This is a genomic window from Nonomuraea sp. B1E8, from assembly GCF_039871515.1.
GTDB lineage: Bacteria > Actinomycetota > Actinomycetes > Streptosporangiales > Streptosporangiaceae > Nonomuraea.
On record NZ_JBDPLS010000008.1, the window covers coordinates 393,080 to 449,637 of the forward strand.

Consider the following 56,558-nt stretch of genomic DNA (forward strand, 5'->3'; position numbering starts at 1 on the left):
CGCGCGGCGGCGGCCGTCAAGGAGGCGGGCGGCACCGTGGTCGGCGGCTTCGCGATGCTGCTGCACCAGGCGGTGCGGCAGGTGGAGCTGATGACCGGCCGATCGGATGTGCCGGTCGAGGCCATGCGCGCAGCCGGGGAGGCTGAGCTGCTGCGGCGGTCGTAGCCACCGGCCCGCGCCGCGTCACGACGGCCCGGCCCTTGACCCGGGGACGGAGCCGCGTCCGCACGATCTCGAATCCTTGGACGGCCCTGTGACCGCACGATCTCGAGCCCACAGCGCCGGGCCCGCACGATCTGGAGCAGGCGGTGGTCGACTTCGAGTCGCCTGGCCGTTCCCTGGACACATCTTTACCGGCACGTGATGGCCGGTCGGGATGATTCGGGGAGGCTCGGTGGTTGTGGTAATGTAGCTCTCTGATCGGTCCGGCATGCCTTGCTGGACGCGCAAGCGGAGGTCTCCCTCCCACCTGAGTCGCCGGAAGGCGGCCGGGTCCAGGATCACGCCGGACTACTCCGGGGAGCTCGAGGCCACGAAGCCATAGAGCTCAGTGGCCCCGCATGCGCGACGTGCGGGGCTTTTCGCGTTCGCAGCGCGAAGGGCTCCCGGCACGACGAGCACGTAGGGATCGCAAACCTAGGAGGCCCCATCAGCACTGAGCCCCGCATCAACGAGCGTATCCGAGTTCCCGAGGTTCGCCTCGTGGGCCCGAACGGCGAGCAGGTCGGCATCGTCTCCATTCACGATGCGCTCAAGCTCGCCCAGGAAGCCGACCTCGACCTCGTCGAGGTCGCGGCAACGGCTCGACCGCCCGTGTGCAAGCTCATGGACTACGGCAAGTTCAAGTACGAGTCCGCGATGAAGGCGCGCGAGGCGCGCAAGAATCAGGCGCACACGATCATCAAGGAGATCAAGCTCCGGCCGAAGATCGACCCGCACGACTACGAGACCAAGAAGGGTCACGTGGTGCGGTTCCTCAAGGCGGGAGACAAGGTCAAAGTCACGATCATGTTCCGTGGTCGCGAGCAGTCCCGGCCGGAGCTCGGCTTCCGGCTGCTGCAGCGGCTGGCGGACGACGTCCAGGAGCTCGGCTTCGTGGAGTCCCACGCCAAGCAGGACGGCCGTAACATGATCATGGTGATCGGTCCGCACAAGAAGAAAGCCGAGGCCAAGGCCGAAAAGGCCGCAGCCAAGGCGCAGCGTGGCGGCGAGGAGCCTTCCGCACAGGAAGCGTGACCCGCAGTTGGGGTTAGCCTTACAAGCGCGGCCCCAGCCAAGCCACCGGCAGACGAAGACGCCGCTACCGGGTCGGCCAGCACCGGCCCGGCCAGTGGCACGACCGAAACGAGGAGAGACGGCGACATGCCGAAGATGAAGACGCACAGCGGTGCGAAGAAGCGGTTCCGGCTCACCGGCACCGGCAAGATCAAGCGTCGCCGTGCCAATCGCGCGCACTACAACGAGTGGAAGTCGTCCACGTTGACGCGCCGTCTCAAGAACGAGGTCGTCCTTTCCGACGCCGACCACAAGAAGATCAAGAAGCTGCTCGCCAAGTAGCGCGAACCCCCGGGGAGAAGAATCATGGCACGCGTGAAGCGGGCGCTCAACGCCAAGAAGAAGCGCAAGGTCGTCCTCGAGAGGGCGAGCGGTTACCGTGGCCAGCGGTCGCGTCTCTACCGCAAGGCCAAGGAGCAGATGCTCCACTCGATGACGTACGCCTACCGGGACCGCAAGGACCGTAAGGGTGCGTTCCGCCGTCTGTGGATCCAGCGGATCAATGCCGCCGCCCGCCAGAACGGCCTGACCTACAACCGCCTCATCCAGGGTCTGCGCCTGGCCAACATCGAGGTCGACCGCAAGATCCTCGCCGACCTCGCGGTCAACGACAGCCAGACCTTCGCCACGCTCGTGGAGGCCGCCAAGAAGGCGCTCCCGGCCGACGTGAACGCTCCGGCCGCGGGCTGAGGCAGTTGCTTTGAACGAGGGCCCACCGATGACGGTGGGCCCTTTGCTGTGGACGCACACGAAGAGCGTCCGGCGCGCGGGCCGCGGGACGCGGCCCATCGGACGTGGGCAAGGGCGTGGGGGAGAGCATGGCGGGGTCCGAGCTGACCAACGTGCGGTCGCCGAGGGTCAAGGCGGCCCGGCGGCTCACCAAGCGGGCCTTCAGGGAGCAGGACCGTAGATTCCTGGCCGAAGGGCCGCAGGCGGTGCGCGAGGCGCTCAAGCTCGACGGCGTGACCCTCGAGCTGTTCAGCACGGCCGAGGCCGAGCTGCGCCACCCCGAGCTGATCATCGAGGCCAATCTCAAGGGTGTCCCCGTGCACCGGGCCAGCGGTGAGGTCATGTCGGAGCTCTCCCAGACCGTGACCCCGCAGGGGCTGGTGGCGGTCTGCGGGCTCGTGCACGTCCCCCTGGAGCAGGCCCTGGAGGGCACGCCGCGCCTGGTGGCGATGCTCGCGCACGTGCGCGATCCGGGCAACGCCGGCACGGTCATGCGCGCCGCCGACGCCGCCGGGGCCGACACGGTGATCTTCACCGACGCCTCCGTCGACCCGTACAACGGCAAGTGCGTGCGCGCCAGCGCGGGCAGTCTTTTCCATCTTCCCGTCGTCATCGGTGCTCCGGTGGGCGGCGCCGTGCGTCACCTCAAGGAGCGGGGGCTGCGCGTGCTGGCGGCCGACGGCACGGGCAAGCGCACGCTCGACGACGTCGATCTGTCCGGCCCCACCGCGTGGATCTTCGGCAACGAGGCCTGGGGTCTGCCGGAGGAGATCCTCGCCGAGGCGGACGACGTGGTCAGAGTGCCCATCTACGGACAGGCTGAAAGTCTCAACCTGGCCACAGCGGCGGCGGTGTGCCTTTACTCTTCCGCCAGGGCTCAGCGAGTGTCCTAGGCGGCGGGAAACCCGCTATTGTCGGCGATGTAGGCGGAGGAGGCGAGGTCGTGCACGGCGCAGACACCGACGGGCGCGTTGTGGCCGCCGCGTGCACGATAGCCATCGACGATCTCCCTGACGGCCTCATCGTGGCCGACCGATATGGCTGCGTGGTGGCCGTCAACCGAGCGGCCGCCCGGCTCACCGGCATCGCCATGGAGCGCGCGGTCGGCCGGCCCATGACCGACGTGTTCCCCTTCCGCGACCATGACGGGCGTGACTGGTGGAAGGCCCTCGACCCCGAGGGCGGGCTGCGCACGCGGAGCAGGGTGCCGGAGCGGCCGCTGCACCTGCCGGGCGGACAGGAGCTCTACGTCGCGGCCCGGTTCATCCGCGAGCCGGAGCGCGGCGGCGAGGTCGAGCGTGTCACGATCACCCTCAGAGACGGCGGCGCGCGGGCCCGGCTGGAGCGCAGCCGCGCCGACCTGGTCTCCACGGTGGCCCACGAGCTGCGCTCGCCGCTGACGAGCGTCAAGGGTTTCACCGCGACCCTGCTGGCCAAGTGGACGCGCTTCACCGACGAGCAGAAGCGCGTGATGCTCGAGACCGTCAACAACGACGCCGACCGTGTCACGCGGCTCATCACCGAGCTGCTCGACGTCTCCCGCATCGAGTCGGGGCGGCTGGAGGTGCGCCGCCAGGTCGTCGACCTTCCCGCCAGGGCGCGCAGGCTCATCGCCGGGCGGGTGGCGGCCGGCGAGGCCGAACACCGGTTCCGCCTGGTGGTCGGCGACCACCTGCCGGAGATGTGGCTCGACCAGGACAAGATCGACCAGATCCTGGGTAACCTGGTGGAAAACGCGCTGCGCCATGGGCGCGGCACTGTGACAATAGAGATCGAGTCCGTTGGATGGGGAGCTGCCGTGTCGGTGCGCGACGAGGGCGAGGGCATCGAGCCCGAGCTGGCTCCGCGCGTCTTCAGGCAGTTCTGGCGCGGCGGAAACAGCCGCAGGCGCGGCGGCACCGGGCTCGGCCTGTTCATCGTGAAAGGCCTGGTCGAAGCGCACGGTGGCACGATCGCCGTGCAGCGGGCTCCCGAGGGCGGGGCGGAGTTCCGATTTACCGTGCCCACCGGCACGCCTGACTTCGCGACCCCATAGCGAGCGATTCGGGCCCGGTGGGCGGGTCCCACTAGACTCATTTCCGCTCAAGCCCTGGATACGGAGCTCACTCTTGTCTGACTACGACCCCGTCGAGGTGACACCGTTGCATGCCGACGAGGTGTCCCGCATGGAGGCCGACGCCGTCGCGGCGATCAAGGCGGCCGACGACCTCGACGCACTCAAGCAGGCCAGGCTGGCGCACGCGGGTGACCGCTCGCCCATCGCCCTGGCCAACCGGGAGATCGGCGCCCTGCCGCCGGCCGCCCGCGCGGAGGCCGGCAAACGCGTCGGCGCCGCCCGTAAGGCGATCAACGAGGCGCTGGCCGCACGCCAGGCCGAGCTCGAGGCCGAGCGCGACGCGCGCGTGCTCGTCGAGGAGAGCGTCGACGTCACCCTGCCGTGGGACCGCCGGCCACGCGGCGCCCGCCACCCGCTGACCACGCTGCAGGAGCGCATCGCCGACGCGTTCGTCGCCATGGGCTACGAAGTGGCCGAAGGGCCCGAGCTCGAAGGCGAGTGGTTCAACTTCGACGCCCTCAACATCGCCAAGGACCATCCGGCGCGCTCCGACCACGACACGTTCTTCGTGGGCTCCACGGAGTCCGGCATGGTGCTGCGCACGCAGACCTCGCCGGTGCAGATCCGCGCGCTGCTCCAGCGCGAGCTGCCGGTCTACGTGATCTCACCGGGCAAGACGTTCCGCACCGACGAGCTCGACGCCACCCACACCCCCGTCTTCCACCAGACGGAGGGGCTGGCCGTCGACGAGGGCCTGACGATGGCCCACCTCAAGGGCACGCTCGACCGGTTCGCGGAGGTGATGTTCGGCAAGGGCATCTCGACCCGGTTCCGCCCCAACTACTTCCCGTTCACCGAGCCGTCCGCCGAGATGGACCTCAAGTGCTTCGTCTGCTGCGGCGCCTCGGCGACCCCTGGCAACCCGCCCTGCCGCACCTGCAAGTCGGAGGGCTGGATCGAGTGGGGCGGCTGCGGCATGGTCAACCCGCGCGTGCTCATCGCGTGCGGGGTCGATCCGTCGCGATACTCCGGGTTCGCGTTCGGCATGGGCATCGAGCGCACGCTGATGTTCCGCCACAACGCCGAGGACATGCGTGACATGGTCGAGGGAGACGTGCGCTTCACGCTCCCGTTCGGAATGGAGATCTGATGAAGGTCCCGCTTTCCTGGCTGCGGGAGTATGTCGATCTCCCGGCGGTCACCGCCCACGAGGTGGCCGACAAGCTCACGGCCGCCGGGCTGAAGCTCGAGTCGATCACCTCGCACGGCCACGACGTCAAGAACGTCGTGGTCGGCGAGGTGCTCGCCATCGAGGAGCTGACCGGTTTCAAGAAGCCGATCAGGCACTGCAAGGTCGAGACCGGCGAGGCGACGCCGCGCGAGATCGTCTGCGGCGCCACCAACTTCGCCGCCGGTGACCGGGTGCCCGTCGTGCTGCCCGGAGGGGTGCTGCCGGGCGGGTTCGAGGTCGGGGCGCGCAAGACGTACGGGCGCATGTCCGAGGGCATGATCTGCTCCGAGCGCGAGCTCGGGCTCGGAGACGACCACAACGGCATCATGGTGCTGCCCGCCGACACCCCGATCGGCGGCGACGTGGTCGAGTTGCTCGGCCTGCGCGACGAGGTGATCGAGCTGGAGATCACCCCTGACATCGGCTACGCGCTGTCGATCAGGGGCGTGGCGCGCGAGGTGGCGACCGCGTTCGGCGTGGCCTTCCGCGACCCCGCGGACGTCGAGCCGCCCGCCGCGACCGGGCCGTCGTGGCCGGCCTCCATCGCCGACCCGACGGCGTGCGACCGGTTCGTGCTGCGCGAGGTGCGCGGCTTCGATCCGGCCGCGCAGACCCCGCTCCCGATGCGCGTACGCCTGTCGCGCGCCGGCATGCGTCCCGTGTCGCTGGCCGTCGACATCACCAACTACCTGATGCTGGAGCTCGGTCAGCCGCTGCACGCGTTCGACCGGCGCAAGCTCAGCGGCGAGATCGTGGTGCGCCGGGCCCGGCCCGGTGAACGGCTGGAGACGCTCGACCACGTGGTGCGCGAGCTCGACCCCGACGACATCCTGATCACCGACGAGTCGGGGCCGATCTCGATGGCGGGCACGATGGGCGGCCTGGAGACCGAGATCTCCGACGTCTCGGCCGACATCGTCATCGAGGCCGCTCACTTCTCCGCGACCGGCATCTCCCGCGAGTCCCGCAGGCACGGGCTCGTGTCGGAGGCGTCCAAGCGGTTCGAGCGCGGCGTCGACCGGGAGCTGCCGCTCGTCGCCTCGTGGCGGGCCGTGCAGCTGCTGGCCGAGCTGGGCGGGGCCACCGTCCAGCCCGGCGTCACGCACGCCGAGGTCGAGGTGTCGCCGGCGCGCATCGCGATCCCGTCGGGCCACCCCGGGGCCGTGGCCGGCACCACCTACTCCAAGGAGACCGTGGTCGCGCGGCTGCAGCAGGTCGGCTGCGTCGTCGTCGACGGTGACGACGCAGCCGTGCGCCAGGGCGGTGTCGACCCGACCGGGGTCGTGACCGGTGGCGAGCTGGCGGCCAAGCTGGCCGTGACCGGCGACGACATGATCACGGTGACGCCGCCGTCGTGGCGGCCCGACCTCACCGACCCCAACGACCTGGCCGAAGAGGTCATCCGGCTGGAGGGCTACGAGAGCCTGCCGTCGGTGCTGCCCGCCGCCCCGGCGGGCGCCGGGCTCACCGAGGGTCAGCGGCTGCGCCGTCGGGTGGGCAGGGCGCTGGCCGAGGGCGGCTACGTCGAGGTGCTCAGCTACCCGTTCGTCAGCGCCGCCGACCTCGACCACCTGCAGTTGCCCGCCGACGACGCGCGCCGCAACGCCATGCGGCTGGCCAACCCGCTGTCGGAGGATGAGCCGCTGATGCGCACGACGCTGCTGCCAGGGCTGCTCAAGACTCTGGTGCGCAACGTCGGGCGCGGGTTCGCCGACGTGGCTCTGTTCGAGAGCGGGCCGGTCTACCGGCCGCGCGAGGGAGCTCCCGAGGCGGCGCCGGTGCTCGGGGTGGAGCGCCGGCCGACGGCCGAGGAGCTCGCCTCGATCGAGGCGGCGCTGCCCGACCAGCCCTTGCGCGTCGCGGTCGTGCTGACCGGCGAGTTCGAGCGGTCAGGCTGGTGGGGTGCCGGCCGGCAGGCCTCCTGGGCCGACGCGGTGCAGGCCGCCCGGCTGGTGGCGGCCGAGGCGCGGGCGGAGCTGTCCATCAGCGCCGACCAGCACGAGCCGTGGCACCCCGGCAGGTGCGCGGCCCTCTATCTCGGCGACACGCTGGTGGGCCACGCGGGCGAGCTGCACCCGCGCGTCATCGAGGCCTACGGCCTGCCTGCCCGCACGTCGGCGATGGAGCTGGAGCTGTCGCGGCTTGAGGCGGCCATGCCGGGCCCCGTCGAGACGCCTCCCGTCTCCGCCTATCCGGTGGCCACCCAGGACGTCGCGCTGATCGTGCCCGACTTCACGCCGGTGGCCGACGTCGAGGCGGCCCTGCGCGACGGCGCCGGTGAGCTGCTGGAGTCGATCCGGCTGTTCGACGTCTACGAAGGCGAGCAGGTGGGCGAGGGCAACAAGTCGCTCGCCTACTCGATGCGGTTCCGTGCGGCCGATCGGACCCTGACGGTCGAGGAGACCACGGCGGCGCGGGACGCGGCGGTGGCGATGGCGGCCGACCGCGTGGGTGCCCAGCTCCGCGGATGATCGTTACCAGAGGGCCGGTGCGGCGGCGTGCCGTGCCGGCCCTTACCGGGTTCTGCTCGTGTACAGCGTGGTGAGGTCGATGTCGATGTCGAAGGGAACGGAGACCTTCAGCCGGTCGTGATGGACGCCGGCGAGTGCGTAGGTCATGGTGCCGAGATCGAGCTCGTGGACGAATACAGCTGGTTTGCCATGAATTTCTTCGATGCGCCAGTAGTGAGGAATCCCCGCCTGCGCGTAGAGGACGGGCTTCCGCTCCCTGTCACGTAGCTCGGAGTCCGGTGAGACCACCTCGGCGGCGAGCACACAACGTCTTCGGCCTTGAAACAGGTGACCTCGCGACCGATGACCGCCTTGGGGCCCACAACGATCAGGTCGGGTTCTGGACGTTGCCGCGCACTCAGCTTGACGCTCATCTCCTGGAGCACTTCGTGTCCTGGAGGCACAAGCTCTTCCATGGCGTTGTGCAACCGGAACAGAACTGAGTGATGGAAGTGTCGCTGAGGGCTCACGAAGACCAAGCTTCCATCAATCAACTCTGTGTGCGCAGGCAAATCCGGAAGGTGATCGAGATCTTCTGCTGCGAAGCCTTGCGGTGGCGGAAAGACCCAGTCGGGCACTGAAGAAGACGTCATCTGCTTGATCACCGGTTCGGCTGTGACAGTCATGGCCTAACGCTACCAATGTATTGTGCTCACGCCTTGTGAACGGCCATACACGCTCGCGGGCGAGAGTGGGGGATGCGACCATCAGGCTATGAGTGTGCTGCTGGTGTTCGGCGAGCGGGATGACGCCGAAGAGGTCGCCGAGACGCTGGGGGAGTGGTTTCCCTCGGTGGGGGTGCCGCGGGTGGTGCGGGAGACGCTGGCCGGGGAGGACGACGCCGAGGACGCCCAGTGGCTGGTCGTCGTCGAAGGCATGGACGACAGCGCGCTGGCCAAGGTGGACGAGCTGGTCGCGCGGTATGAGGGGTGGCGGGAGGCGGGCTGAGCCCGCTCAGAGTCTGTCGATCTCAGTGAGGTCGATGGTCAGCTCGAACGGAACGGACAGCTTCAGGGAGTCGTGATGAATGCCGGTGAGTCCGTAGGCCTGCGTGGCCGGGTCGAGTTCGTAGACGTAGATCGTTGCGCTGCCCGAATCCTTCTCGACGCGCCAGAAATGCTGGATGCCGGCTCCGGCGTACAGTTGCGGTTTGCGATGGCGGTCGCGTGATCTGGATTCCGGAGAGACGACCTCGATGATGAGCACGACGTCTCTTGCCAGGTAGTACGTCTCATCGTCGTCGCGCGCCGCCTCGGCCTTGATCACTGTGAGGTCTGGCTCCGGACGCTGATCGGCGCCGAGAACGACGCTCATCTCCCGCCGCACGCGCAGGGTGTCCGGCATGGCTTGGCGCAGGCCCATGGCGAGAAGATCGATGATCCGTGCGTGAAAGGAGGCTTGGGGACTCACGAAAACCAAGCTTCCGTCAATCAACTCTGTGTGCGCAGGCAAATCCGGAATGTTATCGAGGTCCTTGGCTGTGAAGCCTCCTGGCGGAGGAAAGACCCAGTCGGGCAGCGAGGTAGTCGTCATCTCTAGGCTCACCGCTTCGGCAGTCATGGCTTAACGCTACCAATCTAATGTGCTCACGCCACGTGAATGGGCGCACACACCGCGTACGGCTGTGGGCAACCGAAGGCCGGGTGTTGCTCGACGGTAGGGTCCGGCCGCCGCGCGGCTGGTCAGGGGGTGGGTTCCGCGGGGGCCGCCTCCCTGCGGGCCTTCTCCGCCAGGGCGTGCTCGTCCGTACGGGCGTCGTACCCGCGGAACTTCGGCAGTGCGGCGGCGAGCCCCAGGACGGCGGCGACGCACAACACGCCGCCCGCCCCGAGGGAGAAGCGGGTGCCGCCGAGGTTGGCCATCAGGCCGGCCCTGGCGTTGCCCAGCATCGGGCCGCTGGCGTAGGAGAGCAGCTCGATGCCCGCCAGGCGGCCGCGCAGCTCCTGGGGGATGGTCTGGTTCCACATGGTCATCCGGAAGATGCCGCTGATCATGTCGGCGGCGCCCGCCAGGGCGATGCAGACGACGATGAGCCAGACGTTCGTGGCCAGGCCGGCCAGGGCCACCGCGGCGCCCCACAGCGCGGCGGCGATGATCACGCCGAGGCCGTGGCGTCGCACGTTGGCCGCCCACCCGCCGGTGAGCGAGGCGATCAGCGCGCCCACCGCGCCCGCGGAGTAGAGCAGCCCCAGCGCCTGGGGTGCGCCCAGCTCGTCGGCGAGGAACGGGAACAGCGCCGTCGCCATCGCGAACACCATCGCGGCGATGTCCACCAGGTACGTGCCCATCAGGTCGCTGCGCCCCACCGCGTAGCGCAATCCGTCGGCCAGCGACGTCAGCGACGCGGGCGCGGCGTCCTCGGCCGGCGGCGACGACCGGATCCGCCACAGCAGCGGCAGCGACAGCACGAAGGTCAGCGTGTCGAGCCCGTACGCGACCGCCGAGCCGTAGGTGGTCACGAGCAGGCCGCCGAGCGCCGGGGCGACGATGGCGCCGAAGTTCCAGCGCAGGCTGGTCAGCACCGCGGCCGCGCCCTGCTGCTCGTGCCTGACCACCTGCTGGAACACGGCTTCCATGCTGGGCCGTTGCAGGCAGGCGAGGCCGGTGGAGACGGCGCCGACCGCGTACAGGACCCACACCTGGGGCGTGGGCAGCAGCGCGTTGGCCATGAGCGCGCCGGAGGTGACCAGCAGGCCGACCTCGCTCCACAGGATGATCGTGCGGCGGTCGTGCGCGTCGGCCATCGCCCCGCCCCACAGGCCGCACACCACCATCGGCACGAACTCCGCCAGGCTCACCAGGCCGACGGCGAGGTAGGAGCCGGTCAGTTCCTTCATCTGGAACGGGATCGCCACCATGGTGATGAACGTCCCGAACATCGTGATGACGCCGGAGACGAAGAGCAGGCGGTAGTCGCGGGAGTCGCGCAGCGGACTCACGTCGAGGGTGAGGTGACGAAGAAGACGTTTCACTCCAGCGAGCACGAGAGTGAATTGTCCGGCGAACGTTCTGGCCAGGCAAACCGTTTTCCGAGGCGCTCACGCCCACCTTATCCGGGGGCACGCGGGAGGCCCCCGGCGGAGCCGAGGGCCTCGGAGGCGCCGGGTCAGGCGGCGGGTGCCTGGTCGAGGAAGCCGAGCACCTTGCGGATCCGGCCGTCCTCCGCCAGCTCCACCACGTCGTAGCCGGCCGCCACCGGCTCGCCGTCCGCCGGGCCCAGGTGCCAGGTGAACCTGGCGAGGTGGCGGTGGGCGTCGTACAGCTCGCCGGGCGTGAACACCATGCCGGGGAACATGCCCTGCGCGCCTTCGATCACGGCGGCGATCCCGGCGTGCCCCGCCACGTCGGCGAGCGGGTCGGTGTACGTGGCGTCCTCGGTCCACAACTCGGCCACGGCCTTGGCGCGGGCCTGCGGGTCGGTCTCGTTCCAGGCGGCGATGTAGCGTTCCACGAGGGTCATGCCTTCTCCTTGGTCAGGTGGTGCGGGTCCTGCGCAGGCCGACGATCTGGAGCTCGGCGAACACGGCCACGAGCAGCGCCTGGGCGATGACCCAGACGGCGCCGGCGGTCGTGAGGTGCAGCGCCCCGGTGACGACGGCGGCGATGCTGCCGAGGGTCCAGCCGATGTTCAGGGCGATCACCGCCCTGGTGGCGGCCGGGCTGATCGTGCCTCGCAGCGCTCGGCCGGCCAGCAGGCCGACCGCGGCGCCGTACACGACGAGGAAGGCGCCGATGCCGCGCAGCAGGGCCGCGTCGGGGCCGAGCAGGGCGCCCACGGGTACGGCCCCGGCTAGATAGACCAGCCCGTTGCCGCCGGTGACGACGGCGTCAGCGGCAAGGACGAGACGCAGGAACTTCGTCCGGTCGGTGGTGACGGTCAGAGCGGTCATCTCGGCTCCTCCAGTGGTCGGTGCGACACCTGAACGATGTCAGCCACGGGATAGGGGCCGCGATTACGCGTGAGGTAAGCGGGCACGCGAGCGGGCTCAGTGAAGGGGGATCGACCTGCGGAAACTCCGGCTCTGTGAGGACCGTCACGTCGGCGGGGAGCGCCCGGACACCCCGGAGGAGGGCGGCCGGGCGGCCGGTCAGGTTCCCAGGATCTCCCTGCGCAGGCGGGTCTTGAGGATCTTGCCGCCGGGGTTGCGGGGCAGCTCGCCGTCGCGGAACCACACGTGCACCGGGATCTTGAACGTGGCGATCCGGCCGGTCAGGAACGCCCGCAGCTCCCCGGCCGTGGCCGAGGCGCCCGGTGCGAGGCGGACGACCGCGCCGACCTCCTCGCCCAGCTCGTCGTGCGGCACGCCGATCACGGCCACGTCGTCCACCGCCGGATGTTCGAACATCGCCGCCTCCACCTCGGCGCAGTAGACGTTCTCGCCGCCCCTGATCACCATGTCCTTGGCCCGGTCGACGATGTAGACGAAACCCTCCTCGTCGATCCTGGCCAGGTCGCCGGTGTGCAGCCAGCCGTCGATGAACGTCTGCGCCGTCGCCTCCGGCTTGTTCCAGTAGCCCATGATGACGTTGGGGCCGCGGACGCAGAGTTCGCCCACCTCGCCGGGCGGCAGCTCGCCGCCCGCCGGGTCGACCACTCGCACGTCGACGACGGGCAGCGGCCGGCCGATGCTGTCGGGCCTGGCCTGGTAGTCGGCGCCGCCGTTGCCGATGGCCAGGGCGCTCGTCTCGGTCATGCCGTAGCCGTTGGAGGGCGCGCGGTCGGGCAGGTTCTCGCCGATGCGCTCCAGCAGCCTGGGCGGGGCGGGGGCGCCGCCGTAGCCGAGGCTGGTCAGGGACGACAGGTCGTACGTGCCGAAGTCGGGGTGGGACATCAGCTGCCAGGCGTTCGTCGGCACCCCGACCATCCCGGTGATCTTCTCCCGCTCGATCAGGGCCAGCGCCTTGCCGGGGTCCCACTTGTACATGAGCACGAGGCCGCCGCCGCTGAACATGGAGGTGGTCAGGGCCGAGAACGAGCCGGTGACGTGGAAGAGCGGAACGGTCAGCAGGGTGACCCGGCGGGCGCCCGCCGAGGCGGCGGGGTCCTTGCCGGCCATGGCGAGCGCACGCATGTGCCCGTAGCCGACGGTCATGGGGGACTGGCCCAGGTTGCGGTGGCTGCCCAGGGCGCCCTTGGGGCTGCCCGTGGTGCCGGAGGTGTAGAAGATCGTGGCCGGGTCCTCGGGGGACAGCTCGACGTCGGGCAACTCGACGCCGGCGTCGACCTCGCCGAGCACCTCCGCGAACGCGCGTGCCCCTTCCGGCGTCTCGCCCCTGGTGACGATCATCGGCACGCCGGTCGAGGCCAGCCTGGCGGCGCGCTCACCGTCCGCGATCAGCACCTTGGCGCCGGAGTCGTGTACGCCGTAGGCCAGCTCGGCCTCCGTCCACCAGGCGTTCAGCGGTACGGCGACGGCCCCGGCCGCCAGCGCCGCGGAGAACGAGACCACCCACTCCGGGTAGTTGCGCATGGCCACCGCCACCCGGTCGCCCTTGCGCACGCCGTAGTCGTCGACGAGGCGGTGGGCGAGGGTGGCGGCCCTGCGGAAGTGCTCCTCGAACGTGATGTGCTCGTCCTCGTAGACGAGGAAGTCCTTCTCGCCGTGGAGCCTGCTCGTCTGCAGGAGTGCGCGGAAGTGGCCTGGAGCGTGTTTCCAGGTGCGGATCCCGGTGTCGCCGATCTCCTCGATCTCGAACAACTGGCCGGGGCCGGTGAGCTGGTCCTGGGCCTGGGCGTGCGAAAGAGACATGCGCAGAACTCCCGCAGTGGACGATTATTCCGGAAATCACAGTACCGACCGGTAGGTACGTCACGCTAGACCAGGAAAAATGGGCAGATTGGGGTTTCTGTAGCGGCCTGATCGGGGAAGGCTGCGTGATACCGCGGCGACCGGGAATCGGGGCGCGGCGCCTCCGGAGGATGAAAGTTTCATGCTTTATCCGATAGTTTCAGCCTTCCATCTGCCCTTATGTGGCAGGCTCGGGCTCGGCGTTGACCGCGTGGGTGCCTGTCCATACCGTCTCCGGTGCGATCCTGTCCGGATCGAAAACTTTCGGAACCGAGTGCCTGCCTCCGGAGGTAGATGTCCGTGCGTCCGTCCTCGCTCGTCAGAGCCCTCACCCTGGTGGGGATGCTCCTGGCCTTCCTCCTCCCTGTCACCTCGGCCGAAGCGTCCGCGCCCCTGCGGACGCACGCGCAGAGCCGGGGCAAGTTCATCGGTGCGGCGCTCGCCACCAGCCCGCTGTCCAACGAGAGCGCGTACCGCACCATCGCGGCCACCGAGTTCAACCAGATCACCGCCGAGAACGTGATGAAGTGGGACGCCACCGAGCCCAACCAGGGCCAGTTCAACTTCTCCGGAGCCGACGCCATCGTCAACTTCGCCACCCAGAACAACCAGCAGGTCCACGGCCACACGCTCGTGTGGCACAACCAGACGCCCGGCTGGGTGCAGAGCCTCGGCGCCGGCGCCATGCGTGAGGCGATGGAGAACCACATCGCCGAGGTCGTCGGACGCTACGCCGACAACCCGGCCGTGGTCTCGTGGGACGTGGTGAACGAGATCTTCGACGAGAACGGCGGCTGGCGCTCGTCGTTCTGGTACAACACGCTCGGCCAGAGCTTCGTCGCCGACGCCTTCAGAGCCGCGCGCGAGGCCGACCCCGACGCCCGGCTGTGCATCAACGACTACAACGTCGAGAGCATCAACGCCAAGAGCACCGCGATGTACAACCTGGTCCGGTCGCTGCGCCAGCAGGGCGTGCCGGTCGACTGCGTCGGCTTCCAGGGTCACCTCTCCATCCAGTACGGCTTCCCGAACGACCTGCAGCAGAACCTGGAGCGCTTCGCCGCCCTCGGTGTCCAGGTGCGCATCACCGAGCTGGACATCCGCATGCAGCTGCCCAGGAACTCCTCCAAGGACGCCACGCAGGCGACCTACTACCGCAACGCCGTCAACGCCTGCCTGGCCGTCAGCGCCTGTGCGGGCGTGACGATCTGGGGCTTCACCGACAGGCACTCGTGGGTGCCGGACACGTTCCCGGGGGAGGGCGCGGCGCTCATCTACGACGAGAACTACCAGAAGAAGTCCGCCTACAACGCCGTGCACGACGCGCTCGACGACGGGTCGAGCAATGACGACACCACGGCGCCGACGACACCGGGCACACCGTCGTCGAGCAACGTCACCGCCAACTCCGCCACGCTGACGTGGACGGCCTCGACCGACAGCGGGGGCAGCGGGCTGGCCGGCTACAACGTCTACCGCGAGCAGGGGGCCGGCGACACGCAGCTCGGCACGACCACCACCAACTCCATCACCCTGACCGGGCTGAGCCCCGAGACCGAGTACGTGGTGTACGTACGGGCGCGTGACGGGGCCGGCAACCTGTCCGGCAACTCGCCCACGACCACGTTCACCACGGCCGAGGGCGGCAGCGGAGAGGGCGGTTGCACCGCCGTCGGCACCGTGCAGACCCAGTGGGGCAACGGGTACGTCGTACAGCCGGTGACCGTCACCAACACCGGCACGTCCGGCATAACCGGCTGGACCGTCACCTTCACCCTGCCGTCCGGGCACACGCTGGCCGGCTCGTGGAACGCCGCCGTGACCGTCAGCGGGCAGACCGTCACCGCCAGGAACGCCGGCTACAACGGCACCCTGGCGCCGAACGCCAGCACCAGCTTCGGCTTCCAGGTCACCCGTCCGAACGGGAACACGCAGACGCCGTCCGGCTACACCTGCGCCTGACGTCCGCCGGATCCCCCGGGGCGCCCCCGGGGGATCCGGCGCGGTCAAGGCTCCAGGGTGACGCCTTCGCGCCGGAGGTCCTCGATGATGCCGTCGACGAGCTTCGTCGCGGCCGTGTGGTGGAGGCGGCCGCCCTCGCGCAGCTCGCGGACGGCCGGCACGGGGTCGGGGTCGGCGAACAGCCGCTCGTCGGCGACGGCGAGGGTGGCGACCAGCCGGGCATCGAGCACGCCGTGCCAGAACCGCACGGTGGCGTCCATGTCCGCGGTCACCAGGGCGAGGTGGTGCACGCCGCGCCAGTGCACCCTTTCCGGGGTCGCAGCCATGCGACAACCGTACGCCTTTCAACCATCCCCGTTCGGCCAGAATGTCCTTCCGGTGGCGCGCTCGTCACGGGGCGGTGGCGCAGTGTTCGCCGCTGCCGCCGGCGTAGCCGAGGCACGCCTCGTCTCCGCTGACGAGCGGCGTCACGGGCCGGAACTCTCCTTCGACCGCCTCGCCGACGACCCGCGTGGAGACGGAGCCGGAGGCGGGGGAGCCGTTGACGGTGAAGGACAGGGCCACGGGAGCCGGGGCGTTGTTGATCTTGAACCAGAAGCGGAAGTCGCCGGGCGCCCCGCGGACCTCCTGGCAGACGGGCGTGTCCGGCAGGCAGACCAGTACCGACGAAGGGGAGGGCGGCGCGGCCAGCGCGGCCGCGGGAGAGAGCGTCGCGGCGAGGGCGAGCATCCCGGCCGCCGTGGCCGCCGTGGCCGCCGCGGCCCCGAGGGCTCGCGGGAGACGGGGGCTCGGACGCGAACTGGCCTGCGAGGGCATGGAAGCTCCGTTCTCTGCCGAATGGTGACACTCATGTCTAACGTTCAGTCAGTCTTTCGGCAAGAGTCCACGGACCCCCGCAGGCCGGACCGTACGCCCGGCAGGCCTCAGCCCTTCACCGAGCCGGCGAAGCTGAACGAGCCGGCCAGATACTTGTTTACCGCCACGTAGAGGATCACCGCCGGGGCCGTGTAGAGGATGGAGAACGCGGCCAGCTGGCCGTAGGCGACCTGCCCGTACTGGGAGAAGAAGGTGTAGATGGTCACCGCGGCCGGCTGCTTCTCCGGCGTGTCCATCAGCACGAACGGGGCGAAGAAGTTGCCCCACTGCCCGACGAACACGAAGATCGCCACCACCGCGATGCCCGGCGCCATGAGCGGGCCCACCACGGCCGTCAGCGACCGCACCCAGCCGGCGCCGTCCACCCATGCCGCCTCCTCCAGGCTCACCGGCACCCCGTCCATGAAGTTCTTCATCATCCAGATCGAGAACGGCAGCGAGCTGGCCGTCAGGAACAACACCATCGCCGGCACGGAGCCGTACAGGTTGAAGCGGAAGAACATCGCGTAGACCGGCACCAGGACCGCCGTCATCGGCAGGCCGGTGGTGAACAGCAGCGTCAGCATGAAGTGCCGGCGGTAGCGGAGCTGGTAGCGGGAGAGCGGGTAGGCGGCCAGGCCGGCGACGAGCACGGTGAGGATCGCCGTGGACCCCGAGATCACGATGGAGTTGATCAGCGGGAGGATCAGGGTCTCCCACGTCAGCACCGCCGTGAAGTTGTCCAGCGAGAAGGTCAGGGTCGGCTGCGCGGCGAGGGTCGCCTCCGGCTGGACCGAGGAGATCACCACCCACAGGAACGGGCCGAGGAAGGCCAGGCAGATGATGAGGAGCGACAACCCTGCCGCTCCGCGGGCCGCGAGCCTGGTCACGCGTCCTCCACTTTGATCAGGCGCAGGTAGATCAGCGAGAACAGGGCGCCGATCACCAGCATGACGAGGGCGATCGCGGAGCCGTAGCCGATCTCGAAGTAGCGGAACGCCTGCTCGTACATGTAGAGCGGCGTGGTCTGGCTGGCCGTGCCCGGCCCGCCGCCGGTGAGGGCGTAGATGAGGCCGAAGCTCGCCAGGGTCTGCAGGGTGATCAGCATGAGGTTGGCCATGATGGATCTGCGGATCAGGGGCAGGGTGATGTGCAGCAGGCGGCGGCCCGGGCCCGCTCCGTCCACGGCGGCGGCCTCGACCAGGTCCTTCGGCACCTCGGAGAGGGCGGCCGAGTACACCAGCATGGAGAACGCGGTGCCGCGCCAGACGTTGGCCAGGATCACCGCCAGCATCGGGGCCGTGTAGAGCCACTCCTGGGAGATGCCGAGCACCGAGTTGAGCGTGCCCTCCTCGGCCAGGAACGAGAACCAGCAGGCCGCCGCCACCACCTCGGGCACCACCCAGGCGGCGATGACGACGCCGTTGACGACGCTGCGCGTCACCCGGCCGCGCCCGCGCTGGAGCAGGGCGATGATCAACCCCAGGGTGTTCTGGCCGATGACGGCCGACCCGATCACGAAGACGAACGTGAGGACGAACGAGTTGATGAAGTTCGGGTCGTTGAAGAGCCTGGTGAAGTTGGCCACGCCGACGAACTCGGAGTTGACCGAGGCCGAGCCGGTGAGCGTCTCGTTGGTGAAGGCGACGTAGACGCTCCACAGGATGGGGCCGGCGAGGAAGAGCGCCAGCAGGACGATGGCCGGCCCCAGGGGGAGCAGCCAGCGCAGCACCCCGCGCCGCGACGAGCCGCTGGAGGGCGTGCTCGTCACGGGCGGGGCCGGCGCTGTGGCGACCGTCATCTGGCCAGCACCTTGTCGGGGCCGCCCACGGCGGTGGGCAGCGCCTTCGCGTAGGTGGCGGTGGCCTCCTCAGGAGTCTGCGCACCCGTGGTGACGGACTCCAGGGCCTCCTGGATCTGGGCCGACACCTTCGGGTACGCCTCGAAAGCCGGCCGGTAGTGGGTCACCGAGGCCAGGTCGGTGAAGAACTTCACGCTCGGGTTGTCGGCGGTGTACTTCGGGTCGGCCGCGACGTCCTTGCGGGGGGCCAGGTCACCCGAGCCCAGCGCGTACGTCAGCGAGTTCTCCTTGTTGGTGGCCACCGCGATGAAGTCCCACGCCTCCTGCTTGTTCTTGGCGTAGGAGCTCATCGCCATCACCCAGCCGCCCGACATGCTGACCGCGCCCGGCTCCTCGCCGTTCTGCGTCGGCATGGCCGCCCAGCCCATCTTGTCCTTCCACTCCGCCCACGGCTTGGTGCTGGTCGGCTTCCACGCCGCGGCGGTCCACGCGCCGTCGAGCGCGATGCCCAGCTTGGCGTCGGGGAACCACTCGTAGTTCACCTTGTCGGCCAGCTTGGCGTTGTGCGCGTCGGCCTGCTTGGGCCCGAGCTCCTCGCGGTAGATGGTGTTGACGAACGTCAGCGCGTCGGTGAACTGCTTGCCGCCGGCCACCCACTTCTTCTGCGCCTCGTCGTAGAGGGTGCCGCCGGGCGTGCCGTACAGGAGCATCTCGAAGCCCTGCATGGTCGACGCCTCGCCGTGGATCTTCGTCGAGTACATGCTGAAGGGCAGGACGCCGGGCAGCTTCTGCTTGATCGTGCGGGCGGCCGTCAGGACGTCGTTCCAGGTCTTCGGCTCCCACGGGACGGGCAGGCCGGCCTTGGCGAAGACGTCCTTGTGGTACCAGAGGCCGCGCGTGTCGGTGCTGATCGGGACGCCGTAGATCTTGCCGTCGCCACCCTTGGCGGCCTGCTTGACCGAGTCGGGGAACTGCTCGCTCCAGTCGGGCCACTTGGCCAGGTAGTCGTCCAGGGGGGCCAGCTTGCCCGCCGCGACGTCGGCGTTCACCTGGAACGTGTCGTGCAGGTAGACGTCGGGAGCCGAGTCAGGAGAGCGGTTGAGCAGGGCCAGCTTGGTGTAGTAGGCCTCGTTGTTGCCCTGGACGGGCGTGAGTTTGATGGTGACGCCGGAGTGAGCGGCTTCGTACTGCTTCTTGGCGTCCGTGAGCATCTTCTCCAGATGCGGCCACGTCGGCTCGACCTTGTAGAGGACCTCGAGTTCCTTGCTGCCGGAGGCGTTCTGCTCGGTGTCGGCGCCACAGCCGGCCACAGCTGTCAGCAGCAGGAGGGAACCGGCCAGCGTACGTCTCATCACGGGCTCCCGGTGGTTCTTGGGTTGCCAGGGAAGTTTCCTTGGGGTTGCCGAGAAGCTAAATCCATTTGATTTACAAAGTCAACAGTCTGTGTGATATTGGGCGACATGCAGCTGGGCACGAACCTGCCCAAGGTGGGGAGCTACAACCGCGCCGTGGTGCTGGAGGCGATCCAGGCCTCCGACGGGATCAGCCGCGTCCAGATCGCGGCCCGCACCAGGTTGACCGCGCAGACCGTGTCGGTGATCGTCCGTCGGTTGCTGGAGGAGGGGCTGGTCATCGAGGACGGCTCCGCGCCGTCCAACGGGGGCAAGCCGCGCACGATCCTGCGGGTCGACCCGGGCGCCGGCTACGCCATCGGCGTGCACTTCGATCCCGGGGAGATCTCCTGCGTGCTCGCCGACCTGGCCGGGCGGCCCGTCGCGCGGCTGCGCCTGCCGGTGCGGCCGGGGCACAAGCCGGACGCCGTGGTGCGGCAGATGGCCAGGGCCGCGCGGCGCATCCTCAGGGAGGCGGGGGTCGCCGACGGCAAGGTGCTGGGCGTGGGCCTGGCCTGCCCAGGGCCGCTGGACGGCGACGGCGTGATGGTGTCGCCGCCACGCCTGCCCGGCTGGGACCGGATTCCGATCAAGAGCCTGCTGGAGGAGCACACCCGTTTTCCCGTCACCGTCGACAACGACGCGACCGCCGCGGCGATCGGGGAGCGGTGGGCCGGGACCGCGCGGGCCACGCCGAGCTTCGCCTACCTCTACCTGGGGACGGGCATCGGGGGCGGGATCTTCCTCGACAACCAGGTCTATCGCGGGCGGTCGCTGAACGCCGCCGAGTTCGGCCACATGACGGTCGAACCGGACGGCCCCGAGTGTTACTGCGGCAACAGGGGATGCGTCGAGGCCGTCTGCTGCCCGAGCGCCATCGAGGCGGCGCTGGGCGACGGATCCGACCACGCCGCCATCTGCGCGGCGGCCGCGCGCGGCGAGCCCGAGGCCCGCGCCGTGATCGAACGCGTGGCCGGGAGGCTGGCCGACGCCGCCGTGAGCGTCGTGAACATGCTCGACATCGACCTGCTCGTGCTCGGCGGGCCCGCGCTCAGGGAGGTGGGCGGGATCTACCGCGAGGTGGTCGCGGCGGCCGTGTCGAGCAGGTCGCTGGCCAGGCGGCTGCACGCGGTCCAGGTGGAGACCTCGCCGATCGCGGCGGACGCCGCCGCGATCGGCGCCGCCTCGCTGGTCTTCCACGCCACGTACGCGCCCCGCCTGGGGGCGCTGCTCAGCGGCTGAGCGGGCCGCCCGGCCCACACCGGGCGGCCCTGACCTGATCACGCGGCCTGATCACGCGCGCTTGAATCGCAAGGTCACCAGCTCGAACGGGCGCAGCGTCAGCGGCACCGGGCCGTCGTGGCGCCGCGGCTCGGCCGTGGGACGCTCCAGCAGGTCCGTCTCGACCACCTCCGCCACCGGGAAGCCCGGCGTCAGCGTGGCCCGCGCCCGGCCGCCCCTCGACTCGTGGAAGCGCACGATCACGTCGCCGCTCTCGTCGTCGGCCAGCTTGACGGCGGTCACCACCACCGCGTCGTCGTCCACCGTCACCAGCGGCGCCACCTCGGCGTCGCCGGGCACGCGGCGCTCGGGCAGGTTGACGACATAGCCCTCGCGGACCGCGTCGCCGATCGTGGCGCCCGGCACCAGCGCGTGGCGGAAGCGGTGCACCCCCTGGTCGGTCTCCGGGTCGGGGAAGCGGGGGGCGCGCAGCAGCGAGACGCGTACGGTCGTGGTCGTGCCCGCGTCGCCGGCGGTGCGGGTGACGTCGTGGCCGTAGGTCGAGTCGTTGACCAGCGCGACGCCCCAGCCCGGCTCCTCCACGTGCACGAAGCGGTGGTTGCAGGCCTCGAACTTGGCCGCCTCCCAGCTCGTGTTGGTGTGCGTGGCACGGAAGACGTGGCCGTACTGGCTCTCGGAGGCGTACCGGTCGGCGTGCACGTCCAGCGGGAAGGCCAGCTTCAGGAACTTCTCCGTCTCGTGCCAGTCGACCTCGGTGTCGATGTCGAGCCGCCGGCCGGACAGCGTGAACACCTGCGTCACGCTCGACGAGCCGAAGGAGCGGCGGACCCGGACCGAGCCGTCCACCAGGCTCACCTCGTCGGCCTCGGTCAGGTCGGTGCCCGTGTTGCGGTAGAACTCGTCGACGTCCCAGGCGTCCCACTTGTTGGGGAAGTCGGGGTGCACCTGCAGCAGCCCGGCCACCTGGCCCGGGGCGACCGTCTCCCGGTCGGCGGCCACGTCGTGGACCGACACGATCAGGCCCCGGGCGTCGACCTCCACCCTCAGCACGCCGTTGTCCAGAACGTAACCCCCGCCGTCGCGGTCACCCGCGGAGGTCCGCACGCCGGCCTCCGGCCGTGCCGCGCCGCCCGCGGGAACGCCGTGGCGGGCGTGCGGGGCGCCGTTGAAGACGAGCGTGCCGCCGGAGGCGTCGCCGGCCAGCGCGCGCTGCGCGGTGTCGATGACGGCGTTCAGCTCCTCCGCCACCAGCTCGTACGTCCTGCGCGCCTCCCGGTGCACCCACGCGATCGACGAGCCGGGCAGGATGTCGTGGAACTGGTGCAGCAGCACCGTCTTCCAGATCCGGTCGAGCTGCGCGTACGGGTAGGGCGTCCCGGCGCGCACGGCCGCGGTCGCCGCCCAGAGCTCGGCCTCCCGCAGCAGGTGCTCGCTGCGGCGGTTGCCCTGCTTCGTCTTGGCCTGGCTGGTCAGGGTCGCCCGGTGCAGCTCCAGGTAGAGCTCGCCGGCCCAGACCGGCGGGTGGGGATATTCCGCCTCGGCTTTGGCGAAGAAGTCGGTCGGCGTCTCCCACGTGACGGCGGGCGAGCCCTCCAGGTCGCGTACCCGGGCGGCCTTGGCGACCATCTCGCGCGTCGTGCCGCCGCCTCCGTCGCCCCAGCCGGTCGGCGCGAGCGAGTGGCGGGCGACGCCCTTGTCCTTGAAGTTGCGGGCCGCGTGGGCCAGCTCGCCGCCCGTCATCGAGCAGTTGTAGGTGTCGACGGGCGGGAAGTGCGTGAAGATCCTGGTGCCGTCGAGGCCCTCCCACAGGAACGTGTGGTGCGGGAACGTGTTCGTCTGGCTCCACGAGATCTTCTGCGTGAGCAGCCGCTTCGACCCGGCCGCCTTGATGATCTGCGGCAGCCCGGCCGCGAAGCCGAACGTGTCGGGCAGCCACACCTCCTCGTTGTCGACGCCGAACTCGTCGATGAAGAAACGTTTGCCGTGCACGAACTGCCGGGCCATCGCCTCCGAGCCGGGCATGTTCGTGTCGGACTCCACCCACATGCCGCCCGCCGGGACGAACCGGCCGGAGGCCACCGCCTTGGTCACCTTCGCCCAGACCTCGGGCCGGTGCTCCTTGATCCACGCCCACTGCTGCGCCTGCGACATGGCGAACACGAAGTCCGGCTCGTCCTCCAGCAGCGCCGTCATGTTGGACGCGGTGCGGGCCACCTTGCGCACGGTCTCGCGCAGCGGCCACAACCAGGCCGAGTCGATGTGGGCGTGGCCGACGGCGCTGACGCGGTGCGCCGACGGCACGGCGGGGGCCGACAGCACGCCGGTCAGCTCGGCCCTGGCGGCGGCGGCCGTGCCGTTGACGTCCTGGAGGTCCACGGCGTCCAGCGCCCGGTTGACGGCCCGCAGCACCTCGTAGCGGCGGGCGCCGTCGACGGGCAGCTCGTGCATCAGCTCGCCGAGCACCTCCAGGTCCATCACGAGCTGCCACACGGTCTGGTCGAAGACGGCCAGGTCCATGCGGGTCAGCCGGTAGAGGGGGTCGCTCCCGGCCGTCTCCTTGTCGCCGAGCCTGGTCGGCTGGAACGGGTGCCGGCCGAGGATGACGGGGTTGGAGGCGGCCTCGACGTGCAGGCGCACCTGCTCGCCGCCCTTGACGGGGGCGCCGACGCGGACCCACTGGTTGCGCGGGTTGAGCCCCTTCACCGGGGTGCCGTCGGGGAGGTAGACCAGGCCCTCGCACTGGAAACCGGGCATGTCCTCGTCGAAGCCCAGGTCGAGCAGGGCTTCGACGGTCCGGCCCGCCCACCGCTCCGGCACCGTGCCGGTGACGGTGAACCAGCTCGTGCCCCACGGCGCGCCCCACGCGTCGCCCACCGCGATCGGCTCAGGCGCCGCGGCCAGCCCTTCGGCGACCGGTACGGGCTCGTCCGGCGCATGCCAGACGGCCACCTCCAGCGGCACCGACTCGGGATAAAGAGCGGGGCGGATCCGCTCGTTGAGCACACGCTTCAGGCGGGCTTCGACCAGGTCGCGGTCGTCGTGCATCAGGGACTCCTCACACAAAAAGGGGGACTGTCAGCCTTTGATGGCGCCTTCCTCCACGCCCTTGAAGAAGAAGCGCTGGAGTGCCGCGAAGACGATCACGATCGGCAGGAAGGAGATCATCGTGCCTGCCGCGATCAGCCGCGGGTTGGCGCTGAACGTGCCGTTCAAATACTGCAGGCCGACCGTGAGAGTGTAGTTGGCGGGGTCGGTCAGGACGATGAGCGGCCACAGGAAGTCGTCCCAGGCCCCGCTGAACGCGAAGATCGTGACCACGCTGAGCATGCCGCGCACGTTCGGCAGGCCGATGTGGCGCAGCCGCTGCCACGCCGTCGCCCCGTCGATGATCGCCGCTTCGTCCATTCTCCCGGGGGATCGCCTGAAACGCTGTACGCATCAACAGCACGTTAAGCATCCCGATCGCGCCCGGCAACGCCACCCGAGCAGGGTGTCGGCCAGACCGAGCGAGCGGACGGTGACGTACTGCGAGATGATCGTCACCTCGCCGGGCAGCACCAGCGTCGCCAGGAACAGCCCGAGCAGCAGCTTCGCGCCCCTGAAGCGGAGCTTGGCCAGGGAGGGCCACCGTCTCCTGGACCGGGGCCCGGGGACGGCCGTGACGAGTGGCGGATCCACGACAAGTCGGGATCTGGCCACGCCAACTTCATAGACAGCGCCAGCTCAGGGCCGCTAGGAAGTCGGGTATTCGTGCTTACCGATTTCTGGAGGTCGTTCATGCTGCATGGGTTAGGGCGCGCGAGACAAGGGCGGTGGCGGCGCGGGACGGTCATGGCCGCCACGGCCGCCGTGACCGCCGCGCTGCTGCCGGCCCCTGGCGCGCACGCGAGCGCCGCGCCGCCCGTGGAGTTCACGAGCGACGCGGCGCGCGACGAGATCACGCTGGTCACCGGTGATCGCGTACGCGTGCGCGCCGTGGACGGCGAGCACAGGACCGTGGCGGTCACCCCCGCGCCCCGGGCGGACGGCTCGGTGCCGACGTTCCAGGTGCTGGAGTCCGGCGGAGAGCTGAGCGTCATCCCCGACGACGTCGCCGCCCTGGTGCCCGAGCGGCTCGACAGCGCGCTGTTCAACGTGACGGCGCTGGCCGAGCAGGGGTACGACGACGCCATCCCGCTGATCTTCACCTACGCGGGGAACGCCCCCAAGGCCGCGGTGCCGTCCGTGAAGCAGGTCCGCACGCTGGAGAGCATCGGCGGGACGGGCGTGTCGGTGGCCGAGCGGGACGCGGTGGCGTTCGGGGCCGAGCTGGCCAAGCTGGACGGCCCGGACGCCCGAGCCGCCGGGCCGCTGGCGGGCGTGTCGAAGATCTGGCTCGACAGCAAGGTGAAGCCGGTCCTGGAGCACAGCGTGCCGCAGATCGGCGCGCCCGAGGCCTGGGCCGCGGGGTACGACGGCGCCGGCACCACCGTCGCCGTGCTCGACACCGGCGTGGACGCCGCGCACCCCGACCTCGCGGGCAAGGTCGCCGGTCAGCGCGACTTCACCGGCGAGGACGTCACGGGCGACCCGCACGGCCACGGAACCCACGTCGCGAGCACGATCGCGGGCGCCGGTACGGACGGCGGCGGCAAGGGCGTGGCGCCCGGCGCCAGGCTGCTCAACGGCCGGGTCCTGGGCGGCGACGGCTTCGGCCGGCTGTCGTGGATCATCGACGGCATGGAGTGGGCGGCCGGCGAGCAGCGCGCCGAGATCGTCAACATGAGCCTGGGCAGCCCGGAGCCGGGCGGCCCGCTGACCGCCGCGGTCTCCCGGCTGAGCGAGCAGCACGGGACGTTGTTCGTGGTGGCCGCGGGCAACGACGGGTGCGACTCGTGCGTGGGCGCCCCCGGCGACGCCGCGGAGGCGCTGACCGTCGGGGCGGTCGACCGCGAGGACCGGCTGGCCGACTTCTCCAGCAAGGGCCCGATCGTCGCCGACCAGGCCGTCAAGCCCGACGTGACCGCGCCGGGCGTCGACATCTCCGCCGCCAGGCCCGGCGGCGGGCACGCCGCGATGTCCGGCACCTCCATGGCCACCCCGCACGTCGCGGGCGCGGCGGCGCTGCTGCGGCAGGCCCGCCCAGGCGTCACGGGCGGCGAGCTGAAGTCGCTGCTCATGGCCACCGCCAGGCCGGGCCAGGACATCCCCGTCGACGCGCAGGGCGCGGGCAGGATCGACGTGGCCGCCGCGCTGAAGAACCCGGTCGCGGCCTCGGCGGGCTCGGTCAACTTCGGCAGGCTCGCCCCCGGCGAGGAGAAGAGCCTCACCGTCACCTACCACAACCTCGGGCAGCAGCCCGCGGAGCTGGACCTGTCGAGCGGCGGCGCGTTCGCCGTCGAACCGGCCGGGCTCACCGTGCCCGCGTCGGGGACGGCCGAGGCCACGGTCACCCTCAAGGCGGACGAGACGGGCCTCGTGCGGCAGGAGCTGACGGCCGCCGTCGCGGGCGGCGCACCCGTGCGCACGCTGCTGACCGCCGACGTCCAGGAGAAGCGCGTCGAGCTGCGTGTACGCGGCATCGCCCGCGACGGCCGCCCGGGCCGTGGCGGCTTCACCGTGCTCGACCTGGACGAGGGCACCCTGGTCGGCCGCGTGCTTCCCGGCGAGCCCGCGCAGCCGTGCACCGAGCAGAAGTACGGCAAGGGCACGTGCCTGCTCGTCAAGCCCGGCACGTACTCGGTGCTCGGCCACATCTTCACCATGCCGGCCGGCCAGGACAGCACCGCCAAGGGCACGCCGCTCAACGAGAGCCTGCTCGGCGACCCCGAGATGACGATCACCGAGGACACCGAGGTGGTGCTGGACGCCCGCAAGGCCGTCGAGGTCGAGGTCGAGACGCCCGACCACAGGACCAAGCGGAACACCGGCTCGGCCGCCGCGCTGCGGTGGTACCGGGCGGGGGAACAGGGCACCGCGCTGCGCGGCGGCACCCACATCGCGCCCGGCGGCCAGATCGAGGAGCGGCTGTTCGTCCAGCCCACCGAGAAGGTCGCCAAGGGCACGTTCGCCGTCTCCACCCGGTGGCGGCTGACCGCCCCCGAGATCACCCTCACCACCCCCGGGCTCGACCTGGAGCCCCAGTACGTGGACCCGGTCCAGTTCAGCGACTTCGCCACCGAGTACCCGCGCCTGGACGGCACCCGGCTGCTCATGGCGGCCGACGCGGGACGAGGCGGCCCCGGCGAGATCAAGGCCCGCGACCTGCGCGGCAAGCTCGCCGTCATCCGCCGCACCCCCGGAGTGCCGGTCTCGACGCAGTCCAACGCGGCAGCGGCGGCCGGGGCGAGCATGGTCGCCGTCTACAGCGACCAGCCGGGCCACGACGTCACCACCGGCGGCAACGGCGTCAAGCTCGCCGTCCCGACCGTGCGGCTGACGCACGAGGAAGGGCTGAGGCTCGTCGAACGGCTGCGCCGGCTGCAGGTGCCGATCGTGGCCAAGGGCATCGTCGCCAGCCCGTACGTGTACGACCTGTTCCTCCAGGAGAAGGGCCAGGTGCGCGACAAGCCGCGCTACGTGGTCAGGTCGAGGTCGCTGGCGAGGATCGAGACGGACTTCCACACCCAGCTCGCCGACGACGTGACGGTGAACGAGGCCAGGTTCGTCTTCCAGCCCTGGGACACCACGTCGGTCTCCACGAACCATCCCATGGCCAAGGCGCCGCGCACCCGGACCGACTACGTCACCCCCGGGCCCGACCTGCGCTGGGCCACGTCGGCCGGCGTTCCCGAGCGGCACTACAACACCATGTGGCCGCACCCGGACACGCCGCGCATCGCGCTGTCCTCGCCGGACCTGCGCCCGTACGAGGCGGGCGAGCGGGTCGGCCGCTCGGTGTTCAAGCAGCCGCTGCTGCCGGGCGTCAACCCGCGCAACCCCGTGCGCAGGGAGGGCGACAAGCTGCGCGTGTCCATGCAGGGCTTCGTGGACGCCGCCCGCAACTACGGCGACACCTACACCAGCAAGTTCGAGCACGGCATGACGACCGACTTCAGGCTCTACCAGGGCGACACGCTCCTGTGGCAGACGAACTACCTGCCGTCGGGGTCGGGCACGCTCTCCCCGGAGAAGGCCGGCTACCGGATCGAGTACGACCTGGCCAACGAGGCCGGCTGGGCGAAGTTGTCCACCCGTACCAAGGGGGTGTGGACTTTCAGCTCCGAGCGGGCCGCGGAAACGGCGGTGATCCCGCTGCTGCTGGCCACGTTCGACGCGCCGGTCGACCTGAAGAACCGGGCCGGGTCGCGGAAGCTGGGCCTGTCCCTCTACCACCAGGAGGGCGCGGAGCAGAGCGCGATCAGGGACGTCTCGCTGGAGGTGTCGTACGACGACGGCGCCACGTGGAAGCCACTCCGCCTGCGGGACAGGGGCGAACGGAGGTACGAGACGACCGTCGGCCGGTCGCCGTCCGGGTTCGTCTCGCTGCGGCTGAACGCCTCCGACGTCAACGGCAACACCCTGGCGCAGGAGGTGATCCGCGCCTACGCCACCCGCTGAGCGTCCCGCGCCGGAACGCGGGGTGAGGGCCGTGCACGGCCCTCCCCTTCACGCGTCGCCGGGGCTCACGTCGCCTGCCCGCCCGCGGCTCGTTCGCCGGGTGGCAGGCGACGCGCTCACGTGACGGGCCGGAGCGTGGGCGACGACGCGTCCGTGCGCTTGATGTGCCGTGCGCGGAAGACCTGCCTGCGGCCGCCCGCGGTGAAGGCGGCACGCGCGACGATGCGGCCGCGGCGCTTGGCGGGGAGCGGGAAGCCGACCGTGATCGCCGTGCCCGGCTCCAGCCGCGCCACCCGGTGCGCCCGTCGCTTGCGTGGCCCGTCGAGTCCCAGCTCGACCCCGCGCCACGGGCGGGACGACCCGTTGTGCAGGGTCACGACGACCTGGTCGTCCGTGAGCTGCGTGCGCAGCCCGTACGGGATGCGCGGGTCGGGCCCGATGGACGCGTCGAGGGTGGCCAGCAACTCGGCGGTCAGCTCGGGGCGGTCCGCCGCCAGGTCGAGCTTCTCGCCGGGGTCGGCGGACAGGTCGTAGAGCTCGACCCGGCCCTCGGGCCCGGCTCCGGCGATGTTCGGGGCGAACCGGACGACCTTCCACCGGCCGCGCCGGATGGCCTGGGCCTTGCGCGGCCGGTTCCACACCAGGTGGTCGTGCTCGGGCGCGTCGCCGCCGGTGAGCAGGCCGCGGAACGACCGCCCGTCGAGGTGGGCGGGCACCGGCACCTCCGCCAGGTCCGCCAGCGTCGGCAGCACGTCCCAGAACGCGACCGGCTGCCGCTCGACGCGGTGGCGTAACCCGGGCGACCAGGCGATCAGCGGCACGCGGATGCCGCCTTCGTACACGTCGCGCTTGTCGGCGCGGTACGGGCCGTTGGAGTTGAACAGCCAGGGCGTCACGCCCTTCTCACGGTGGGGGCCGTTGTCGCTGGTGAACAGCACGAGCGTGCGCTCGGCGACGCCCGCGTCCCGCAGCGCCCGCAGCAGGGCGGCGACGTCGGTGTCGAGCCGTGTCACCTGTGCGGCGTGGCGGCGGTTCGGATCGCTCCACGGCTCCTTCTCGTAGACGCCCGCGTCGCCGGGGATGGCACTGGGCGCGTGCGGCAGGTTGCTGGCGTAGTAGAGCAGGAACGGGTCGTCGTCGCCCTTGGCGATGAACTCGGCCGCCTTCTCGCGGAACAGGTGCGGCGCGTACGACCGGCCGGGGATGGACACCCTCCTGTCGTTGTGCCACAGGTAGGAGGGGAAGTAGTGGTGGGCGTGCCGGTGGGTGATGTAGCCGAAGAACTCGTCGAAACCGCGTACGTTCGGATGGGAGGCCTGGTGGGGCTGCTCCGGGCCGAAGCCCCACTTGCCGATGCAGGCCGTCCGGTAGCCGGACAGCCGCAGCAGCTCGGCGAAGGTGAGGTCGGCGTCGGTCAACGAGCGTTGCGGCCCGCCTTCGGGGTTGTCGCGCACGGTGCCGTGGCCGGCGTGCAGCCCGGTGAGCAACGCGCAGCGTGCCGGCGCGCACAGCGGCGCCCCCGAGTACGCCGTCGCGAACCGCACGCCCTCGGCGGCCATCCGGTCCAGGTTCGGCGTGTGGATCTTGCGCTGTCCCTGGCTGCCGATCTCACCCCATCCGAGGTCGTCGGCCAGGACGAGCAGGATGTTCGGCCGTGAGGGAAGGCGGCCGCGGACGGCTGCCGCGTCTGCCGCCGAGGGGGCCAGGGAGGCCGCTGAGGGCGCCGCGAGGCCGGCGAGAGTTCCGGCGAACAAGGTGCGGCGCGAAAGCCCGTTGATCACGAAGGGCAACATATCGGAGGTCGTGGGGAACGGCGGGCAAATCACCGGCGAACTCTGTCACAGCATGGCATCCACGGCGGTGAGAAAAGTCACTCACCGGAGATAGCCCCACTGGCGGCAGATCTGGTGGAGCTCCTCCGGGATCTCGTCGGCCTCGGGCAGCGGGCGGGCCGCGACGACGGTGCCGGCGCGGATCTTGTCCCGCCAGTCGCCGATGCCCTTGACGAAGGCGCCGTGGTCCTGATCGCCGTAGGCGAGCATGGCGGGCTCGTACCCGACGTCCAGGAACGCGCAGAGCCGGCGCAGCTCGGCCTCGGGGTCGGCGACCAGGTCCTCGTAGCGCAGCGTCAGGCCCTTCAGGTGCGTGCGCGCCTCCTGGAGGTAGGTCATGTAACTCAGCGTGCGCGGCACGGCCTCCTCCATGGGCCGTTTGGGCGGGTCGGCCTCGTGCCAGGACTGCACGATCGACATGGGGTGGCGCAGCAGGAAGACGAAACGCGCGTCCGGCCAGCAGGTCGAGATCCGCCGCCAGGCGAACACGTTGCTCGGCGTCTTCTCCGCCAGGATCGGCTTGCCGCTGCGGCTCAGCTCCCGGTGCAGCAGCCGGTCCCAGACGATGTGCTCGATGTCGCTGTGGGTGTGGCCGAGCAGGTCCATGGCCTGCCGTACGGGATCGGTGCCGAGGCCGACGGTCACCCGCCGGAAGTGCGTCTCGATCGGCGAGTGGATCCGCGAGTGGCTGTCGAGCATGACGCGCAGCAGTGTCGAGCCCGACCGTACGGACGACAGCAGGAAGACCGGCTCGCGCAGCAACCGGTCGTGCTCGCCGTCGACGGGCGGCCGCACCGCGTCGCCCGGCAGCCGTCGCAGCTCCGGCGGCGGCTTGGGGGCCGGTTTCGGCGCCTCCTTGCGCAGGCGGCGCGTCAACGTGTATCCCGTCAGGCCTTCGAGTGTGGCGTTGGCGCGGTACCTCCAGTTCATGGTGCTACAAGCTAGGGCGGCGCAGTGAACCCCAGGTGAATCGGGCCTGTGAACCTGTGCCGGACGCGGAGGCCGCTCGGGCCGCGGTGGCTCCCCGTTCAGGACGATGCGCCGCGGCCGGTCCGACGGCGAGACGGCGGGGACCGCCGAGGCCAGGGCCCTCGCCCGCCTGACCGGCTGCTACGGGCCGTACGTGAGCGGGTCCTAGCCGCGCTTGTGGACGGCGCGGTCGTGCACCACCGCGTACGTGTTGCGCAGCGCCTCCATCGACGCGTCGTAGGAGGCCTGCGCGACGCCGGTGAACAGGCAGTCGACGACCATGAGCTGGGCGATGCGGCTGCCCAGGGCCCCCGAGCGGAACCTGGTCTCCCGCGCGGCCGTCGTGAGCGTCACGTCGGCCGCGGCGGCCAGCGGCGACTCGCGGAAGTTCGTGATGGCCACCGTCGAGGCGCCCGACGCGCGGGCGATCGCCAGGAACTCGACCGTGTCGGTGGTGGCTCCGGTGTGCGAGACGGCCACCGCCACGCACGTGCCGTCGAGCGTGGCCGCCGACGTCCAGGCCGCGTGCGCGTCGTGCCAGTTGATCGCGGTACGGCCGATGCGCGACAGCTTCGTCTGCAGGTCGAGGCCCACCAGGGCGCTCGCGCCGACGCCGAAGGTGTCGATCCTGCGGGCCCCCAGCAGCAGCGCCACCGCCTCGCCGAGCGCCTCGATGTCCAGCGCGCGGGCCGTGTCGGCGATGGACAGCGTCTCGTTCATCGCCACCTTGGAGACGATGCCCTCAAGGCTGTCGTGGCGGTCGATGTCGCCGGACACCTCCGGCAGGCTCGAGGTGGCCAGCTCCTCCCTGGCCACCGCCCTGGTCAGGTCGATCCTGAAGTCCTTGTAGTGCGCGTACCCCATGCGCTGGTAGAAGCGCACCACCGAGGTCGTGGAGGTCTCGCAGCGGGCGGCCAGCTCGGCGATGGACAGGTTGGCGGTGGCGGCCGGGTCGCCGGTGAACTCCTCCGCGATGCGCCGCTCCGACGGCCGCAGCGCGGGCATGGCCGCACGGATGCGGATCAGTACGGTTTCGGCTTCCTCGCCCATCGTCATCCCCCGCAGAAGGAAAATAAGTACCTTGATGGTAGGGTCTGCGTAATTTTATGACCTACTCCTCCGAGGAGACCACATGCCCCGTGGCGCGCTCTCCGCGGTCGGCATCGCCGCTGCGCTGTCCATCGCCCTCACCAGCTGCTCGTCGTCCTCCGGCCCCGCCGCCGGTGGCGACACCCCCGCCAAGGGCCTCGTGGTCGGCGTGACCTCAGACCCCGACACGCTGTTCCCCTGGAAGGCCACCCAGTTCCAGGCCGTCAACGTGCTGCAGAACCTCTACGGCACGCTCACGGAGTTCGACAAGGACCTCAACGTGGTGCCAGGGCTGGCCGAGTCGTGGGAGACCTCGGAGGACGGCGAGAAGCTCACCCTCAAGCTCCGCCAGGGCGTGACCTTCGCCGACGGCAGCGCGCTCGACTCCAAGGACGTCAAGGCGTCCCTCGAGAAGATCATGGACGAGAAGACGGCGGCCGTGGCCAGGGCGTCGCTGTCGTCGGTGAAGTCCGTCGAGGCGCCCGACGCGAGCACGGTGGTGCTGGAGCTGACCGGCCCCGACGCGGCGCTGCCCGCCAACCTCGCCACCGTCAACATGGCCATCCTCTCCTCCGACGACACCGAGCAGGAGCTCACCACCACCCCCAACGGCACGGGGCCGTTCACGCTGAGCAAGCGCGTGGCCAGCCAGTCGATCACGCTGGCCAGGAACGACAAGTACTGGGGCCCCGAGAAGCCGAAGGTCCCGACGGTCGAGTTCCGGGTGATCCCCGACGAGTCGTCCATCGTGTCGGCGATGCAGTCGGGCAACGTGCAGCTCGCGGTCTTCGACGACCCGCTCGTCGCCCAGACCGCCGAGGGCGGCGGCACCATCACCGTCGCCAAGACGCCGCAGCTCAACTACCACGTCCTCCAGCTCAACGCGAGCCACGGCGAGCTCAAGGACGTCAACGTGCGGCTGGCGATCCAGTGCGCCATCGACCGCAAGCAGGTGCTCGACACGGCCGCGCTCGGCGAGGGCGAGGTGACCGGCCCGATCACCGCGCCGGCCTACAAGTCGGACCCGGCCAAGCGCCCCTGCCCCACCCGCGACCTGGCCAAGGCGGCCGGCTACCTCGCCAAGGCCGGCAAGTCCGGCGGCGTGACCGTCAAGACCATCGTCTCCCAGGGCGAGTACGCCACCTCCGTCAACGAGGCCCAGAACCTCAAGGCGCAGCTCGCCGAGGCCAAGATCAACCTGGAGCTGGAGGTGCTGGAGTCGGGCGCGTTCGTGGACCGCTGGGTGGCGGCCGACTTCGACGCCGCCGTCGCGCTCAACGGCGGCCGGCCCGACCCCGACGGCTCCTACGGCCGCTACTTCACCAGCGACGGCAACCTCAACAAGGTCGCCGGCTACAGCTCGCCCGAACTGGACAAGCTGTTCGCGCAGGGCAAGGCGACCACCGACCAGGCCGCCCGCAAGCCGATCTACGACCAGGTCGCCGCCCACCTGGAGGACAACGCCGCCTGGATCTGGTTGTTCGCCGGCTACACCTACACCGCGACCACCTCGAACGTGCAGGGCTTCGTCCCGATGGCCAGCGGCTCGCTGCAGTACCTGCGCACCACGTCCGTCAGCTGATGCGCCGGATCGCAGGCAACCGCGCCCTCCGGCGCGTGGCGAGCACGGTGGGCACCCTGTTCGGGGTGGCCGTGTTCGTGTTCGTCATGCTCCGGGCGATCCCCGGCAACCAGATCACGGCGGGGCTCGGCACCGAGGCCGCGGCGCTCACCCCGGCGCAGAAGCAGGCGCTGGAGCAGTACTACGGCCTCGACCAGCCGCTGGTCACGCAGTTCTTCGCCTGGCTCGGCAACATGTTCACCGGGAACTTCGGCTACTCGGCGCGCTCCCAGCAGAGCGTGCTCGACCTGACCCTGCACGCGTTGCCGGTGACGTTCGAGCTGGCGGTCTTCTCCATCGTGCTGGCCCTGCTGATCGGGGTGCCGCTCGGCATGCTCTCGGCGTCGAAGGCCAACGCGCCCAGGGACGCCTTCGGCCAGGTCGTGAGCCTGGCCGGGCTGTCGATCCCGGCCTTCCTGCTGGCCACCACGCTGCTGTCGGTCTTCGCGGCGTCGTTCGGGTTCAACCCCAACGGGCAGGGCTTCGCCACGCTCGCCGAGGACCCGCTGCTCAACCTGCAGCAGATGTTTCTTCCCGCGCTCGTCCTCGGCTTCGGCATCGCGGCGCCGATCCTGCGCACCACCCGCACGGCGGTGCTCGAGGTGCGCTCGCACGACTTCGTGCGCACCGCCCGGGCCAAGGGCGTGCCGGAGCGGCGGCTGCAGGTCAGGCACGTGCTCGGCAACGCGCTCGTGCCCATCGTCACCATGACGGGCCTGCAGTTCGGCTACCTGCTCGGCGGCGCGGTGGTGGTCGAGCAGATCTTCTCCGTGCCGGGCATCGGCCGGCAGGTGCTGCTGGGCATCCAGCAGAAGGAGTACGCGGTCGTGCAGAGCACCGTGCTGGTGATCGCGCTGGCGTTCGTGGTCGTCAACCTCCTGACCGACGCGCTCTACCGGATCATCGACCCGCGGGTGAGGGCGTCATGACCGCGCTGCTGCGGCGCAGCCCCGCCGGGGTCGCGGGCGTCGTCATCCTCGTGCTGCTGGCCGCCGTGGCGGCGCTGTCGTACGCGGGACTGCTGCCGTACGACCCGATCGCCCAGCATCCGCCGTCGCGGTTCCGCGCGCCGTCGGGCGAGCACCTGTTCGGCACCGACCAGTTCGGCAGGGACGTGTTCTCCCGCGTGGCGGCCGGCGTGGGCAACTCCGCGTTCGTCGCGGTCGTGGCGGTGGCGTTCGCGACCGTGGTGGGCACGCTGGGCGGGCTCGTGTCCGGCTTCTACCGCGGCGTCGCCGACGGCGCGATCGGCGGCGTCACGAACGTGTTGTTCGCGTTCCCGCCGCTGCTGCTGGCGCTGTCGTTGGCCTCGGTGCTGGACCGCAACCGGTTCACCATCGCCGTGGCCATCGCGATCGTGTACGTGCCCATCTTCATCCGCGTCACCCGCGGGCCCGTGTTGTCGCTCAGGGAGATCGAGTACGTCAAGGCGGCCGTCTCGACCGGGCTGAGCCGCTGGCAGATCATGCTGCGCCACGTGCTGCCCAACATCACCTCGATCATCGTCGTCCAGGTCGCGCTCTCGCTGTCGTGGGCGGTGCTCACCGAGGCGTCGCTGAGCTTCCTCGGCCTGGGCACGCCGCCGCCGGCGCCCTCGCTCGGGTCGATGATCTTCGAGGCGCGCAGCCTGGTGTTCATCGCCCCCTGGACGCTGATCGCGCCGGGCGCCGTCGTCGTCCTGCTCGTGGTGGGCCTGAACCTGCTCGGTGACGGCCTGCGTGACACTCTCGACCCGCGAAACCGAGGCAAGCGGTGAACCTCTCACACCTGACGACGGAAACGGCCGATCCCCGGTTCGCCGGGATCGACACGATGAGCGTGGGCGAGCTGGCCGCGACCATGAACGCGGCCGACGCCACGGTCCCCGCCGCGGTCGCCCGGGCGCTGCCGCGGATCACGGAGGCGATCGAGGCCACCGCCGAACGCGTGCGGTCCGGCGGCCGGCTCGTCTACGTCGGCGCGGGCACCCCCGGGCGGCTCGGCGTGCTGGACGCCTCCGAATGCCCGCCCACGTTCGGCACGCCCCCCGGGCAGGTCTTCGCCATCATCGCCGGCGGTGAGAGCGCGATCGTGTCGCCCTGCGAGGGCGCCGAGGACGACGAGGAGGCCGGGGCGGCGGCCGTCGACGCGGCCGGTGTGGGGCCGCTCGACACCGTGGTGGGCATCGCGTCCAGCGGGCGCACCCCGTACGTGGTGGCCGCGGTACGGCGGGCCGGGGAGCTGGGCGCGCTGACCGTGGGGCTGTCCTGCAACGCGGGCACGCCGCTGAGCGCGGCCGCCGCGCACGCCGTCGAGGTGCTCGTCGGGCCCGAGGTGGTCAGCGGCTCGACCAGGCTCAAGGCGGGCACGGCGCAGAAACTCGTGCTCAACATGTTCTCGACGATCGTCATGGTGCAGCTCGGCAAGACGTACGGGAACCTGATGGTCGACGTGAAGGCGACCAACGGCAAGTTGCGCGAGCGTGCCGTGCGCATCGTGCGCACGATCACGGGCGTGGAGCGCGAGGAGGCGCTGGCCGTGCTGGACGCCAACGGCTTCAACGTCAAACAGGCGGTCGTCGCCGCCCGCTTCGGCCTGGACCCGCGGGACGCGGCGGCGCGGCTGGCCGGAGCCGGCGGCAGGCTGCGCGCGGCACTGGGGGAGCGGGCATGAGGGTTCTCGGGATGATCTCCGGCACGTCGCACGACGGGATCGACGTGGCCATGGTGGACTTCGAGCTGACGGGCGGTGTGCTCCACGGCCGGGTCGGCCACACGGCGAGCACACCGTACCCGGAGGACCTGCGGGCCCGGCTGGTCGCGGCGCTGCCGCCCGCGCCCGCGACGCTGGCCGAGGTGTGCGAGCTCGACACGCTCATCGGGCAGTGCTTCGCCGAGGCCGCCGCCGCGGCGATCGCCGAGGGCGGCCCCGCCGACCTGATCGTCTCCCACGGGCAGACCGTCTACCACTGGGTCGAGGGGGCGCACGCGCGCGGCACGCTGCAGATCGGCCAGCCGGCCTGGATCGCCGAGCGCACGGGCACGCCCGTGCTGTCCGACGTGCGCATCAGGGACATCACGGCGGGCGGGCACGGCGCCCCGCTGGTGTCGGTGCTGGACGGGCTGCTGCTCGGCGCGTACGACGGCGGCGCGGGCGCGCTCAACCTGGGCGGCATCGCCAACATGACCGTGGTGCGCGGCGCCGAGCTGTACGCCTACGACATCGGCCCGGCCAACGCGCTCATCGACGCCGTGGTGACGGGCAGAGGGCTGAACCCCCGCGGGTTCGACGTGGACGGGCGGATCGCGGCGTCGGGGCGGGTGCGGCCGCGGCTGCTGGACGTGCTGCTCGACGAGCCCTACTACCGGCTGGCCCCGCCCAAGAGCACCGGCAAGGAGCTGTTCCACCCCGGCTACGTCGAGGAGGCGCTTGCCAGGACAGGCGGCGCGGCGGGAGGTGCGGCGGGCGGCGAGGTGAGCGACGCGGACCTGGTGGCCACGCTCACCGAGCTGACCGTGCGCACGGTCGCCCATGACGTGCGGGCCGCGGAGGTGAGCACGCTGGTCGTCTCCGGCGGCGGCTGCCGCAACCCGGTGCTCATGGACGGGCTGCGCTCGGCGCTGCCCGCCGTGGACGTGCGGCCGTCCGACGACCTGGGCGCGCCCGCCGACGACAAGGAGGCCATCGCGTTCGCCCTCATCGGCTGGCTGAGCGCGCACGGCCTGCCGGGCACCGTGCCCGGCGGCACGGGCGCGCGGGCCGCCCGCGTCCTCGGCACCCTGACCCCGGGCGCGGGCCCGCTCGTGTTGCCGGCGCCGCTCGCCGGCTCGCCCCGGGCTCTGGTGCTGGCGCGGTGAAGGCGCCACCCGGCGTGGTCATGGCCGCGCGCACGCCCTGGTTCGACCTCACCGAGTGCACCGGCCACCGCACCGTGCGCTGGGTCGACGGCGAGCGCGAGGGCGTCGCCGCGATGACCCTCGGCACCTACCACGACCTGGCCTCGGTCACCAAGGTCCTGGCCACCACCACGGCGCTCATCCGCCTGGTGTCCGACCGGCTCGTGGATCTCGACGCGCCGCTCAGCGCGTACCTGCCGCGGTCGTACGAGGCGATCACCGTGCGGGACCTGCTGCTGCACCGGGGCGGCCTGTGGGAGTGGTGGCCGCTCTACATCCAGCCGCGGCTGCCGCCGCCGCGCTACCGTCCCGGCCGCGCACGGCACTACTCCGACCTCGGCTTCATCCTGCTGGGCCGGATCGTCTCGGCCGTCACCGGGCTGCGCCTGGAGCGGGCCGTGGCCGAGCTGGTCACCCGGCCGCTCGGGCTCACCTCGACCACCTACGCCCGACCGGCCGGCTCCGAGGTGGCCATGAGCGCCCTGGACGACCGGGTTGAGATGCGCATGCTGGACACGGGGGAGCCGTACCCCGTGCCGTACCGCAGCGGCGACTTCGCCGGCTGGCGCCGCGCGCCCGTGCTCGGCCAGGTCGCCGACGGCAACGCCCACCACGCCTTGGGCGGGGTCTCCGGGCACGCGGGGCTCTTCTCGACCGTGCCCGACCTGCTCAAGTACTGCACCGCGATGTCCCGCTACGAGGAGCACGACCGGCTGTGGCGGCCCGAGGTTGCACGGGAGTTCTTCGCCCCCGGCCCCGACCCCGCGCAGGCGCTCGGCTTCCGCAGGTACGACCTGGCGCTCGCCGGCGAGACGGTCACCGTGCTCGGCCACCCCGGCTACGTGGGCTGCGCCGTCGGCTTCGTGCCCGGCCGCGACATCGCCCTCGTGCTGGCGAGCAACCGTCTGCTCGTCGAGGGTGTCCCGGTGCCGACCGAGGAGCTCTGGGCCGACCTGCTGCAGGCCACCACCGAACGATCGAGGACCGTATGAGCCCGCTCCTGGAGATCCGCGACCTCTCGGTCGCCTTCCGCACCCGGCGGCAGGACGTCACCGTCGTCAAGAACGTCTCGATGGAGATCCTGCCCGGCCAGACCGTGGCGGTCGTCGGCGAGTCGGGGTCGGGCAAGTCCACCACGGCGGCCGCGGTCAACCGGCTGCTGCCCGGCAACGGCCGCATCACCGGCGGCCAGGTGCTCTTCGACGGCCGCGACCTGGCCACGGCGAGCGAGCGCGAGATGACGGCGATCCGCGGGGCGGGCATCGGCCTGGTCCCGCAGGACCCGATGTCGAACCTCAACCCGCTCATGCGCATCGGCGACCAGATCGCCGAGGCCCTGGAGGTGCACGGCGTCGCCGCGGGAAAGGCCGCCCGCGCCCGCGTGGTCGAGCTGCTGGACATGGCCGGCATCCCCGACCCCGAGCGGCGGATCGGGCAGTACCCGCACGAGTTCTCCGGCGGCATGCGGCAGCGGGCCCTGATCGCCATGGGGCTGGCCTGCCGGCCCAGGCTGCTCATCGCCGACGAGCCCACCTCCGCGCTGGACGTCACCGTGCAGCGGCGCATCCTCGACCAGCTCGGGCAGCTGACCGCCGACATGGGCACGGCGGTCTTCCTCATCACGCACGACCTGGCGCTGGCCGCCGAGCGGGCCGACGTGGTGGCCGTCATGTACCAGGGCGAGATCGTCGAGACGGGGCCCGCCGCCGCCATCCTGGCCGAGCCCGGGCACGAGTACACCAGGCGGCTGCTGAAGGCCGTGCCGAGCCTGTCGTCGGTGCGCCTGCTCGAACCGCCGCCCCCGTCCGGCGACCCGTCCGGCGACCTGGCCGTCGTCGAGGACCTGCGCAAGGTCTACCCGCTCAGGGGCACCGGCGAGGAGATCACCGCGGTGGACGCGGTCTCCTTCACCATTCCGCGCGGCAGCACCGTCTCCATCGTGGGCGAGTCGGGCTCGGGCAAGTCGACCACCGCCAACCTGCTGCTCGGCCTCGAAGACCTCACCTCGGGCCGCATCCGCTTCGACGGCACGGACATGACGGCGCTGGGCCGGCGTGACCTGTTCGCGTTCCGCCGGCGCGTCCAGCCGGTCTTCCAGAACCCGTACGCCTCGCTCGACCCCCGCTACACGGTCGGAAAGTCGATCGCCGAGCCGCTGCGCGTGCACCGCGTCGGTACGGCGGCCGACCGCAGGAAGGCGGCGGCCGAGCTGCTGGAGAAGGTGTCGCTGCCGGCGTCGACGGCCGAGCGGCTGCCCCACGAGCTGTCCGGCGGCCAGCGCCAGCGGGTGGCCATCGCCAGGGCGCTGGCCCTCTCGCCGGAGCTGGTCGTGCTCGACGAGGCGGTCTCGGCGCTCGACGTGCTGGTCCAGGCGCAGATCCTGGAGCTGCTCGCAGACCTGCAGCGGGAGCTGGGGCTGAGCTACCTGTTCATCAGCCACGACCTGGCCGTGGTTCGGATGATCTCGCACGCCGTGCACGTCATGCGCGAGGGGCGGATCGTGGAGAGCGGCACCGCCGAGGAGATCTTCGACCATCCGTCGGACGGCTACACCCGCGAGCTGCTCGCGGCCATCCCGGGCAACCTCGCCTGAGCCACAGTGGAAACGTGAAGATCCTCCTGGTTCAACCTCCCCGCTGGTCCCCCGACGGCCACGCCAACTTCGACGCGATCGAGGAGCTCGTCGCCTCCCACGCCGGTGACGTGATGCTGCTGCCCGAGCTGGCCGGATCGAGCCTGCCCCGCGCCGCCTACCTCGACCGGGTCCGCACGCTGGCCCTGCGGTCCGGGACGGCCGTCGTCGGCGGCTCGCACTACGACGCCGTCGACGGTGGCCCGATCAACAGGGGCGCCGTGTTCGGCGCGGACGGCACGCTGCTGGCCGAGTACGACAAGGTCCACCCCTACGGGATCGAACGTCGCTCCGGAGTGCTGCCCGGCCGGCCCGGCGCCGGCTTCGAGCTGCACGGCCGGCGCCTGCGCGTCCTGCTCTGCGCCGACCTGTGGTATTCGGGGAGCCTGGCCGGGAACGACGGGCTCGACGCGGTCCTGGTGCCCGCCTTCTCCCTCACCCGCTGGGACGGTCCCGCCCCTGCGCGCGAGTTGTGGCGGCACATGAGCGTGGCGCGGGCGTACGAGTTCATGACGTACGTGGCCGTCAGCGACTGGCACCACGAGGCCACCTACCTCGGGCATCCGTGCGCCGGGGTCACCGGGTTCGCCGATCCCTGCCCGCGGACGCACGCGGGTTTCTTCTCCGGCCCCCCACCCGCCGCCGTGTCGGCGTACGATCTCGACTTCGACCGGCTGGACGCCTTCCGGCACGACCGGGCGGAGCGGGGATTCCGATAGGAGGGCCCGCTCCTCGCGGCACCGCACCTTGCCGGGAACGCCCGGCGTGGCGGGCGGCGTGATCTCGATGACCAAGGTCTCCGGCCTGGGGGATGCCAGGGTGGAGGGCGAGTGCTCCTGCTGGGGGCGGTCCAGAGCCAGGACGAGCGCGGCGATGAGCAGCGCCACGCCGGTAAGAATCACGATGAATCGCAGCAGCCGGCGGCACATGATCCGAGTCTGACGATCGGGGTGTTTCCCCCGCGTTACCTGCGAAACGGCAGGCAACCCTCATCCTCGCGGCAGGCCACTGTGGTAACGGTGTGTGATTTGCTCGCTACGCAAAGTTGGCGGGGTGATGGCTAGAGTATGCCGTTCAGGAGAGGATCCCATGAATTTGATCACCCGTGCCGAGTGGCACGCGAAGAAGCCGACCAGTGATTACACCCGCCTGGAATCGACCAAGGGCGTGAAAATCCACTACACCGGCGGCAAGGTGCCGGCCGACCTCGCCGAGCCCGCCAACCACGACAAGTGCGGCGAGCTGGTGAGAGACATCCAGAGCATGCACATGTCGGGCGGCCGCGGCGAGACCTACATCGATCTCGGCTACACCATGGTGTGCTGCCCCCACCGCCACACGTTCATGGGCCGCGGCCCTCACGCGCTGCCCGCGGCCAACGGCGCCGGCCTCAACGCCGGCCACTACGCGGTGCTCGCGCTGGTCGGCAGCTCGGGGCTCACCAAGCCCAACGACGACCTGCTCCACGCCCTCGTCGACGCCATCGAATACCTGCGCGAGCACGGCGACGCGGGGCAGGAGGTCAAGGGACACCGGGACGGCCATGCCACCTCGTGCCCCGGCGACCCGCTCTACGACTGGGTGCGCCGGGGCGCCGAGCGGCCCTGACCTCCGCTCAGGGCAGGCAGCCGACGTGGGCCAGCGCCTGCTTCAGCAGCACGCCCTGCCCGCCCGCCATCTCCTGCTGCACCATCGGCGAGGCCGCCTCCTCCGGGGTGAACCACACCAGGTCGAGGGCGTCCTGCCGGGGCCGGCAGTCGCCGGCGACGGGCACGATGTAGGCCAGCGACACCGCGTGCTGGCGCGGATCGTGGTAGGGGGTGACGCCGGGCGTGGGGAAATACTCCGCGACCGTGAACGGCTGCGGCGACGCGGGGATGCGCGGCAGCGCCACGGGGCCGAGGTCCTTCTCCAGGTGGCGCATGAGCGCGTCACGGATGCGCTCGTGGAGCAGCACCCGCCCCGAAACCAGCGCCCTGCTGACGGTCCCGTCCGCGGCGATGCGCAGCAGCAGGCCGACGCGGGTGACCACGCCGGTGTCGTCGACGCGCACCGGCACGGCGTCGACGTAGAGGACGGGCAGCTGGCCGCGCACCGACTCCAGTTCGTCGGGAGCGAGCCATCCAGGCGTGGTTTCGGTCTTTTCGGTCATCTGCTGATCGTACGTCGCCGGCCGGCGCCAGGCGGCCTGACCCCGCCTAAGAGGTGGAGCGGCGGAGCAGGCCCCCGCACGGCTTCACGGCGACGCGTGCCTGCCCCTGACCCTCCCGAGCGCGGCCGGGCGGGCCGGATACGACCTGCCCGCCAGCCAGGACGCCGTGCAGACCATCAGCACGATGCCCACGAAGGGCAGATACTCGACGACCTTCCGCTTCATCGCAGATCACCTTCCGCTTTCGCCTTCGCCGGCCGCCTCCGCTGCGGCTGCACCGTGTACCTGGGATCGTTCGCCTGTCGGTGGTGAGCTGCAGGGTGGCCGCGCCCTTCGGGCACGCCGTGCGGGCCCGCAACGCCTCCGTCGCGGCCGGCTTCACCGCCTGCCCGCGGGCCCGTGCGGTCCTCGCCGGTCAGCTGCCGCAGCAGCGGCCACGTGAGATCCATGAAGCCCTCCGATGCTCCCCGGTCCCACTTGTGCCCCACCAGACGCGGGAGAAAACCGGAAAGCGCAGGTCAGAGGGGATCAGAACACGCGGGCGGCGGCCTCGTCCCAGAGCCGGTCGTCGCCGGACGGCTCGTAGCGGCGCAGCGGCTGGGAGGCGGCGACCAGCGAGCGCATCTCCTCCAGATCGGAGACCAGCCCGGCCGCGCGCGCCTGCACCAGCACGTTGCCGAGCGTGGTCGCCTCCGCCGGGCCCGCCACCACCGGCAGCCCGCAGGCGTCGGCGGTGAGCCGGCACAGCAGCTCGTTGTACGACCCGCCGCCCACCAGGTGGACGACCTCGACGTCGCGCCCGGACAGCTCCATCGCCTGGCGCACGGCCCGCCGGTGCCCGAGCGCCAGGCTCTCCAGCACGCAGCGCGTGTAGGCGGCGGGCGAGTCGGGCGGCCGCTGGCCCGTGCGGCGGCACTCGGCCGCGATCCTGGCCGGCATGTCGCCCGGCGGCAGGAACACCGGCTCGTCAGGGTTGACCACGGCGGCGAACGGCCGCTCGGCCGACGCGGCCGTCAGCAGGTCGCCCAGGTCGGAGCCTGGCCAGGCGCGCATGCACTCCTGGAGCAGCCACAGGCCCATGACGTTGCGCAGATAGCGGACGGTGTCGTCGATGCCGGCCTCGTTGGTGAAGTTCGCGGCCCGGCTCTCCGGGGTCAGCACGGGGCCGGGCAGCTCGACGCCGGCCAGGGACCACGTGCCGCACGAGATGTAGGCGAAGGCCGGGCCCGTCGCGGGCACCGCGGCCACCGCCGAGGCCGTGTCGTGCGAGCCCACCGCCATGACGGGTGCGGACCAGCCGATCTCGGCGGCCACGTCGCGGCGCAGCCCGCCGATCGGCTCGCCGGGCAGGCGCAGCGGCGGGAAGAGGCCGGCCGGCAGCCCGAGCCGCTCGATCAGGGGGCGCGCCCACGACCTGGTGCGCACGTCGAGCAGCCCCGTCGTCGAGGCGTTGGTGACCTCCGCGCCCAGCTCGCCGGTGAGCCAGTAGCCGATCAGGTCGGGGATCAGCACCATCGTCGCGGCGCCGTCGAGCCGGTCGGCCAGCAGCTGGTAGACGGTGTTGAACGGCAGCACCTGCAGGCCCGACACGTCGTACAGCGTGTCGGCCCCGACCAGGGCGGCCACCCGCTCGGGCACGCCCCGCGTGCGGTCGTCGCGATAGTGCACGGGGTTGCCGATCAGCCCGCCCGACTCGTCGAGCAGCCCGTAGTCGACCGCCCACGCGTCCACGCCGACGGAGGAGACGGGCCCGGCGGCGCGCAGCCCCGCCAGGATCTCCCGGTAGAGGCCGAGGATGTCCCAGTGGAGCCGGTCCGCCACGCGCACCGGGCCGTTGGGAAACCGGTGCGCCTCGGTCAGCCGCAGCCCGCCGGACAGGTCGGCCAGCATCACCCGGCCGCTGGAGGCGCCCAGATCGACGGCGGCGAAACGGTGACTCACTGCGTGGACTCCCTGGCGACGAGCTCGGGCTGGAACATGATGTGCTGGTGCGCGTGCGTCTCGGGGTTGTCGCACTCGTCGAGCAGCAGTTCGGTGGCGATGCGGCCGAGCTGGTAGGTGGGCTGGCGCATCGAGCTGAGCGACACGGTGGAGGCGGCGGCGAAGTCGATGTCGTCGTAGCCCATGAGCGCGACGTCCTCGGGCACCCGCACCCCCGCCCGCAGCAGCGCGCGCAGCACGCCGAGGGCGAGCAGGTCGTTGGCGCAGAAGACGGCCTCGGGCAGGCCGCTCGCGATCAGGTCGGCGGCGGCCTTCTCGCCCGCGCGGGCGGTCATCGTCATCGCCTCGATCACCCGCAGGTCCGCGGGGTCGATGCCGGCGGCCCGCATCGCGGCACTCGCGCCCTCCCGCCGCTCCACGCACTGCCGGATGGTCAGCGGGCCGGTCACGTAGGCGACGCTGCGCGCCCCCTTGGCCAGCAGGTGGGCGACCGCGGCCCGGCCGCCGCCGACGTCGTCCACGGCCACCGCGCACTGGTCGGGCCGGTGCGCGGGATGGTCGACGAGCACCACGCTGATGCCGTGCTCGCGCAGCCGTTCGAGCCGCGCCGGATCCTCACCCGACGGGGTGATCAGCACGCCGCGTACGCGATGCTCGGCCAGCACCCGCAGGTTGCGGTCCTCCTTGTCCTGCGAGCCGGCCGAGTTGCCGAGGATCACGGCGTAGCCCAGCTCGCTGGCGACGTCCTCGACGCCGGCGGCGACCTCGGTGAAGAAGGGATTGCCGATGTCGATCACGCTCAGGCCGATCGTCCTGCTGTGCCCGGCGCGCAGCGTCGACGCCGAGCCGTGGCGGACGAACCCCAGCTCGTTGATGGCCGCCTCCACCCGCTCCCTGGTGGCGGGCGCGACTTTCCCTGGCCGGTTCAGTACATTGGAGACCGTGCCGGGCGAGACGCCGGCGTGAGCGGCGACGTCCTTGATGCTGACCATGGCCATGAGCCCTCATTAAAACGTACTAACGATGGGCGCGCCAGTCGCGGCACCGGTCGTGACGCCGATCCGCGTTGACACCGCCGTACGCCCGACCCTAACCTCCCGCGCGGGAAGTAAAACGTTCTACTACGGTGGAGCCCGGTGGCCGGGAGCCGCCGGCGGCGTCGCCGCGCACCGTCCGTGCGGCCCCGCGGGCACGGGGCGCGCAGGCCGGAGGGGCCCCGAGGCGGGCGGTGCGGGGGATCGGGGCTTGTGCCGTGCGGCGCAGAACGTTTTAATCCCTCCGTGAACCTGGCGTCACCAGCTGTGAGCGCTAACAGTATCTCGAAAGGCAGGCTTCATGCCGGATGTCATCGCCTACGGCGGCGACTGGAATCCCGAGCAGTGGCCCGAGGAGACGTGGGAGCAGGACGTCGCGCTGATGCGCGAGGCCGGCGTCAACCGGGTCAGCGTGGGCGTCTTCTCGTGGTCGTTGCTGGAGCCCGCCGAGGGCGTGTTCGACTTCGGCTGGTTCGACCGCGTCATGGACCTGCTGGCCGCCAACGGGATCGCGGCCAACCTGGCCACGCCGACCGCCTCCCCGCCGCCCTGGTTCGGCGACGCCTACCCCGAGGCGCTGCCGCTCGACTCCGCCGGCCGGCGGCTGCACCACGGCAGCAGGCAGGGCTTCTGCCCGAGTTCGCCGATCTACCGCGAGAAGGCGCTGCGCGTCACGGAGCAGGTGGCCATCCGCTACCGCGACCACCCTGCCCTGGCCCTGTGGCACGTGCACAACGAGTACGGCTGCCACAACGCCCGCTGCTACTGCGACACCTCGGCCGCCGCGTTCCGGGCCTGGCTGCGCTCCCGCTACACCTCCCTGGAGGCGCTCAACGACGCCTGGGGCACCGCGTTCTGGTCCCAGCACTACGGCGAGTGGGCGCAGATCCTGCCGCCGCGTGACACCCCCAGCTTCGCCAACCCCGGCCAGCAGCTCGACTTCCGCAGGTTCAGCTCCGACGCGCTCGTCGAGCTCTACGTCGCCGAGCGCGACCTGCTGCGCGAGCTCACCCCCGGCGTGCCCGCGACCACCAACCTCATGGCGGGCGCCCACTGGGACATGGACTGCTGGGCCTTCGCCGCCGAGCTCGACGTGGTCTCCACCGACCACTACCTGATCGGCGCCCGCGCGGAGCCGCACATCGACCTGGCCTTCGCCGCCGACTACGCGCGCTCGCTCAACGGCGGCCGCCCCTGGCTGCTGATGGAGCACTCGACCAGCGCGGTCAACTGGCAGCCGCGCAACCGCGCCAAGGCGCCCGGCGAGCTGCGCCGCAACTCGCTGGCCCATCTGGCCAGGGGCGCCGACGCGATCATGTTCTTCCAGTGGCGGGCCTCGCGCGCCGGCGCCGAGAAGTGGCACTCGGCGATGCTCCCGCACGCCGGGGTCGACACGAAGGTCTGGCGCGAGGTGAGCGCGCTCGGGGCCGAGCTGGCCGGGCTCGCCGAGGTGGCGGGCAGCAGGGTCAAGGCCGACGTCGCCGTCCTCATCGACCACTCCAGCGTGTGGGCGCAGGACCACCCCGCCCAGCCCTCCTTCGAGCTCGACCCGGTGGAGGAGGCCAAGCGCTGGCACGCCGCGCTGTGGCGGGCCGGCATCACCTGCGACCTGGCGCACCCCGAAGGCGACCTGACCGGCTACCGCCTGGTCCTGGTGCCGGCGCTCTACCTGGTGAGCGACGCGGGGGCGGCCAACCTGGAGGGGTTCGTACGTGCGGGCGGCGTGACGCTCGTCGGCCCGTACAGCGGGATCGTCGACGAGCACGACCGGGTGCGCCTCGGCGGCTATCCCGGGGCGTGGCGCGACCTGCTGGGCGTCACCGTGGAGGAGTTCTTCCCGCTGGACGGCCCGATCCGGCTGGCCTCCGGCGGGTCGGGGAGTGTGTGGAGCGAGGTCGCGCACGCCACCAGCGCGAAGGTCCTCGACACCTACGCCACCGGAGAGCCCGCCTGGACCCGGAACGAGTGGGGCGACGGCGCGGCCCACTACCTGACCACCAGGCTCGACGACGACGCGCTGGCCGAGGTGGTCGCCACGGTCTGCGCCGAGGCCGGGGCGAGGCCGCCCGCGACGAGCCCGCCGGGGGTCGAGGTCGTGCGGCGCTCCCACCCCGACGGCCGCTCCCACCTGTTCGCGATCAATCACACGGCCGAGGACGCCGTCGTGACCACGGCCTCGGGCGAATCCGTCACCGTGGCCGCGGGCGACGTCCGCGTGCTCAGCGGCTGACCTGGCGGCCCCGGCGTCCCCACCCTGCGCCGGGGCCGCGGAGGACCCGGATGCGCATTGACAGCGGGCAGCTGGAATCATAGTTTCCTGGCGAAGCATTAAAACGTTTTGAGGGGAGTGTCGGTGCAACGCGTCTGCTTCCTGCTGAAAGTCCGTCCGGAGCGGCTGGCGGAATATCGCGAACGCCACCGCGAGGTCTGGCCGGAGATGCGAGAGGCGCTGTCGCGCACCGGCTGGCACAACTACTCGCTCTTCCTCAGGGACGACGGCCTGCTCGTGGGCTATCTGGAGACCGAGGACTTCCAGGCCGCCCAGAAGGCCATGGCCGAGACCGAGGTCAACGCCCGCTGGCAGGCGGAGATGGCGCCGTTCTTCGAGAACCTCGACGGCCGGCCCGACGAGGGCATGAGACCGCTGACCGAAGTCTTCCACCTGGATTGATCGGGGAGTCATGACTGACATCAAGGCCGTGCTGCGGGCGCAGCACATCGAGACGCCGTCCTGGGCGTACGGCAACAGCGGCACCCGGTTCAAGGTGTTCGCCCAGAAGGGGGTGCCGCGCGACCCGTACGAGAAGCTCGCCGACGCCGCCCAGGTGCACGCGCACACCGGCATCGCCCCCACGGTCGCGCTGCACATCCCGTGGGACAAGGTGGACGACTACGCCGACCTGGCCCGGCACGCCCGCGAGGCGGGCGTCGGCATCGGAGCGATCAACTCCAACGTCTTCCAGGACGACGACTACATGCTCGGCAGCGTCACCCACCCCTCCGCCAGGGTGCGCCGCAAGGCGACCGACCACCTGCTCGAGTGCGTCGACATCATGGACGCCACCGGCTCCGACACCCTCAAGCTGTGGTTCTCCGACGGCATCAACTACCCGGGCCAGGACGACATCAGGGCCCGCCAGGACCGCCTGGCCGAGGCGCTGGCCGAGGTCTACGAGCGGCTCGGAGAGAGCCAGCGTTTCCTGCTGGAGTACAAACTGTTCGAGCCCGCCTTCTACGCCACCGACGTGCCCGACTGGGGCACCGCGTACGCGCACTGCGCCAAGCTCGGCCCCAAGGCGCAGGTGGTCGTCGACACCGGGCACCACGCGCCGGGCACCAACATCGAGTTCATCGTGGCGTTCCTGCTGCGCGAGGGGAAGCTCGGCGGCTTCGACTTCAACTCCCGCTTCTACGCCGACGACGACCTCATGGTGGGCGCGGCGGACCCGTTCCAGCTCTTCCGGATCATGTACGAGGTCGTCCGGGGCGGAGCTCTGGACGACGAAAGGGACGAGCAGAGCACCGAGCCTGTCGGGGGGGATGCGGGGGGCGCGGCCCTCCACAGGGTGGCGTTCATGCTGGACCAGTGCCACAACATCGAGCCCAAGATCCCGGGCCAGATCCGCTCGGTCATGAACGTCCAGGAGGCCACCGCCAAGGCGCTGCTGGTCGACCGCGAGGCGCTGTCGGCCGCCCAGGCCGAGGGTGACGTGCTGGGCGCCAACGCCGTCTTCATGGACGCCTACAACACCGACGTGCGCCCGCTGCTGGCCGAGCTGCGCGAGGAGATGGGACTCGCGCCCGACCCGATGAGCGCGTACGCCAAGTCCGGATATTTTGAGAAAATCGCCGCCGAACGCGTCGGCGGCGAGCAGGCCGGCTGGGGGGCCTGAACCACCATGGACGTCGTGAACGAACTGCTCGGACGCTCCCACCGCCTGGGCGCCGACCCGCGCAACACCAACTTCGCGGGCGGCAACACCTCGGCCAAGGGCGCCGCGCCCGACCCGGTCACCGGCGAGGACGTCGAGCTGCTCTGGGTCAAGGGCTCCGGCGGCGACCTGGGCACGCTCAAGGAGTCCGGACTGGCCGTGCTCCGCCTCGACCGGCTGCGCGCCCTCAAGGGCGTCTACCCGGGCGTGGAGCGCGAGGACGAGATGGTGGCGGCCTTCGGCTACTGCCGGCACGGCAAGGGCGGGGCCGCGCCGTCGATCGACACCGCCATGCACGGGCTCGTGGAGGCCGCGCACGTCGACCACCTCCACCCCGACGCGGGCATCGCGCTGGCCACCGCCGCCGACGGCGAGGAGCTGACCGGGCGCGTGTTCGGCGACCGGGTCGTGTGGGTGCCGTGGCGGCGTCCGGGCTTCCAGCTGGGCCTGGACATCGCCGCCATCAAGGAGGCGAACCCGCGGGCCATCGGGTGCGTCCTCGGCGGCCACGGCATCACCGCGTGGGGCTCGACGTCCGAGGAGTGCGAGGCCCGCTCGCTGGAGATCATCAGGACCGCCGAGGCGTACCTCGCCGAGCACGGCCGCGCCGACCCGTTCGGCGCGGTGATCCACCAGACGCTGCCGGAGGAGGAGCGGCACGCCCGCGCCGCCGCGCTGTTCCCGCTGATCCGCGGCCTGGCCTCCACCGACATGCGCGTCGTCGGCCACTACACCGACACGCCCGAGGTGCTCGACTTCGTCTCCCGGGCCGAGCATCCGCGGCTGGCCGCGCTGGGCACGTCCTGCCCCGACCATTTCCTGCGTACGAAGGTCGCGCCGCTCGTGCTCGACCTGCCCCCGGACGCGCCGCTTGAGCAGGCGGCCGAGCGGCTGCGGGAGCTGCACGCCGCCTACCGCGCCGACTACACCGCCTACTACGAGCGGCACGCCACCCCCGCCTCCCCTCCCATGCGCGGCGCGGACCCGGCGATCGTGCTCGTCCCGGGCGTCGGCATGTTCTCGTTCGGCAAGGACAAGCAGACCGCCCGCGTGGCCGGCGAGTTCTACGTCAACGCCATCAACGTCATGCGCGGCGCGGAGTCCGTCTCCACCTACGCCCCCATCCCCGAGTCGGAGAAGTTCCGCATCGAGTACTGGGAGCTGGAGGAGGCCAAGCTCCGCCGTATGCCCAGGCCCAAGCCGCTGGCCACGCGCGTCGCGCTGGTCACCGGCGGCGGCTCCGGCATCGGCGCGGCCACCGCGCGCAGGCTCGCCGCCGAGGGCGCGTGCGTGATCGTCGCCGACCGCGACGTGGCCGCCGCCGAGAAGGTGGCCGCCGAACTGGGCGCGGGCGCGTACCGCGAGGCGGACGTCGCCGTGGCGGTCGCGGTCGACGTCACCTCGGAGGAGCAGGTCGTCGCGGCCGTCCGCGCGGGCGTGCTCGCCTTCGGCGGCGTGGACCTGGTGGTCAACAACGCCGGCCTGTCGTTGTCGCGCGCGCTGCTGGAGACCACCCTGGCCGACTGGGACCTGCAGCACGACGTCATGGCGCGCGGCTCGTTCCTGGTCTCCCGCGAGACCGCCAGGGTCATGATCGACCAGGCCATGGGCGGCGACATCGTCTACATCTCCTCCAAGAACGCCGTCTTCGCCGGCCCGAACAACGTCGCCTACGGCGCCGCCAAGGCCGACCAGGCGCACCAGGTGCGGCTGCTGGCCGCCGAGCTGGGCGGGCACGGCATCCGCGTCAACGGCGTCAACCCCGACGGCGTGGTGCGCGGCTCCGGCATCTTCGCCTCCGGCTGGGGCGCCAACCGCGCGGCCGTCTACGGGGTGGAGGAGGAGAAGCTGGGCGAGTTCTACGCCCAGCGCACCCTGCTCAAGCGGGAGGTCCTGCCCGAGCACGTGGCCGCCGCGGTCTTCGCGCTCACCGGCGGCGACCTGACCCACACCACCGGGTTGCACGTCCCGGTGGACGCGGGCGTGGCGGCCGCCTTCCTCCGCTGACACGGACCCGGGCGGGCCGCAGGAACAGGCCCGCCCGGTACGTCCCCTGCTGGGAATCTGCGATACCCAGGATTAACATCGCGGTCGCCGGGTCATAGGTGAAGGCATGCAACGAGCCGCCCGGCGTCCCTCATGCCGGCAGCCGCGTGCCGGGTCCGCCCTGCCCGGGCCGTCCCATGCCCCCGTCGCCCGGCCCGCCCGCGGGAAAGCCGGGCGGCGCGCTCCGGCCATCTTCCCCGGCGTCCACGCGTCCGGCCACGTCATGACCCTTGCGGGGCGGTAGCGCTGGACGCGGCACCCAGAGGCCGCCGGGTCTCACGATGTGGTCGCCCGGGCTCATCGCGGCTTGCATATTCATCCTCGCCAGTGCATCATTTTCAGCAGCAAGGTCATGAGCTAGGATGCATGAATATGCAGGAGGCGGCAGGATGAGAGCGGCGATCGCGGGAGCCAGCGGTTACGCGGGCGGTGAGCTGCTCCGCCTCCTGCTGGGCCATCCGGAGTTCGAGATCGGGGCGCTCACCGCGGCCTCGAGCGCGGGCAGCCGTCTCGGCGCCCACCAGCCACACCTGCCCCAGCTGGCCGACCGCGTCCTCGACGACACCACCGCCGGCACGCTCGCCGGGCACGACGTGGTCTTCCTCGCGCTGCCGCACGGCCACTCCGCCGCCGTCGCCGCCGCGCTCGGCGAGGAGACGCTGGTCGTCGACTGCGGCGCCGACCACCGGCTCGCCGACCCCGCGGCCTGGCAGGAGTTCTACGGCGGCGAGCACGCCGGCACCTGGCCCTACGGCCTGCCCGAGCTGCCAGGACAGCGCGAGGTGCTCAGGCGGGCGACCAGGATCGCCGTCCCCGGGTGCTACCCGACGTCCGTCCTGCTCGCCCTGACGCCCGCGTTCGCCGCCGGGCTGGCCGGGCCCGACGTGGTCGTCGTCGCCGCCTCCGGCACCAGCGGGGCGGGCAGATCGCCCAAGCCCCACCTGCTCGGCAGTGAGGTCATGGGCTCGGCCGGCGCCTACGCCGTGGGCGGCGTCCACCGGCACACGCCCGAGATGGAGCAGGGGCTGTCGGCGGTCGCCGGCGCTCCCGTGCGCGTCTCGTTCACCCCGACGCTGGCCCCCATGAGCCGTGGCATCCTCGCCACCTGCTCCGCCCCGGCCGCGCCCGGCGTCACCACGGAGTCGCTGCGCACCGCGTACGAGGTCGCGCTCAAGAGCGAGCCGTTCGTCAGGTTGCTGCCGGAGGGCGTCTGGCCGGCCACCGCCATGACCTACGGCGCCAACACCGCGGCCCTGCAGGTGACGCTCGACGAGCGCGCGGGCCGTGTGGTCGCCGTCATCGCCATCGACAACCTCACCAAGGGCACGGCCGGGGGCGCCGTCCAGAGCGTCAACATCGCCCTCGGCCTGCCGGAAGAGCTCGGCCTTCCCCTGACAGGAGTTGCACCTTGAGCAAGCGCAGCGCATCAACCGACGAGCACGGGAGCTCATCGCTCCCGTCCGCGTGGAAGGCGGTGTCATGAGCGTCACGGCACCCCTGGGTTTCAGGGCCGCGGGAGTCGCCGCAGGGATCAAGCCCGGCGGCGCCCGCGATCTCGCTCTCGTCGTCAACGACGGCCCCAGCCGCGCCGCCGCGGGCGTCTTCACCGCCAACCGCGTCAAGGCCGCCCCCGTGCTCTGGTCGCAGCAGGTCCTGGCGGGCGGGCGGCTGCGCGCGGTCGTCCTCAACTCCGGCGGAGCCAACGCCTGCACCGGCCCCGAGGGCTTCCAGGACACGCACGCCACCGCCGAGAAGGCAGCCGCGCTCCTGCGGGACTCCGCGGGCGAGGTCGCGGTCTGCTCGACCGGCCTCATCGGCGAACGGCTGCCGATGGACGAGTTGCTGGCGGGCGTCGAGACCGCCGCCGCCCAACTCGCCCGCGACGGCGGCCTGGCCGCGGCCGACGCCATCCGCACCACCGACACCGTTTCCAAGATCTCGTTCAAGCGCGGCGGCGCCGACGAGGACGGCGCCTACATGGTCGGCGGGATGGCCAAAGGAGCCGGCATGCTCGCCCCCGCCCTGGCCACCATGCTCTGCGTGATCACCACCGACGCCGACCTGACCGGCGCCGAGCTCGACGCCGTGCTGCGCAGGGCCACGGCCGTCACGTTCGACCGGCTCGACACCGACGGCTGCATGTCGACCAACGACACCGTGCTCCTGCTGTCCAGCGGCGCCTCCGGGGTCAGGCCCGACCTCGACGAGTTCGAGCAGAAGGTCACCGAGGTCTGCGCAGACCTGGCCAGGCAGCTGCTCGTCGACGCCGAGGGAGCCTCCAAGGCCATCGCCATCGAGGTGGTCGGCGCGGCGGACGAGGACGACGCCGTGAAGGTGGGCCGCGCGGTCGCCCGGTCCAGCCTGCTCAAGTGCGCCATCCACGGCGAGGACCCCAACTGGGGCCGCGTGCTGGCCGCCGTCGGCACCACCGACGCCGAGTTCGAGCCCGACCGCCTCAACGTCGCCATCAACGGCATCTGGATCTGCCGGGGAGGCGCGGTGGGCGACGACCGCGACAAGGTGGACATGAGTGCCAGGGACGTGACGATCACCATCGACCTGTCGGCCGGCCCGCACACCGCGACCGTCCACACCACCGACCTGACGGTCGCCTACGTCCACGAGAACTCGGCGTACTCCTCATGAGGCTGACCACCGCGCACACCAAGGCCGGGGCGCTGATCGAAGCCCTGCCGTGGCTGACCCGCTTTCACGGCGCGACCGTCGTCATCAAGTACGGCGGCAACGCGATGACCGACGATGCGCTCAAGTCCGGCTTCGCCGAGGACGTCGTCTTCCTGCGCCACGCCGGCCTGCGCCCGGTCGTCGTGCACGGCGGCGGCCCGCAGATCAGCAGCGCGCTCGACCGGCTGGGCATCGAGTCCACGTTCACCGCCGGGCTGCGGGTCACCACGCCCGAGGCCATGCAGGTCGTCAGGATGGTGCTGGTCGGCCAGGTCAACCGCGACATCGTGGGCCTGGTCAACCGGCACGGACCGTTCGCCGTCGGCATGTCCGGCGAGGACGCCCACCTGTTCACGGCGGTGCGCAAACACGCGGTCGTCGACGGCGAGCCGGTCGACATCGGCCAGGTCGGCGAGATCATCAAGGTCGAGCCCGGCGCGGTCGGCGCCCTGCTCGACGACGGCCGCATCCCGATCGTCTCCAGCGTGGCGCGGGGAGACGACGGAGAGATCTACAACGTCAACGCCGACACCGCGGCCGCCGCGCTCGCCGTGGCCCTGCAGGCCCGCAAGCTGATCGTGCTCACCGACGTGGAGGGCCTGTACGCCAACTGGCCCGACGACACCGACGTGATCGACGAGCTGAGCGCCGACGAGCTCGCGACCATGATGCCCACGCTGTCCAGCGGCATGGTACCCAAGATGGAGGCCTGCCTGACGGCCGTGCAGGGGGGCGTGCCCCGGGCCCATGTGCTCGACGGCCGCGTCCCCCACTCGATGCTGCTGGAGATCTTCACCAACGAAGGGATCGGAACAATGGTGATGCCCTGATGAACCTGTTCCAACGGTTCGAAGAAGCCTTCATGGGCAACTACGGGGTCCCCCCTGTGGCCCTGGCCCGAGGCGAGGGCACCCGCGTATGGGACGTCGACGGCAGGGAATATCTCGACTTCATCGGCGGCATCGCGGTCAGCTCGCTCGGCCACGCCCACCCCGCCCTGGTCGAGGCCGTCTCCCGGCAGGTCGCCACGCTCGCCCACACCAGCAACCTGTTCCTGCACGAGCCCGAGGTCCTGCTCGCCGAGAAGCTCCTCGGCATGCTCGACGCCCCGGCCAGGGTCTTCTTCGCCAACTCCGGCACCGAGGCGAACGAGGCCGCCTACAAGCTCGCGCTCAAACACGGCAGGCGGGAGGGCCGCTCCTACTTCGTCGCCGCCGAGAACGGCTTCCACGGCCGCACGATCGGCGCGCTCTCCCTGACCGGCAAGAAGGCGATCCGCGACCAGTTCGGCCCGTTCCCGGTGGAGGTGCGTTTCGTCCCGTACGGCGACGCCGACGCGCTCAAGGAGACCATGACCGGCGACTGCATCGCGCTCTTCCTGGAGCCCACCCAGGGCGAGGCGGGCGTGGTGCCGCCGCCCGACGGCTACCTCCAGGCGGCCCGCGAGATCTGCGACTCGACCGGCGCGCTGCTGGTCGCCGACGAGATCCAGTCCGCCATCGGCCGCACCGGCCACTGGTTCGCCCACCAGGCCGACGGCGTCACCCCCGACATCCTGACCCTGGCCAAGGGCCTGGGCGGCGGCCTGCCGATCGGAGCCTGCGTAGGCTTCGGCGACGTGGGCAGGTTGTTCGGGAAGGGCGACCACGGCTCGACGTTCGGCGGCAACCCGGTCTCCTGCGCCGCGGCGCTGGCCGTCCTCGACAACCTCGACCTCGGCCACGTCAGGTCGGTGGCCGCACGGCTGCGCGAAGGGCTGGAGGCCATCGACCATCCGCTGCTGGAGGGCGTGCGCGGTCGCGGCCTGTGGCTGGCCACGGTGCTGCGCGAGCCGCGCTCCGCCCAGGTGCAGGAGGCCGCCGCGGCGGCCGGCTTCCTGGTCAACGCGCTCCAGCCGGACGCGGTGCGCCTGGCGCCGCCGCTCGTCGTGACGGCGGACGAGGTGGACGCCCTGGTGGCGTCGTTCCCGCGGATCCTCACGGAGGCGGCTGCATGACCATCCGTCACTTCCTCAGAGACGACGACCTGTCGCCCGGCGAGCAGGCGGAGGTGCTGGAACTCGCCGCCGCGATGAAGAAGGACCGGTTCGGCTACCGGCCGTTCGAGGGGCCGCGCACCGTCGCGGTGCTGTTCGACAAGCCGTCGGCCAGGACCCGCATCTCCTTCCACACCGGCATCGGCGAGCTCGGCGGCCTGCCGCTGGTCGTCGACAACGTCTCGGTGCTGATGGGCCGCGGCGAGCCCACCGCCGACCTGGCCAGGGTGCTGGACCGGCAGGTCGCCGCCATCGTCTGGCGCACCTCCGGGCAGGAGCTCATCGACGAGATGGCCGCCCACTCCCAGGTGCCGGTCGTCAACGCGCTCACCGAC

51 protein-coding genes and 1 pseudogene (2 of these 52 running past the window's edge) are annotated in these 56,558 nt (G+C 71.3%); 30 read left to right on the top strand and 22 right to left on the bottom strand.

Translation table 11 applies throughout. The features are described from left to right. The 8 genes from ABGA98_RS27220 to ABGA98_RS27255 form a co-directional block, all read left to right on the top strand. Window positions 1-165 carry the 3' portion of a shikimate dehydrogenase gene (locus ABGA98_RS27220; protein WP_347621240.1) on the top strand. Its footprint begins 678 nt before the window's first position, so only the last 165 of its 843 coding nucleotides appear in the window; its start codon lies off the left edge, out of view; it ends in the stop codon at window positions 163-165. 483 nt (window positions 166-648) lie between these two features. Further along, complete coding sequence (gene infC, locus ABGA98_RS27225; protein WP_220448520.1) at window positions 649-1,236, top strand: translation initiation factor IF-3; 588 nt, start codon at window positions 649-651, stop codon at window positions 1,234-1,236. Window positions 1,237-1,362: 126 nt separating this feature from the next. Then, window positions 1,363-1,557 (top strand): 50S ribosomal protein L35, encoded by a 195-nt coding sequence (rpmI, locus tag ABGA98_RS27230; protein ID WP_132503691.1) that lies wholly within the window; start codon window positions 1,363-1,365, stop codon window positions 1,555-1,557. Between the two features lie 24 nt (window positions 1,558-1,581). Then, on the top strand, window positions 1,582-1,965 hold the full coding sequence (gene rplT / locus ABGA98_RS27235; protein ID WP_132330207.1) for a 50S ribosomal protein L20: 384 nt from the start codon (window positions 1,582-1,584) through the stop codon (window positions 1,963-1,965). A gap of 128 nt (window positions 1,966-2,093) precedes the next feature. Then, entirely contained in the window at window positions 2,094-2,897 is an 804-nt protein-coding gene (locus tag ABGA98_RS27240; protein WP_347621241.1) for an RNA methyltransferase, read from the top strand. Window positions 2,898-2,947: 50 nt separating this feature from the next. Further along, a complete protein-coding gene (locus ABGA98_RS27245; RefSeq protein WP_347621242.1) occupies window positions 2,948-4,039 on the top strand; it encodes an ATP-binding protein in 1,092 nt (363 codons plus the stop codon). A 130-nt stretch (window positions 4,040-4,169) separates the two neighbouring features. Beyond that, window positions 4,170-5,210 carry a phenylalanine--tRNA ligase subunit alpha gene (gene pheS / locus ABGA98_RS27250; RefSeq protein ID WP_347621303.1) on the top strand — a complete coding sequence of 347 codons (1,041 nt, stop codon included), beginning with the start codon at window positions 4,170-4,172 and terminating at the stop codon, window positions 5,208-5,210. Beyond that, window positions 5,210-7,762 (top strand): phenylalanine--tRNA ligase subunit beta, encoded by a 2,553-nt coding sequence (locus tag ABGA98_RS27255; RefSeq protein ID WP_347621243.1) that lies wholly within the window; start codon window positions 5,210-5,212, stop codon window positions 7,760-7,762. The genes pheS and ABGA98_RS27255 overlap by 1 nt, the downstream gene beginning before the upstream one ends. Window positions 7,763-7,804: 42 nt before the next feature. Here the strand turns inward: ABGA98_RS27255 and ABGA98_RS27260 are convergent, their stop codons facing one another. Both ABGA98_RS27260 and ABGA98_RS27265 read right to left on the bottom strand, forming a co-directional pair. Then, on the bottom strand, window positions 7,805-8,065 hold the full coding sequence (locus ABGA98_RS27260; protein WP_347621244.1) for a Uma2 family endonuclease: 261 nt from the start codon (window positions 8,063-8,065) through the stop codon (window positions 7,805-7,807). 107 nt (window positions 8,066-8,172) lie between these two features. Beyond that, window positions 8,173-8,427, bottom strand: a pseudogene (locus ABGA98_RS27265) (Uma2 family endonuclease); the annotation flags it as partial. 88 nt (window positions 8,428-8,515) lie between these two features. Between ABGA98_RS27265 and ABGA98_RS27270 the strand changes: the two are divergent. Beyond that, window positions 8,516-8,749: a hypothetical protein gene (locus ABGA98_RS27270; RefSeq protein WP_347621245.1), complete on the top strand. Its 234-nt coding sequence runs from the start codon at window positions 8,516-8,518 to the stop codon at window positions 8,747-8,749. A 6-nt stretch (window positions 8,750-8,755) separates the two neighbouring features. Here the strand turns inward: ABGA98_RS27270 and ABGA98_RS27275 are convergent, their stop codons facing one another. From ABGA98_RS27275 to ABGA98_RS27295, 5 genes are all read right to left on the bottom strand, one after another. Next, window positions 8,756-9,361, bottom strand: coding sequence for a Uma2 family endonuclease (locus ABGA98_RS27275; protein ID WP_347621246.1), 606 nt, complete (start codon window positions 9,359-9,361; stop codon window positions 8,756-8,758). A 122-nt stretch (window positions 9,362-9,483) separates the two neighbouring features. Next, window positions 9,484-10,773 carry an MFS transporter gene (locus tag ABGA98_RS27280; RefSeq protein ID WP_347621247.1) on the bottom strand — a complete coding sequence of 430 codons (1,290 nt, stop codon included), beginning with the start codon at window positions 10,771-10,773 and terminating at the stop codon, window positions 9,484-9,486. 134 nt (window positions 10,774-10,907) lie between these two features. Continuing rightward, window positions 10,908-11,261 (bottom strand): nuclear transport factor 2 family protein, encoded by a 354-nt coding sequence (locus ABGA98_RS27285; RefSeq protein WP_347621248.1) that lies wholly within the window; start codon window positions 11,259-11,261, stop codon window positions 10,908-10,910. Between the two features lie 13 nt (window positions 11,262-11,274). Further along, a complete protein-coding gene (locus ABGA98_RS27290; protein WP_347621249.1) occupies window positions 11,275-11,691 on the bottom strand; it encodes a hypothetical protein in 417 nt (138 codons plus the stop codon). 198 nt (window positions 11,692-11,889) lie between these two features. Next, window positions 11,890-13,551, bottom strand: coding sequence for an AMP-binding protein (locus ABGA98_RS27295; RefSeq protein ID WP_347621250.1), 1,662 nt, complete (start codon window positions 13,549-13,551; stop codon window positions 11,890-11,892). A gap of 333 nt (window positions 13,552-13,884) precedes the next feature. Between ABGA98_RS27295 and ABGA98_RS27300 the strand changes: the two genes are divergently transcribed. Further along, on the top strand, window positions 13,885-15,552 hold the full coding sequence (locus ABGA98_RS27300) for an endo-1,4-beta-xylanase (protein ID WP_347621251.1): 1,668 nt from the start codon (window positions 13,885-13,887) through the stop codon (window positions 15,550-15,552). Between the two features lie 44 nt (window positions 15,553-15,596). Here ABGA98_RS27300 and ABGA98_RS27305 read toward each other — a convergent pair whose 3' ends face one another. From ABGA98_RS27305 to ABGA98_RS27325, 5 genes are all read right to left on the bottom strand, one after another. Then, window positions 15,597-15,878 (bottom strand): VOC family protein, encoded by a 282-nt coding sequence (locus tag ABGA98_RS27305; RefSeq protein ID WP_347621252.1) that lies wholly within the window; start codon window positions 15,876-15,878, stop codon window positions 15,597-15,599. Window positions 15,879-15,942: 64 nt separating this feature from the next. Then, window positions 15,943-16,368, bottom strand: coding sequence for a hypothetical protein (locus ABGA98_RS27310; protein WP_347621253.1), 426 nt, complete (start codon window positions 16,366-16,368; stop codon window positions 15,943-15,945). A gap of 107 nt (window positions 16,369-16,475) precedes the next feature. Next, window positions 16,476-17,297, bottom strand: a complete 822-nt coding sequence (locus ABGA98_RS27315; protein WP_347621254.1) for a carbohydrate ABC transporter permease — start codon at window positions 17,295-17,297, stop codon at window positions 16,476-16,478. Beyond that, the gene (locus ABGA98_RS27320; RefSeq protein WP_347621255.1) at window positions 17,294-18,208 is read right to left on the bottom strand and encodes a sugar ABC transporter permease; all 915 of its coding nucleotides are present in this window, start codon (window positions 18,206-18,208) and stop codon (window positions 17,294-17,296) included. The genes ABGA98_RS27315 and ABGA98_RS27320 overlap by 4 nt, the downstream gene beginning before the upstream one ends. Beyond that, window positions 18,205-19,560 carry an extracellular solute-binding protein gene (locus ABGA98_RS27325; protein WP_347621256.1) on the bottom strand — a complete coding sequence of 452 codons (1,356 nt, stop codon included), beginning with the start codon at window positions 19,558-19,560 and terminating at the stop codon, window positions 18,205-18,207. The genes ABGA98_RS27320 and ABGA98_RS27325 overlap by 4 nt, the downstream gene beginning before the upstream one ends. A 108-nt stretch (window positions 19,561-19,668) precedes the next feature. Here ABGA98_RS27325 and ABGA98_RS27330 point away from each other — a divergent pair, with 108 nt between their 5' ends. After that, window positions 19,669-20,841, top strand: a complete 1,173-nt coding sequence (locus tag ABGA98_RS27330) for an ROK family transcriptional regulator (protein WP_347621257.1) — start codon at window positions 19,669-19,671, stop codon at window positions 20,839-20,841. Window positions 20,842-20,892: 51 nt separating this feature from the next. On the opposite strand, the gene ABGA98_RS27335 is transcribed toward ABGA98_RS27330, so the two are convergent. Genes ABGA98_RS27335 through ABGA98_RS27345 form a run of 3 tightly spaced genes read right to left on the bottom strand, consistent with a single transcriptional unit; the run spans window position 20,893 to window position 24,540 of the window. After that, entirely contained in the window at window positions 20,893-23,886 is a 2,994-nt protein-coding gene (locus ABGA98_RS27335) for a glycoside hydrolase family 38 C-terminal domain-containing protein (RefSeq protein ID WP_347621258.1), read from the bottom strand. 30 nt (window positions 23,887-23,916) lie between these two features. Further along, window positions 23,917-24,246: an ABC transporter permease subunit gene (locus ABGA98_RS27340; protein ID WP_347621259.1), complete on the bottom strand. Its 330-nt coding sequence runs from the start codon at window positions 24,244-24,246 to the stop codon at window positions 23,917-23,919. A 33-nt stretch (window positions 24,247-24,279) separates the two neighbouring features. Beyond that, complete coding sequence (locus ABGA98_RS27345) at window positions 24,280-24,540, bottom strand: hypothetical protein (RefSeq protein WP_347621260.1); 261 nt, start codon at window positions 24,538-24,540, stop codon at window positions 24,280-24,282. A gap of 78 nt (window positions 24,541-24,618) precedes the next feature. Between ABGA98_RS27345 and ABGA98_RS27350 the strand changes: the two genes are divergently transcribed. After that, window positions 24,619-28,380: a S8 family serine peptidase gene (locus ABGA98_RS27350; protein ID WP_347621261.1), complete on the top strand. Its 3,762-nt coding sequence runs from the start codon at window positions 24,619-24,621 to the stop codon at window positions 28,378-28,380. Between the two features lie 116 nt (window positions 28,381-28,496). Here ABGA98_RS27350 and ABGA98_RS27355 read toward each other — a convergent pair whose 3' ends face one another. From ABGA98_RS27355 to ABGA98_RS27365, 3 genes are all read right to left on the bottom strand, one after another. Beyond that, window positions 28,497-30,161, bottom strand: a complete 1,665-nt coding sequence (locus tag ABGA98_RS27355; RefSeq protein WP_347621262.1) for an arylsulfatase — start codon at window positions 30,159-30,161, stop codon at window positions 28,497-28,499. Window positions 30,162-30,254: 93 nt separating this feature from the next. After that, a complete protein-coding gene (locus ABGA98_RS27360; RefSeq protein ID WP_347621263.1) occupies window positions 30,255-31,142 on the bottom strand; it encodes a sulfotransferase in 888 nt (295 codons plus the stop codon). Between the two features lie 204 nt (window positions 31,143-31,346). Next, window positions 31,347-32,237: a MurR/RpiR family transcriptional regulator gene (locus tag ABGA98_RS27365; protein ID WP_347621264.1), complete on the bottom strand. Its 891-nt coding sequence runs from the start codon at window positions 32,235-32,237 to the stop codon at window positions 31,347-31,349. Window positions 32,238-32,313: 76 nt separating this feature from the next. On the opposite strand from ABGA98_RS27365, the gene ABGA98_RS27370 reads away from it, so the two are divergent. From ABGA98_RS27370 to ABGA98_RS27410, 9 genes are all read left to right on the top strand, one after another. Beyond that, the gene (locus ABGA98_RS27370; RefSeq protein WP_347621265.1) at window positions 32,314-33,852 is read left to right on the top strand and encodes an ABC transporter substrate-binding protein; all 1,539 of its coding nucleotides are present in this window, start codon (window positions 32,314-32,316) and stop codon (window positions 33,850-33,852) included. Continuing rightward, complete coding sequence (locus tag ABGA98_RS27375) at window positions 33,852-34,820, top strand: ABC transporter permease (protein ID WP_347621266.1); 969 nt, start codon at window positions 33,852-33,854, stop codon at window positions 34,818-34,820. Before ABGA98_RS27370 ends, ABGA98_RS27375 begins: the two co-directional genes overlap by 1 nt. Continuing rightward, window positions 34,817-35,647: an ABC transporter permease gene (locus ABGA98_RS27380; protein ID WP_347621267.1), complete on the top strand. Its 831-nt coding sequence runs from the start codon at window positions 34,817-34,819 to the stop codon at window positions 35,645-35,647. Before ABGA98_RS27375 ends, ABGA98_RS27380 begins: the two co-directional genes overlap by 4 nt. Beyond that, window positions 35,644-36,543 (top strand): N-acetylmuramic acid 6-phosphate etherase, encoded by a 900-nt coding sequence (gene murQ, locus ABGA98_RS27385; RefSeq protein ID WP_347621268.1) that lies wholly within the window; start codon window positions 35,644-35,646, stop codon window positions 36,541-36,543. The genes ABGA98_RS27380 and murQ overlap by 4 nt, the downstream gene beginning before the upstream one ends. Beyond that, the gene (locus tag ABGA98_RS27390; RefSeq protein WP_347621269.1) at window positions 36,540-37,727 is read left to right on the top strand and encodes an anhydro-N-acetylmuramic acid kinase; all 1,188 of its coding nucleotides are present in this window, start codon (window positions 36,540-36,542) and stop codon (window positions 37,725-37,727) included. Before murQ ends, ABGA98_RS27390 begins: the two co-directional genes overlap by 4 nt. Beyond that, entirely contained in the window at window positions 37,724-38,758 is a 1,035-nt protein-coding gene (locus ABGA98_RS27395) for a serine hydrolase domain-containing protein (protein ID WP_347621270.1), read from the top strand. Before ABGA98_RS27390 ends, ABGA98_RS27395 begins: the two co-directional genes overlap by 4 nt. Further along, window positions 38,755-40,359, top strand: a complete 1,605-nt coding sequence (locus ABGA98_RS27400) for an ABC transporter ATP-binding protein (RefSeq protein ID WP_347621271.1) — start codon at window positions 38,755-38,757, stop codon at window positions 40,357-40,359. The genes ABGA98_RS27395 and ABGA98_RS27400 overlap by 4 nt, the downstream gene beginning before the upstream one ends. Before the next feature lie 14 nt (window positions 40,360-40,373). Next, window positions 40,374-41,117 carry a carbon-nitrogen hydrolase family protein gene (locus tag ABGA98_RS27405; protein ID WP_347621272.1) on the top strand — a complete coding sequence of 248 codons (744 nt, stop codon included), beginning with the start codon at window positions 40,374-40,376 and terminating at the stop codon, window positions 41,115-41,117. 370 nt (window positions 41,118-41,487) lie between these two features. Further along, entirely contained in the window at window positions 41,488-42,006 is a 519-nt protein-coding gene (locus ABGA98_RS27410; protein ID WP_347621273.1) for a hypothetical protein, read from the top strand. 7 nt (window positions 42,007-42,013) lie between these two features. Here the strand turns inward: ABGA98_RS27410 and ABGA98_RS27415 are convergent, their stop codons facing one another. From ABGA98_RS27415 to ABGA98_RS27430, 4 genes are all read right to left on the bottom strand, one after another. Further along, window positions 42,014-42,550 carry an NUDIX hydrolase family protein gene (locus ABGA98_RS27415; protein ID WP_132597900.1) on the bottom strand — a complete coding sequence of 179 codons (537 nt, stop codon included), beginning with the start codon at window positions 42,548-42,550 and terminating at the stop codon, window positions 42,014-42,016. An 84-nt stretch (window positions 42,551-42,634) separates the two neighbouring features. Continuing rightward, window positions 42,635-42,775 carry a hypothetical protein gene (locus ABGA98_RS27420; RefSeq protein ID WP_347621274.1) on the bottom strand — a complete coding sequence of 47 codons (141 nt, stop codon included), beginning with the start codon at window positions 42,773-42,775 and terminating at the stop codon, window positions 42,635-42,637. A 303-nt stretch (window positions 42,776-43,078) separates the two neighbouring features. Next, a complete protein-coding gene (locus ABGA98_RS27425; protein ID WP_347621304.1) occupies window positions 43,079-44,440 on the bottom strand; it encodes a rhamnulokinase family protein in 1,362 nt (453 codons plus the stop codon). A 47-nt stretch (window positions 44,441-44,487) separates the two neighbouring features. Further along, window positions 44,488-45,489, bottom strand: coding sequence for a LacI family DNA-binding transcriptional regulator (locus ABGA98_RS27430; protein ID WP_347621275.1), 1,002 nt, complete (start codon window positions 45,487-45,489; stop codon window positions 44,488-44,490). 337 nt (window positions 45,490-45,826) lie between these two features. Between ABGA98_RS27430 and ABGA98_RS27435 the strand changes: the two genes are divergently transcribed. From ABGA98_RS27435 to argF, 9 genes are all read left to right on the top strand, one after another. Beyond that, a complete protein-coding gene (locus tag ABGA98_RS27435) occupies window positions 45,827-47,755 on the top strand; it encodes a beta-galactosidase (RefSeq protein WP_347621276.1) in 1,929 nt (642 codons plus the stop codon). Window positions 47,756-47,878: 123 nt separating this feature from the next. Further along, a complete protein-coding gene (locus ABGA98_RS27440; RefSeq protein ID WP_347621277.1) occupies window positions 47,879-48,196 on the top strand; it encodes an L-rhamnose mutarotase in 318 nt (105 codons plus the stop codon). 10 nt (window positions 48,197-48,206) lie between these two features. Next, window positions 48,207-49,418 (top strand): L-rhamnose isomerase, encoded by a 1,212-nt coding sequence (rhaI, locus tag ABGA98_RS27445; RefSeq protein WP_347621278.1) that lies wholly within the window; start codon window positions 48,207-48,209, stop codon window positions 49,416-49,418. Between the two features lie 6 nt (window positions 49,419-49,424). After that, window positions 49,425-51,464: a bifunctional aldolase/short-chain dehydrogenase gene (locus tag ABGA98_RS27450; protein ID WP_347621279.1), complete on the top strand. Its 2,040-nt coding sequence runs from the start codon at window positions 49,425-49,427 to the stop codon at window positions 51,462-51,464. 428 nt (window positions 51,465-51,892) lie between these two features. Continuing rightward, on the top strand, window positions 51,893-52,915 hold the full coding sequence (gene argC / locus ABGA98_RS27455; protein ID WP_347621280.1) for an N-acetyl-gamma-glutamyl-phosphate reductase: 1,023 nt from the start codon (window positions 51,893-51,895) through the stop codon (window positions 52,913-52,915). A gap of 67 nt (window positions 52,916-52,982) precedes the next feature. Beyond that, window positions 52,983-54,149 (top strand): bifunctional glutamate N-acetyltransferase/amino-acid acetyltransferase ArgJ, encoded by a 1,167-nt coding sequence (argJ, locus tag ABGA98_RS27460; RefSeq protein ID WP_347621281.1) that lies wholly within the window; start codon window positions 52,983-52,985, stop codon window positions 54,147-54,149. Continuing rightward, a complete protein-coding gene (gene argB, locus ABGA98_RS27465; RefSeq protein ID WP_347621282.1) occupies window positions 54,146-55,018 on the top strand; it encodes an acetylglutamate kinase in 873 nt (290 codons plus the stop codon). Before argJ ends, argB begins: the two co-directional genes overlap by 4 nt. Beyond that, the gene (locus ABGA98_RS27470; RefSeq protein WP_347621283.1) at window positions 55,018-56,184 is read left to right on the top strand and encodes an acetylornithine transaminase; all 1,167 of its coding nucleotides are present in this window, start codon (window positions 55,018-55,020) and stop codon (window positions 56,182-56,184) included. The genes argB and ABGA98_RS27470 overlap by 1 nt, the downstream gene beginning before the upstream one ends. Then, window positions 56,181-56,558, top strand: partial view of an ornithine carbamoyltransferase gene (argF, locus tag ABGA98_RS27475; RefSeq protein WP_347621284.1) — the beginning only. 573 nt of this gene lie beyond the right edge of the window; the window shows 378 of its 951 coding nt (coding positions 1-378); the start codon lies at window positions 56,181-56,183; the stop codon falls past the right edge of the window. The genes ABGA98_RS27470 and argF overlap by 4 nt, the downstream gene beginning before the upstream one ends.

Bases quoted from the DNA above. Each gene is read 5' to 3' on its own strand.
- rpmI (WP_132503691.1), top strand. From the start codon at position 1,363: ATGCCGAAGATGAAGACGCACAGCGGTGCGAAGAAGCGGTTCCGGCTC.
- rplT (WP_132330207.1), top strand. From the start codon at position 1,582: ATGGCACGCGTGAAGCGGGCGCTCAACGCCAAGAAGAAGCGCAAGGTC.
- ABGA98_RS27240 (WP_347621241.1), top strand. From the start codon at position 2,094: ATGGCGGGGTCCGAGCTGACCAACGTGCGGTCGCCGAGGGTCAAGGCG.
- pheS (WP_347621303.1), top strand. From the start codon at position 4,170: ATGGAGGCCGACGCCGTCGCGGCGATCAAGGCGGCCGACGACCTCGAC.
- ABGA98_RS27255 (WP_347621243.1), top strand. From the start codon at position 5,210: ATGAAGGTCCCGCTTTCCTGGCTGCGGGAGTATGTCGATCTCCCGGCG.
- ABGA98_RS27270 (WP_347621245.1), top strand. From the start codon at position 8,516: ATGAGTGTGCTGCTGGTGTTCGGCGAGCGGGATGACGCCGAAGAGGTC.
- ABGA98_RS27275 (WP_347621246.1), bottom strand. From the start codon at position 9,361: ATGACTGCCGAAGCGGTGAGCCTAGAGATGACGACTACCTCGCTGCCC.
- ABGA98_RS27285 (WP_347621248.1), bottom strand. From the start codon at position 11,261: ATGACCCTCGTGGAACGCTACATCGCCGCCTGGAACGAGACCGACCCG.
- ABGA98_RS27290 (WP_347621249.1), bottom strand. From the start codon at position 11,691: ATGACCGCTCTGACCGTCACCACCGACCGGACGAAGTTCCTGCGTCTC.
- ABGA98_RS27295 (WP_347621250.1), bottom strand. From the start codon at position 13,551: ATGTCTCTTTCGCACGCCCAGGCCCAGGACCAGCTCACCGGCCCCGGC.
- ABGA98_RS27300 (WP_347621251.1), top strand. From the start codon at position 13,885: ATGTCCGTGCGTCCGTCCTCGCTCGTCAGAGCCCTCACCCTGGTGGGG.
- ABGA98_RS27305 (WP_347621252.1), bottom strand. From the start codon at position 15,878: ATGGCTGCGACCCCGGAAAGGGTGCACTGGCGCGGCGTGCACCACCTC.
- ABGA98_RS27310 (WP_347621253.1), bottom strand. From the start codon at position 16,368: ATGCCCTCGCAGGCCAGTTCGCGTCCGAGCCCCCGTCTCCCGCGAGCC.
- ABGA98_RS27320 (WP_347621255.1), bottom strand. From the start codon at position 18,208: ATGACGGTCGCCACAGCGCCGGCCCCGCCCGTGACGAGCACGCCCTCC.
- ABGA98_RS27325 (WP_347621256.1), bottom strand. From the start codon at position 19,560: ATGAGACGTACGCTGGCCGGTTCCCTCCTGCTGCTGACAGCTGTGGCC.
- ABGA98_RS27330 (WP_347621257.1), top strand. From the start codon at position 19,669: ATGCAGCTGGGCACGAACCTGCCCAAGGTGGGGAGCTACAACCGCGCC.
- ABGA98_RS27335 (WP_347621258.1), bottom strand. From the start codon at position 23,886: ATGCACGACGACCGCGACCTGGTCGAAGCCCGCCTGAAGCGTGTGCTC.
- ABGA98_RS27340 (WP_347621259.1), bottom strand. From the start codon at position 24,246: ATGGACGAAGCGGCGATCATCGACGGGGCGACGGCGTGGCAGCGGCTG.
- ABGA98_RS27350 (WP_347621261.1), top strand. From the start codon at position 24,619: ATGCTGCATGGGTTAGGGCGCGCGAGACAAGGGCGGTGGCGGCGCGGG.
- ABGA98_RS27360 (WP_347621263.1), bottom strand. From the start codon at position 31,142: ATGAACTGGAGGTACCGCGCCAACGCCACACTCGAAGGCCTGACGGGA.
- ABGA98_RS27365 (WP_347621264.1), bottom strand. From the start codon at position 32,237: ATGACGATGGGCGAGGAAGCCGAAACCGTACTGATCCGCATCCGTGCG.
- ABGA98_RS27370 (WP_347621265.1), top strand. From the start codon at position 32,314: ATGCCCCGTGGCGCGCTCTCCGCGGTCGGCATCGCCGCTGCGCTGTCC.
- ABGA98_RS27375 (WP_347621266.1), top strand. From the start codon at position 33,852: ATGCGCCGGATCGCAGGCAACCGCGCCCTCCGGCGCGTGGCGAGCACG.
- ABGA98_RS27380 (WP_347621267.1), top strand. From the start codon at position 34,817: ATGACCGCGCTGCTGCGGCGCAGCCCCGCCGGGGTCGCGGGCGTCGTC.
- ABGA98_RS27390 (WP_347621269.1), top strand. From the start codon at position 36,540: ATGAGGGTTCTCGGGATGATCTCCGGCACGTCGCACGACGGGATCGAC.
- ABGA98_RS27400 (WP_347621271.1), top strand. From the start codon at position 38,755: ATGAGCCCGCTCCTGGAGATCCGCGACCTCTCGGTCGCCTTCCGCACC.
- ABGA98_RS27410 (WP_347621273.1), top strand. From the start codon at position 41,488: ATGAATTTGATCACCCGTGCCGAGTGGCACGCGAAGAAGCCGACCAGT.
- ABGA98_RS27415 (WP_132597900.1), bottom strand. From the start codon at position 42,550: ATGACCGAAAAGACCGAAACCACGCCTGGATGGCTCGCTCCCGACGAA.
- ABGA98_RS27420 (WP_347621274.1), bottom strand. From the start codon at position 42,775: ATGAAGCGGAAGGTCGTCGAGTATCTGCCCTTCGTGGGCATCGTGCTG.
- ABGA98_RS27425 (WP_347621304.1), bottom strand. From the start codon at position 44,440: ATGCTGGCCGACCTGTCCGGCGGGCTGCGGCTGACCGAGGCGCACCGG.
- ABGA98_RS27430 (WP_347621275.1), bottom strand. From the start codon at position 45,489: ATGGCCATGGTCAGCATCAAGGACGTCGCCGCTCACGCCGGCGTCTCG.
- ABGA98_RS27435 (WP_347621276.1), top strand. From the start codon at position 45,827: ATGCCGGATGTCATCGCCTACGGCGGCGACTGGAATCCCGAGCAGTGG.
- rhaI (WP_347621278.1), top strand. From the start codon at position 48,207: ATGACTGACATCAAGGCCGTGCTGCGGGCGCAGCACATCGAGACGCCG.
- ABGA98_RS27450 (WP_347621279.1), top strand. From the start codon at position 49,425: ATGGACGTCGTGAACGAACTGCTCGGACGCTCCCACCGCCTGGGCGCC.
- argC (WP_347621280.1), top strand. From the start codon at position 51,893: ATGAGAGCGGCGATCGCGGGAGCCAGCGGTTACGCGGGCGGTGAGCTG.
- argJ (WP_347621281.1), top strand. From the start codon at position 52,983: ATGAGCGTCACGGCACCCCTGGGTTTCAGGGCCGCGGGAGTCGCCGCA.
- argB (WP_347621282.1), top strand. From the start codon at position 54,146: ATGAGGCTGACCACCGCGCACACCAAGGCCGGGGCGCTGATCGAAGCC.
- ABGA98_RS27470 (WP_347621283.1), top strand. From the start codon at position 55,018: ATGAACCTGTTCCAACGGTTCGAAGAAGCCTTCATGGGCAACTACGGG.